General features: G+C 72.5%; 54 protein-coding genes (2 of these 54 only partly in view). 34 read left to right on the forward strand and 20 right to left on the reverse strand.

All coding sequences use genetic code 11. The annotated features are described in order from the left end of the window. Window positions 1-494, forward strand: partial view of an acyl-CoA thioesterase gene (locus IQ251_RS14495; RefSeq protein ID WP_193929106.1) — the 3' portion only. Its footprint begins 61 nt before the window's first position; 494 of the gene's 555 nt are visible here — the last part of the coding sequence; its start codon lies off the left edge, out of view; it ends in the stop codon at window positions 492-494. Window positions 495-785: 291 nt separating this feature from the next. On the opposite strand, the gene IQ251_RS14500 is transcribed toward IQ251_RS14495, so the two are convergent. Genes IQ251_RS14500 through IQ251_RS14520 form a run of 5 tightly spaced genes read right to left on the reverse strand, consistent with a single transcriptional unit; the run spans window position 786 to window position 6,405 of the window. Then, window positions 786-1,082 carry a 4a-hydroxytetrahydrobiopterin dehydratase gene (locus IQ251_RS14500; RefSeq protein ID WP_193929107.1) on the reverse strand — a complete coding sequence of 99 codons (297 nt, stop codon included), beginning with the start codon at window positions 1,080-1,082 and terminating at the stop codon, window positions 786-788. 52 nt (window positions 1,083-1,134) lie between these two features. Further along, a complete protein-coding gene (locus tag IQ251_RS14505; protein ID WP_193929108.1) occupies window positions 1,135-2,892 on the reverse strand; it encodes an ABC transporter ATP-binding protein in 1,758 nt (585 codons plus the stop codon). A gap of 51 nt (window positions 2,893-2,943) precedes the next feature. Continuing rightward, complete coding sequence (locus tag IQ251_RS14510; RefSeq protein ID WP_193929109.1) at window positions 2,944-3,852, reverse strand: ABC transporter permease; 909 nt, start codon at window positions 3,850-3,852, stop codon at window positions 2,944-2,946. Beyond that, the gene (locus IQ251_RS14515; protein ID WP_193929110.1) at window positions 3,849-4,802 is read right to left on the reverse strand and encodes an ABC transporter permease; all 954 of its coding nucleotides are present in this window, start codon (window positions 4,800-4,802) and stop codon (window positions 3,849-3,851) included. Before IQ251_RS14515 ends, IQ251_RS14510 begins: the two co-directional genes overlap by 4 nt. Window positions 4,803-4,815: 13 nt before the next feature. Further along, complete coding sequence (locus tag IQ251_RS14520) at window positions 4,816-6,405, reverse strand: ABC transporter substrate-binding protein (RefSeq protein ID WP_193929111.1); 1,590 nt, start codon at window positions 6,403-6,405, stop codon at window positions 4,816-4,818. 490 nt (window positions 6,406-6,895) lie between these two features. On the opposite strand from IQ251_RS14520, the gene IQ251_RS14525 reads away from it, so the two are divergent. The 8 genes from IQ251_RS14525 (at window position 6,896) to dapC (ending at window position 15,706) form a co-directional block, all read left to right on the forward strand. Next, the gene (locus IQ251_RS14525; RefSeq protein ID WP_370591406.1) at window positions 6,896-7,735 is read left to right on the forward strand and encodes an NUDIX domain-containing protein; all 840 of its coding nucleotides are present in this window, start codon (window positions 6,896-6,898) and stop codon (window positions 7,733-7,735) included. Window positions 7,736-7,869: 134 nt separating this feature from the next. Next, window positions 7,870-8,181 carry a YciI family protein gene (locus tag IQ251_RS14530; RefSeq protein WP_193929112.1) on the forward strand — a complete coding sequence of 104 codons (312 nt, stop codon included), beginning with the start codon at window positions 7,870-7,872 and terminating at the stop codon, window positions 8,179-8,181. A gap of 545 nt (window positions 8,182-8,726) precedes the next feature. Further along, window positions 8,727-10,631: a translational GTPase TypA gene (gene typA, locus IQ251_RS14535; protein ID WP_370591407.1), complete on the forward strand. Its 1,905-nt coding sequence runs from the start codon at window positions 8,727-8,729 to the stop codon at window positions 10,629-10,631. A 225-nt stretch (window positions 10,632-10,856) separates the two neighbouring features. Further along, complete coding sequence (locus tag IQ251_RS14540) at window positions 10,857-12,614, forward strand: ABC transporter family substrate-binding protein (RefSeq protein ID WP_193929113.1); 1,758 nt, start codon at window positions 10,857-10,859, stop codon at window positions 12,612-12,614. A 54-nt stretch (window positions 12,615-12,668) separates the two neighbouring features. Then, window positions 12,669-13,571, forward strand: a complete 903-nt coding sequence (mshB, locus tag IQ251_RS14545; protein WP_193929114.1) for an N-acetyl-1-D-myo-inositol-2-amino-2-deoxy-alpha-D-glucopyranoside deacetylase — start codon at window positions 12,669-12,671, stop codon at window positions 13,569-13,571. Beyond that, window positions 13,568-13,927: a hypothetical protein gene (locus IQ251_RS14550; protein ID WP_193929115.1), complete on the forward strand. Its 360-nt coding sequence runs from the start codon at window positions 13,568-13,570 to the stop codon at window positions 13,925-13,927. Before mshB ends, IQ251_RS14550 begins: the two co-directional genes overlap by 4 nt. Before the next feature lie 337 nt (window positions 13,928-14,264). After that, entirely contained in the window at window positions 14,265-14,585 is a 321-nt protein-coding gene (gene fdxA, locus IQ251_RS19800) for a ferredoxin (RefSeq protein ID WP_370591408.1), read from the forward strand. Next, window positions 14,582-15,706 (forward strand): succinyldiaminopimelate transaminase, encoded by a 1,125-nt coding sequence (gene dapC / locus IQ251_RS14555; protein WP_228046915.1) that lies wholly within the window; start codon window positions 14,582-14,584, stop codon window positions 15,704-15,706. The genes fdxA and dapC overlap by 4 nt, the downstream gene beginning before the upstream one ends. 3 nt (window positions 15,707-15,709) lie before the next feature. Here the strand turns inward: dapC and IQ251_RS14560 are convergent, their stop codons facing one another. Together IQ251_RS14560 and dapD are read right to left on the reverse strand one after the other, a co-directional pair. Further along, window positions 15,710-16,645, reverse strand: coding sequence for a CHAD domain-containing protein (locus tag IQ251_RS14560; RefSeq protein ID WP_193929117.1), 936 nt, complete (start codon window positions 16,643-16,645; stop codon window positions 15,710-15,712). Between the two features lie 51 nt (window positions 16,646-16,696). Beyond that, window positions 16,697-17,686, reverse strand: a complete 990-nt coding sequence (gene dapD, locus IQ251_RS14565; RefSeq protein WP_193929118.1) for a 2,3,4,5-tetrahydropyridine-2,6-dicarboxylate N-succinyltransferase — start codon at window positions 17,684-17,686, stop codon at window positions 16,697-16,699. A gap of 122 nt (window positions 17,687-17,808) precedes the next feature. Between dapD and dapE the strand changes: the two genes are divergently transcribed. From dapE to folP, 4 genes are all read left to right on the forward strand, one after another. Then, a complete protein-coding gene (dapE, locus tag IQ251_RS14570; RefSeq protein ID WP_193929119.1) occupies window positions 17,809-18,891 on the forward strand; it encodes a succinyl-diaminopimelate desuccinylase in 1,083 nt (360 codons plus the stop codon). 108 nt (window positions 18,892-18,999) lie between these two features. Then, entirely contained in the window at window positions 19,000-19,773 is a 774-nt protein-coding gene (locus tag IQ251_RS14575) for an LOG family protein (RefSeq protein WP_193929120.1), read from the forward strand. Continuing rightward, complete coding sequence (locus tag IQ251_RS14580; protein ID WP_228046917.1) at window positions 19,770-20,327, forward strand: LOG family protein; 558 nt, start codon at window positions 19,770-19,772, stop codon at window positions 20,325-20,327. The genes IQ251_RS14575 and IQ251_RS14580 overlap by 4 nt, the downstream gene beginning before the upstream one ends. Window positions 20,328-20,383: 56 nt before the next feature. After that, window positions 20,384-21,223, forward strand: a complete 840-nt coding sequence (gene folP / locus IQ251_RS14585) for a dihydropteroate synthase (RefSeq protein WP_193929168.1) — start codon at window positions 20,384-20,386, stop codon at window positions 21,221-21,223. Between the two features lie 9 nt (window positions 21,224-21,232). On the opposite strand, the gene IQ251_RS14590 is transcribed toward folP, so the two are convergent. Further along, window positions 21,233-21,445 carry a hypothetical protein gene (locus tag IQ251_RS14590; protein WP_193929121.1) on the reverse strand — a complete coding sequence of 71 codons (213 nt, stop codon included), beginning with the start codon at window positions 21,443-21,445 and terminating at the stop codon, window positions 21,233-21,235. Window positions 21,446-21,760: 315 nt separating this feature from the next. Here IQ251_RS14590 and IQ251_RS14595 point away from each other — a divergent pair, with 315 nt between their 5' ends. The 4 genes from IQ251_RS14595 (at window position 21,761) to IQ251_RS14610 (ending at window position 23,673) form a co-directional block, all read left to right on the forward strand. Beyond that, on the forward strand, window positions 21,761-22,090 hold the full coding sequence (locus tag IQ251_RS14595) for a PadR family transcriptional regulator (RefSeq protein ID WP_193929122.1): 330 nt from the start codon (window positions 21,761-21,763) through the stop codon (window positions 22,088-22,090). 137 nt (window positions 22,091-22,227) lie between these two features. Next, complete coding sequence (locus tag IQ251_RS14600; RefSeq protein WP_193929123.1) at window positions 22,228-22,620, forward strand: DivIVA domain-containing protein; 393 nt, start codon at window positions 22,228-22,230, stop codon at window positions 22,618-22,620. After that, window positions 22,617-23,081: an SRPBCC family protein gene (locus tag IQ251_RS14605; protein WP_193929124.1), complete on the forward strand. Its 465-nt coding sequence runs from the start codon at window positions 22,617-22,619 to the stop codon at window positions 23,079-23,081. Before IQ251_RS14600 ends, IQ251_RS14605 begins: the two co-directional genes overlap by 4 nt. Next, entirely contained in the window at window positions 23,074-23,673 is a 600-nt protein-coding gene (locus IQ251_RS14610) for a DNA-3-methyladenine glycosylase I (RefSeq protein WP_193929125.1), read from the forward strand. The genes IQ251_RS14605 and IQ251_RS14610 overlap by 8 nt, the downstream gene beginning before the upstream one ends. A gap of 19 nt (window positions 23,674-23,692) precedes the next feature. On the opposite strand, the gene IQ251_RS14615 is transcribed toward IQ251_RS14610, so the two are convergent. Continuing rightward, window positions 23,693-24,481 (reverse strand): enoyl-CoA hydratase/isomerase family protein, encoded by a 789-nt coding sequence (locus IQ251_RS14615; protein ID WP_193929126.1) that lies wholly within the window; start codon window positions 24,479-24,481, stop codon window positions 23,693-23,695. A gap of 389 nt (window positions 24,482-24,870) precedes the next feature. On the opposite strand from IQ251_RS14615, the gene IQ251_RS14620 reads away from it, so the two are divergent. The 3 genes from IQ251_RS14620 to IQ251_RS14630 all read left to right on the forward strand — a co-directional run bounded on the left by IQ251_RS14620 (window position 24,871) and on the right by IQ251_RS14630 (window position 28,088). After that, window positions 24,871-25,038 carry a DUF3117 domain-containing protein gene (locus IQ251_RS14620; RefSeq protein ID WP_193929127.1) on the forward strand — a complete coding sequence of 56 codons (168 nt, stop codon included), beginning with the start codon at window positions 24,871-24,873 and terminating at the stop codon, window positions 25,036-25,038. A gap of 333 nt (window positions 25,039-25,371) precedes the next feature. Beyond that, on the forward strand, window positions 25,372-26,895 hold the full coding sequence (locus IQ251_RS14625) for a leucyl aminopeptidase family protein (protein ID WP_193929128.1): 1,524 nt from the start codon (window positions 25,372-25,374) through the stop codon (window positions 26,893-26,895). After that, complete coding sequence (locus IQ251_RS14630) at window positions 26,892-28,088, forward strand: MFS transporter (protein ID WP_370591409.1); 1,197 nt, start codon at window positions 26,892-26,894, stop codon at window positions 28,086-28,088. The genes IQ251_RS14625 and IQ251_RS14630 overlap by 4 nt, the downstream gene beginning before the upstream one ends. On the opposite strand, the gene tatB is transcribed toward IQ251_RS14630, so the two are convergent. The 4 genes from tatB to sigE all read right to left on the reverse strand — a co-directional run bounded on the left by tatB (window position 28,067) and on the right by sigE (window position 31,898). After that, entirely contained in the window at window positions 28,067-28,462 is a 396-nt protein-coding gene (tatB, locus tag IQ251_RS14635) for a Sec-independent protein translocase protein TatB (RefSeq protein ID WP_193929129.1), read from the reverse strand. The two genes, IQ251_RS14630 and tatB, sit on opposite strands and share 22 nt — an antisense overlap. A gap of 132 nt (window positions 28,463-28,594) precedes the next feature. Then, entirely contained in the window at window positions 28,595-30,268 is a 1,674-nt protein-coding gene (locus tag IQ251_RS14640) for a trypsin-like peptidase domain-containing protein (protein ID WP_193929130.1), read from the reverse strand. A 173-nt stretch (window positions 30,269-30,441) separates the two neighbouring features. Then, complete coding sequence (locus IQ251_RS14645) at window positions 30,442-31,290, reverse strand: zf-HC2 domain-containing protein (RefSeq protein WP_193929131.1); 849 nt, start codon at window positions 31,288-31,290, stop codon at window positions 30,442-30,444. Continuing rightward, the gene (gene sigE / locus IQ251_RS14650) at window positions 31,287-31,898 is read right to left on the reverse strand and encodes an RNA polymerase sigma factor SigE (protein ID WP_228046922.1); all 612 of its coding nucleotides are present in this window, start codon (window positions 31,896-31,898) and stop codon (window positions 31,287-31,289) included. Before sigE ends, IQ251_RS14645 begins: the two co-directional genes overlap by 4 nt. 379 nt (window positions 31,899-32,277) lie before the next feature. Here sigE and IQ251_RS14655 point away from each other — a divergent pair, with 379 nt between their 5' ends. Beyond that, a complete protein-coding gene (locus IQ251_RS14655) occupies window positions 32,278-32,880 on the forward strand; it encodes an O-methyltransferase (RefSeq protein WP_193929132.1) in 603 nt (200 codons plus the stop codon). A gap of 121 nt (window positions 32,881-33,001) precedes the next feature. Here IQ251_RS14655 and IQ251_RS14660 read toward each other — a convergent pair whose 3' ends face one another. Next, window positions 33,002-34,141 (reverse strand): Mrp/NBP35 family ATP-binding protein, encoded by a 1,140-nt coding sequence (locus tag IQ251_RS14660; protein WP_193929133.1) that lies wholly within the window; start codon window positions 34,139-34,141, stop codon window positions 33,002-33,004. 185 nt (window positions 34,142-34,326) lie between these two features. Between IQ251_RS14660 and IQ251_RS14665 the strand changes: the two genes are divergently transcribed. Together IQ251_RS14665 and IQ251_RS14670 are read left to right on the forward strand one after the other, a co-directional pair. Then, entirely contained in the window at window positions 34,327-34,815 is a 489-nt protein-coding gene (locus IQ251_RS14665) for a MarR family winged helix-turn-helix transcriptional regulator (protein ID WP_193929134.1), read from the forward strand. A gap of 4 nt (window positions 34,816-34,819) precedes the next feature. Then, window positions 34,820-35,218, forward strand: coding sequence for an NUDIX hydrolase (locus IQ251_RS14670; RefSeq protein ID WP_370591410.1), 399 nt, complete (start codon window positions 34,820-34,822; stop codon window positions 35,216-35,218). A 7-nt stretch (window positions 35,219-35,225) separates the two neighbouring features. On the opposite strand, the gene IQ251_RS14675 is transcribed toward IQ251_RS14670, so the two are convergent. Beyond that, window positions 35,226-35,714, reverse strand: coding sequence for a DUF1003 domain-containing protein (locus IQ251_RS14675; RefSeq protein ID WP_193929136.1), 489 nt, complete (start codon window positions 35,712-35,714; stop codon window positions 35,226-35,228). Between the two features lie 14 nt (window positions 35,715-35,728). Then, window positions 35,729-37,009 carry a magnesium transporter MgtE N-terminal domain-containing protein gene (locus IQ251_RS14680; RefSeq protein WP_193929137.1) on the reverse strand — a complete coding sequence of 427 codons (1,281 nt, stop codon included), beginning with the start codon at window positions 37,007-37,009 and terminating at the stop codon, window positions 35,729-35,731. A gap of 130 nt (window positions 37,010-37,139) precedes the next feature. On the opposite strand from IQ251_RS14680, the gene IQ251_RS14685 reads away from it, so the two are divergent. Next, window positions 37,140-38,096, forward strand: a complete 957-nt coding sequence (locus tag IQ251_RS14685; protein ID WP_193929171.1) for an HpcH/HpaI aldolase/citrate lyase family protein — start codon at window positions 37,140-37,142, stop codon at window positions 38,094-38,096. Window positions 38,097-38,198: 102 nt separating this feature from the next. Beyond that, window positions 38,199-41,690, forward strand: coding sequence for a patatin-like protein (locus tag IQ251_RS14690; RefSeq protein ID WP_370591411.1), 3,492 nt, complete (start codon window positions 38,199-38,201; stop codon window positions 41,688-41,690). Between the two features lie 4 nt (window positions 41,691-41,694). On the opposite strand, the gene narI is transcribed toward IQ251_RS14690, so the two are convergent. Genes narI through IQ251_RS14710 form a run of 4 tightly spaced genes read right to left on the reverse strand, consistent with a single transcriptional unit; the run spans window position 41,695 to window position 48,447 of the window. Beyond that, window positions 41,695-42,474: a respiratory nitrate reductase subunit gamma gene (gene narI, locus IQ251_RS14695; RefSeq protein WP_193929138.1), complete on the reverse strand. Its 780-nt coding sequence runs from the start codon at window positions 42,472-42,474 to the stop codon at window positions 41,695-41,697. Continuing rightward, window positions 42,471-43,112 carry a nitrate reductase molybdenum cofactor assembly chaperone gene (gene narJ / locus IQ251_RS14700; RefSeq protein WP_370591412.1) on the reverse strand — a complete coding sequence of 214 codons (642 nt, stop codon included), beginning with the start codon at window positions 43,110-43,112 and terminating at the stop codon, window positions 42,471-42,473. The genes narI and narJ overlap by 4 nt, the downstream gene beginning before the upstream one ends. Then, window positions 43,109-44,761 carry a nitrate reductase subunit beta gene (gene narH / locus IQ251_RS14705; protein WP_193929139.1) on the reverse strand — a complete coding sequence of 551 codons (1,653 nt, stop codon included), beginning with the start codon at window positions 44,759-44,761 and terminating at the stop codon, window positions 43,109-43,111. Before narH ends, narJ begins: the two co-directional genes overlap by 4 nt. Next, complete coding sequence (locus tag IQ251_RS14710; protein WP_193929140.1) at window positions 44,761-48,447, reverse strand: nitrate reductase subunit alpha; 3,687 nt, start codon at window positions 48,445-48,447, stop codon at window positions 44,761-44,763. Before IQ251_RS14710 ends, narH begins: the two co-directional genes overlap by 1 nt. A 237-nt stretch (window positions 48,448-48,684) precedes the next feature. On the opposite strand from IQ251_RS14710, the gene IQ251_RS14715 reads away from it, so the two are divergent. The 9 genes from IQ251_RS14715 to IQ251_RS14755 form a co-directional block, all read left to right on the forward strand. Next, window positions 48,685-49,893, forward strand: coding sequence for an MFS transporter (locus IQ251_RS14715; protein WP_370591413.1), 1,209 nt, complete (start codon window positions 48,685-48,687; stop codon window positions 49,891-49,893). A 124-nt stretch (window positions 49,894-50,017) separates the two neighbouring features. After that, window positions 50,018-50,539 carry a general stress protein gene (locus IQ251_RS14720; protein WP_193929141.1) on the forward strand — a complete coding sequence of 174 codons (522 nt, stop codon included), beginning with the start codon at window positions 50,018-50,020 and terminating at the stop codon, window positions 50,537-50,539. Between the two features lie 129 nt (window positions 50,540-50,668). After that, entirely contained in the window at window positions 50,669-51,925 is a 1,257-nt protein-coding gene (locus IQ251_RS14725; protein WP_193929142.1) for an ABC transporter substrate-binding protein, read from the forward strand. Then, the gene (locus IQ251_RS14730; RefSeq protein WP_193929143.1) at window positions 51,925-52,809 is read left to right on the forward strand and encodes a carbohydrate ABC transporter permease; all 885 of its coding nucleotides are present in this window, start codon (window positions 51,925-51,927) and stop codon (window positions 52,807-52,809) included. Before IQ251_RS14725 ends, IQ251_RS14730 begins: the two co-directional genes overlap by 1 nt. After that, window positions 52,809-53,645 carry a carbohydrate ABC transporter permease gene (locus IQ251_RS14735; protein WP_193929144.1) on the forward strand — a complete coding sequence of 279 codons (837 nt, stop codon included), beginning with the start codon at window positions 52,809-52,811 and terminating at the stop codon, window positions 53,643-53,645. Before IQ251_RS14730 ends, IQ251_RS14735 begins: the two co-directional genes overlap by 1 nt. A 3-nt stretch (window positions 53,646-53,648) precedes the next feature. Beyond that, window positions 53,649-54,776: an ABC transporter ATP-binding protein gene (locus IQ251_RS14740; RefSeq protein ID WP_193929145.1), complete on the forward strand. Its 1,128-nt coding sequence runs from the start codon at window positions 53,649-53,651 to the stop codon at window positions 54,774-54,776. A 487-nt stretch (window positions 54,777-55,263) separates the two neighbouring features. Continuing rightward, window positions 55,264-55,425, forward strand: a complete 162-nt coding sequence (locus IQ251_RS14745; protein WP_193929146.1) for a cytochrome c family protein — start codon at window positions 55,264-55,266, stop codon at window positions 55,423-55,425. 21 nt (window positions 55,426-55,446) lie between these two features. Beyond that, window positions 55,447-56,019, forward strand: coding sequence for a PH domain-containing protein (locus IQ251_RS14750; RefSeq protein ID WP_193929147.1), 573 nt, complete (start codon window positions 55,447-55,449; stop codon window positions 56,017-56,019). A 100-nt stretch (window positions 56,020-56,119) separates the two neighbouring features. Further along, on the forward strand, window positions 56,120-56,894 hold the 5' portion of the coding sequence (locus IQ251_RS14755) for a PHP domain-containing protein (protein WP_193929148.1). 110 nt of this gene lie beyond the right edge of the window; 775 of the gene's 885 nt are visible here — the first part of the coding sequence; it begins with the start codon at window positions 56,120-56,122; its stop codon lies off the right edge, out of view.

Genomic DNA, 56,894 nt, shown 5'->3' on the forward strand with positions numbered 1-56,894 from the left:
CGGCGCTCGGACCCGGCCGGATCCCGTTCCGGGTGCGGCCGACCGACCTCGACCCGCTGGGGCACGTGAACAACGGGGTCTACTTCACGCTCTTCGACCTCGGCCGCATCGATCTCATGCTGCGCTCCGGCTTGTACCGGCGGTTCAACCAGGCCGGCTGGTTCGCCGTGGTCAGCGCGGAGACCGGCACGTTCCGCAAGGAGCTCAAGCCGTTCCGCCGCTTCGAGCTGGAAACCCGCGTGCTCGGCTGGGACGAGCGGCACCTGTACTACGAACATCGCGTGCTCAGCGGCGGGCGTCTCGCGACCAGCGCCGTCATCCAGATCCGCTTCCTGTCCCGCAGCGGGGAACGCATCGAACCGCAGCGGGTCATCGATCTGCTCGACGAGACCGCCGAGCGCCCGGAGCTGCCGTCCTGGGTCGCGGACTGGGGCAAAGCCTCCTTCGAGCACGCGAAGGCCGCCGAGCAGGCCGTCCGGGACCACGTGGGGTAACCGCTGCTCGTCCCCACCGCGCGCCGAGCGCCGCCGGCACCGGCGGGTGGGCGGCCCGGCGGTCGTGGGCAGGTCCGTCCACCGGGCCGGGTGCCGGCGGTTATGCCGAAGCGAACCCGCTGGTCAGCGGATGGCCGCCCGACGCACTGCGATCGCTGGCTGCAAATACCGAGTGCGAGCACCGGGTGCTCGAACGGGGTGCCGAGCCGGCCGCCCGGGTGCGCGCGGCGGTCCTCGGCGAAGCCAGCGCGGCGGCTCCACCGGGCGCAGCCCACCCGGACGACCCGCACGTCAACCGGCGTACTGCTCGACCGCGTTGTCGATCTCCTGGGCCATCGAGGTGTCGTTGGCCGTGATGCCGCCCTTCCAGTGCGTGCTGAGGTGGAAGGTCACCTTGTTGAACCGGATGTCGATGTCCGGGTGGTGGTCCTCGCTCTCGGCGATCTCCGCGATGCGGTTCACGGCCTGGATGGCCTGCGAGAAGCCCGCGAACTCGACCGTGCGATGCAATTCTGCGCCGTCGCGCTGCCAGGCGGGGAGGTGCTGCAGCGCCTCGGACACCTGGTCATCGGAGAGTAGTTCGGTCATCGCCCCATGGTGACCGCTCCCCGCCCGGATCGCGAAACCTCCCCCCGCACGGTCAGGCGAGCTGGAAGTTCGGCGCGTCGTCCAGCAGCGAGCGGGTGTAGTCGTGCTGCGGGTCCGCGAACAGCTGCTCGGACGCGGCGTTCTCCACGATCCGCCCGTTCTGCAGGATCGCCACCTGCTGCGCGATGTTGCGCACCAGCGCGATGTTGTGCGTGACGAACACCAGGGCCAGGCCCATCCGCTCGCGCAGGTCCTGCAGCAGATCCACGATCGCCGACTGCACCGAGACGTCCAGCGCCGAGGTGATCTCGTCGCAGATGAGCACCTTCGGGCCGGTCACCAGGGCCCGCGCGATGGCCACCCGCTGGCGTTCCCCGCCGGAGAGCTGGTCCGGATAGCGCTCGGCGATGTCCGGGCGCAGCGCCGCGAGCTGCAGCGCCTCGATCACCCGGTCCGCGGTGTCCGCCGGTGCGCCGCCCTCCAGGACCTTGATCGGCTGGGCGATCAGATCGCGCACCCGCCGCCGCGGGTTCAGCGATTCGTACGGGTTCTGGAAGACGTACTGCACCTGCCTGCGCTGCTCCCGGTTGCGCTGCGCGCTGCTGCGCGGCAGGGCGTGCCCGTGCAGCAGCACCGATCCCTCGTGCTGCGGGTGCAGGCCGGCCAGGCAACGGGACAGCGTCGTCTTGCCGCTGCCGGACTCGCCGAGCAGCGCCAAGCAGGACCCCGGTTGCACGTCCAGCGAAACATCCTCCAGCACCGGGGTTTTCGTGTACCAGGCGCGGATGCCGCGAACCTGCAGCACCGGGCTGGCGTCCGGGAGCTCGGCCTCGGCGCGCTTGGCGGGAGCCCGCAGCGCACCCTCCCGCGGGTGCAGGCAGCGGATCTCGTGCTCGGGGCCGACCTCGCTCGGTGCGGGCGGCGCGATCCGGCAGTCGTCGGTGGCGGCGGGGCAGCGCGGGGCGAACGCGCAGCCGTCCGGCCGGTTCAGCGGGGACGGCGCCTGGCCCTCGATGGCCTGCATGGCCCGGTCCCCGGCCAGGTCCGGCACGGCCAGCACGAGACCGGCGGTGTAGTGGTGCCGCGGCTCGGTGAGCACCGCCTCGGTCGGCCCGGTCTCCACGATGCGCCCCGAGTACATGACCGCGATCCGGTCGGCGAGCTCGGCGACCACGGCCATGTCGTGCGAGATGTAGACGCCGGCCGTGCCGTGCCGGGCGCACATCTCGCGGATCGTGGCCAGCACCCGCTTCTGCGTGGTCACGTCCAGCCCGGTGGTGGGCTCGTCCAGCACCACCACCTCGGGCCTGCCGACGAAGGCCATCGCGATGGCGATCCGCTGCTGCTGCCCGCCGGAGAGCTGGTGCGGGTAGCGGCGCAGGAAATCGTCGTCGCTGGGCAGGGCCACCTCGTCCAGCACCTGCTTGATCCGGTCGGTGGCCCGGGTGCCGGACACGTCGTGCACGCATTCGGCCAGCTGCCGGTGCAGCCGCAGCGCCGGGTTCAGTGCCGACCCGGGCGACTGCGGGATGTAGGCGACCCGGCGGCCGCGCATCGCCGCGGCCTGCTTCTCGCCCAGGTCCAGCAGGTCGGTCCCGCCGACCCGGATGCGGCCGTCGGCGATCCGCGTCCCGCGCTTGCAGTAGCGCAGCATCGCCAGGCCGAGAGTCGTTTTGCCGGAACCGGATTCGCCGATCAGGCCGAGGATCTCGCCGGGCGAGAGCGTGAACGACACATCGGCGACGATCGCGGCTTCCGCGGGCACGCCGCGGATTTCCAGATCGGTGGTTTCCAGGGCGGTGGTGGTCATCTCAATCCCCGTGGGCTCGGTGGGCGGTCGGTTCGGGAAGGTTCTCGGGCGTCAAGCCCCCTTTTCCAGCCCGCGGTCCACCCCGGCGACCGAGCGGGACAGCCCGTCGGCGATGAGGTTCACCCCGATGGTCAGCACCGCGATGGCCAGCACCGGCAGCGCGACGGCCCACGGCTGCACGGTCAGCGCGATCCGGTTCTCGTTGATCATCAGCCCCCAGTCCGCGGTCGGCGGCTGCAGGCCCAGGCCGAGGAAGCTCAGCCCGGCCACCAGGCCGATCGAGTAGTTCAGCCGCAGCCCGAACTCGACCAGCACGGTGCCGGTGACGCCGGGCAGGATCTCGCCGAGCAGGATCCGGGTGCGGCTCACGCCCATGGCCTCGGCGGACTTGACGAAATCGCGTTCGGCGACGCTGAGCGTGGAGGCGCGCACCACGCGCATCACGCGCGGCAGGTGGCTGCCGCCGACGACCAGCACCAGCAGCCACAGCTCCGGTCCGACCACGCTGACGAACAGCAGGGCCAGCACGACCTGCGGGAACGCCAGCGCGACATCGCCGAACCGCATCAGCAGCTCGTCCAGCCAGCCGCGGCGGTACCCGGCGTACATGCCGGCCAACGCGCCCAGCCCGACACCGAGCACGGTGGACAGCAGCGCGAGCAGCAGCAGCGTCTGCCCGCCGTTGAGGAACCGGCTCAGCACGTCGCGCCCGAGGTTGTCGGTGCCGAACCACTGCTGGCCGGTCGGATCGGAGAACGGCGTGTGCACGAACTCGGTCGCGCCGAACGGGGACAGCAGCGGGCCGAGGATCGCCAGCAGCACCACGAGCCCGGCCATGACCAGGCCGATGCGGGTGCGCGGCAGGCGCAGCGCGGACCGGAAGACGCCCGGCGCGCGTGGGACTCGGGCGGATTCCGCCTGTTGCTCGTCGGTCTCGGTGGTGTGCACGGTGGTGCTCATCGCGCTGCGGACCTCACCTTCGGGTTGGTGGCCAGACTGACGATGTCGGCCAGCAGGTTCACGACGATGTAGACGGCGGCGATGGCCAGGGTCAGCGTCTGCACGACCGGCAGGTCGCGGTTGTTGACCGCATCGACCAGCGCGAAGCCGATTCCCGGGAACCGGAACAGGAATTCGACCAGCACCACGCCGCCGGCCAGCCACGCCAGCTGCAGCGCGATCACCTGCGCGACGGGTCCGATCGCGTTGGGCAGGGCGTGCCGGGCGATCACGGTGCGCTCGGGCAGGCCCTTGAGCCGCGCCTGCTGCACGTACTCGCTCTCCAGCACCTCGATCATCGTGGCGCGCATGATGCGCACGATGTACGGCGAGACGGCGAGCACCATCGTTGCGGTGGGCAGGATCAGCTGCACCGGATCGCTCCACGCGGAGTCGGATCCGGTCATCACGAACACCGCGGGCAGCAGGTTGAGCATGCCGGTGGAGAAGATCAGCACCAGCACGATGCCGACCACGAACTCCGGAAGCGAGGCCAGCACCAGGCTCAGCACCGAGGTGGTGTGGTCGAACGCGGTGTCCCGGCGCAGCGCCGAGTAGGTGCCGACGATGATGGACAGCGGCACGCTGATCGCGGTGGCGCACAGCATCAGCGCCACCGAGTTGTTCAGCCGCGAGCCGAGCAGTTCGGTCACCGGCATGCCGCTGGCGTAGGACTCGCCGAGGTCGAGCTGGAACATGTTGCCCAGCCAGGAGAAGTACTGCACCCAGATCGGATCGTCCAGGTGCAGCTGATCGCGCAGCGCGGCGAGTCGTTCCGGGGTGGCCTCCTTGCCGAGGATGGCGCGGGCCGCGTCCCCGGGCAGCGCCTGCGTGGCCAGGAAGACCACGACGGATACGGCCCAGAGGATCACCAGGCCGAGCAGGATTCGCTTGACCAGCAATCGAGTCATCGGTGCACCGTCCTCACTGCGCCAGCCAGGCGTGTCGGAATCCGTAGGAGTTCAGCGGAATGCCGCTGCGATCCGGTTCGAGCCCGACCAGCCGCACGCTGTGCGCGTCCAGCTGGTTCGGGAAACCCCAGATGATGTGTCCGCCGCTCTCCCACTCGATCCGCTGGGCGCGACCGATCAGCTCGCGCCGCTCGTCCTCGTCGGTGGTGGCAGTGGCCCGGTGCACCAGGTCGGTGAATTCCGGGTGTTCCCAGTGGGTTTCGTTGTAGGCGGACTCCGGGAGACTGCCTTGGGCCGCTTGGGCGAGGAAGTTGCGGCTGAACCAGTAGTCCTGGGCGAAATCCCAGGACAGGTACATGTCGCCGAAGAACTCGCCGGTGTCCACCCGGCGGATCTGCACGGTGATCCCGGCGTCGGCGGCCTGCTGGGCGAAGACCTGGGCGGCCTCGACCACCCCCGCGGCCACCGGTGAGGTCACGAGTTCCACGGTGAGGTTCTGCTTGCCCGCTTCGCGCAGCAGCTGCCGCGCCTTGCGCACATCGCGCTCGCGCTGCGGGATGTCCTGGGCGTAGAGCGGGTCGGTGGGCGAGTACAGGTCGTTGCCGACGCGTCCGTGCCCGCCGAGCACCTGCTGGATCATCTGCTGGCGGTCGACGACGAGCCGGAACGCCTGGCGCACCCGGACGTCGTCGAACGGCGGCCGGTCCACCCGCATGGTGAACGGGATCCAGGAACCGGTCTCCGACTCCAGCAGCCGCAGGTTCGGGTCGGCCTCCAGCACGCGCAGCAGCCCGAGCGGGACCTGGTCGATGGCGTCGACCTGCCCGCCCAGCAGCGCGTTGATCCGCGCCGTGTCGTCCGGGAAGTCGACGATGACCAGCTCGTCGGCGTAGGGCAGCCCGTCCTCCCAGTAGCCGGGGTGGCGCACGAACACGCTCTGCTGACCGGGTTCGAAGCTGTCCAGCTTGAACGGGCCGGTACCGATCGGCCGGTCCGGGTCGTAGTCGGTGGGCACGATGCCGTTGGCGTATTCGGCGAGCTGCTCGGGCAGTGTGACGTCCGGTTCGGTCAGCGTCAGCCGGATCGTGCGCGGATCCAGCACCCGCATGCCGTCCCGGTCCAGCGCACCCAGGCCCTCGGCGCCGTTCTTCGGATCGGCCGGGTCGGTGATGCGCCGCAGCGAGTGCAGCACGTCCTCGGCGGTGAGCGGGCGCCCGTCGTGGAACTCGACGCCCTCGCGCAACCGGATCGTCCAGGTGCGCGCGCTGCCGTCGGACTCCGCGGACTCGGCCAGCGCGGGCTGCAGGCGGTACTCCTGGTCGTAGCGCAGCAGGGTGTCGTAGAGCTGGAAGATGCGGGCCTGGTCCGGATGCGTCACGGGTGCGTGCGCGTCCAGGGTGTCCTTGCTGGAACCTCCGACGACCCCGGCCCGCAGCCGCCCCCCGTACTGCGGGGGACCGGACGGCACCGGTGCTTTCTGGACCGCGCCACCGGCGCATCCGGTGAGCGCAGTGCCCGCTCCGACCACGCCGGCGCCTGCCGCGGCGTACCGGAGGAAATCGCGACGACTCGGGCCTGAGTTCGCCTGCCCTGAGCTCGGCATCTGCGCGGAAACCTCCCGTGTTGTGCGGGGCGTACCGCGTCCGGCCGGTTCGCAGCAGCGCCTCCGGCTGCTGAACTGCGCGCCACAGCACGCGCGGCGAACGCCCCGCTCGCATTGCGTCTTCGCTGCGATTGATTGATGAGTCAATCGAGTGCGTTGACTCTTACCGAAGGCTTTGGGCCTGTCAACCCGCCATATGCAGGCTCGATATGTCAAATGGTGTTGAGCTCGCCACGAGATCCGGGGCTGGGATCTTGCTACTTTCGCAACGATGGATCGCACGTCGCAGCGGTGCTGGCCTGAGTGTTCGCCGCTGCGCGCGGGGGTGCGCAGGCCGGTGCGCGCTGGGTGAAAATGTGATGCGCCTCACCGTCGTGTTGGTGCGGTGGCGAACGAGGTCACATTGCGCGTGGGTGACCGGGTGGTCGCCCGGCGCACTCGCCGAACCGCGTGCCGGGCCCGGGCGCCGGCTGCGGCAGGATGGTCCGCCGTGTCGGTGCTGCGGAACACGGGTCTGGTGCACGCCCCGCCGGAGGTGGTGGCGGCCGCGCTGCGGCACACCGCGACGGCCGAGACCGCCCTGGCGGCGGCCGGGGTGCGCGCCCGCGCCGCGGCCGGAACCGGGGAGCTGCTGGTGCCCGGCGACGAGCTGTCCTGGCGCGCCCGCATCGCCGGACTGCCCGTGCCGCTGACCACCCGGGTGCTGCGCGCCGACACCACCGGCCTGTCCTCCGTCCTGGTGCGCGGCCCGCTGCCCGAGCTGGCGCACGACGGCCACCTCGTTGCGGCCGGTCCGCACACGCGGTTGACCGACGCGGTGTCCTGGCGCGCCCCGTTCGGCGGTCTCGGCAGGCTGGCCGACGCGGCCGTGGTGCGGCGGTTCGTGCTGCGGCTGCTGCGGTCCCGGGTTGCGGTGGTGCGCGAGCTGGCCGAGTCGTGGGCGCGGCGGCGGATCGTCGTCGGCGCCGCGATCGTGCGCGACGGGCGGCTGCTGGTGCAGCAGCGCGCGCGGCCCGCCGAGCTCGCCGGGCGCTGGGAGCTGCCCGGAGGCCGGGTCGAGGACGGCGAGGACGAGCAGGACGCGGTGGTGCGCGAATGCGTCGAGGAGCTGGGGATCGGCGTGCGCCCGCGCGGGCGGATCGGTACCGATGTCCCGCTCGGCGACCACCTGCTGCTGCGCGTGCACCTCGCGCGGCCCGCCGACGGGGCCACCGCGGCGGCCCTGGAGCACCGCCAGGTCCGCTGGGTGGGCGCCGCCGAGCTCGGCGAGCTCGACTGGCTGGACGCCGACCGGGTGCTGGTGCACTCGTTGCGCCCGCTGCTGCGGTGAAATCCGCGCGTTCGGGACAATTCCGCGCCGCATTCCGAACAATTGGGCGAACGTCGCTGGGTGCGGCGGTCATTTCCTGATCCGATCGGGCGTGATGATCGGCAGCCGCCGGGATGCGGAGTTACCGTGAAGGAATGTATGTGGTCTTGCTGCAGTACACGGCTCCGGAAACCGAGATCGACACGCGTCTCGTGGATCACTACGAATGGGTCACCCGGCATTACGACGCGGGTGACTTCATCGCCGCCGGGCACCGGCACCCGCGCAGCGGCGGGGTGATCATCGCCCGCGCGATGTCCCGCGGCAGGTTGGACGCCATCCTGGCCACCGACCCGTTCGCCCTGCACAAACTGGCCCGCTACGAGGTCGTCGAGTTCGAGGCGCTGCGCACCGTCCCCGAGCTCGCCAAGTACGCGGACCGGCTGGAACCCGCGGCCTCCGAGTAGCGGGCAGCCGCCCGCGGAAGGGAAACCCCGGCGAACGCGCCCGCGGACGGCAATTCGTCGCCCGGAACCGCGTGCGGTGATTGTTTTGCCCTTTCTTTGAACTCCCTTGGTGATTTCTCCGCGCGGCTTCGGATTCCTTCGCACGATCGGGCAGTCGGGAGTTTTCGATCGCGCGGGCGGTGCTGTTCCGTGCTCGCCGAATTCGATCGCGAGCAACCGCGTCCGGGTGGGTGACCGGGCCGTCGCGCCTCGATGCGAGGCGCGGCTGCCCGGTGGCCGTCCCGGCCCGGGAACGCGAGCCCCGCACGCTTCCGCCGCGCCGCGTGTGCGGTGTCTCACCGGCCCGCCGCGGTGTTCGCGCGCACGCGCCGGACACCTGCTGCGGGCGTTGCCCTATCCTGGACGAGGCCGCGCGTCGACCTGAGCGGCCCCGCTGCCGCGGGGCGCCGCCTGTGTGAGCTCCGCAGTCGCGGTGCCGCGGAGCCCCGGCCGAACCGTCGACGAACCCGCCGCGCCACGTTCCTCGTCGATCCAGGAGTATTCGCGTGTCCGCCACCCCAAATCGCAGTGACCTGCGCAACGTCGCGATCGTCGCGCACGTCGACCACGGCAAGACCACCTTGGTCGACGCGATGCTGCGGCAGTCCGGCGCCTTCGGCGAGCGGGCCGACCCGGTCGACCGCGTGATGGACTCCAATGACCTGGAGCGCGAGAAGGGCATCACGATCCTCGCCAAGAACACCGCCATCCGCCGCGAGACCGAAGGCGGGCCGGTGACCATCAACGTGGTCGACACCCCCGGCCACGCCGACTTCGGCGGCGAGGTGGAGCGCGCGCTGTCCATGGTGGACGGTGTCGTGCTGCTGGTCGACGCCAGCGAGGGTCCGCTGCCGCAGACCCGGTTCGTGCTGCGCAAGACGCTGGCCGCCGGGCTTCCGGTGATCCTCGTGGTGAACAAGGTCGACCGCCCGGACGCTCGCTGCGCCGAGGTGGTGGACGAGACGCACGACCTGCTGCTCGAACTCGCCTCCGAGCTCGACGACGGGGAGACCCAGCTGGACATGGAGGCCGTGCTCGACCTGCCCGTCATCTACGCCTCCGCGCGCGCGGGCCGTGCCGGGCTGGCCCGGCCGGTCGACGGCGAGCCCCCGGAGGACGGCAACCTGGACGCCCTGTTCGAGGTGCTGCTCAAGCACGTCCCCGCCCCGCGGGTCGACCTGGACTCCCCGCTGCAGGCGCTGGTCACCAACCTGGACGCGTCCTCGTTCCTCGGCCGTATCGCGCTGTGCCGGATCCAATCCGGCACGCTGCGCAAGGGGCAGACCGTCGGCTGGTGCCGCGAGGACGGCAGCGTGCAGAAGGTCCGGCTCACCGAGCTGCTCATCACCGAGAACCTCGACCGCGTCCCGTGCGCGGAAGCCTCGGCCGGTGACCTGGTGGCCATCGCGGGCATCCCGGACATCACCATCGGCGACACGCTCGCCGACCCGGACGACCCGCGGCCGATGGAGCGCATCACGGTCGACGACCCGGCGATCTCGCTGACCATCGGTGCGAACAACTCCCCGCTGACCGGGCGCAACGGCGGCACCAAGGTCACCGCGCGCCAGGTCAAGGCCCGGCTGGACGCCGAGCTCATCGGCAACGTGAGCATGAAGGTCGTGCCGACCGAGCAGCCCGACGCCTGGGAGGTCCAGGGCCGCGGCGAGCTCGCACTGGCGGTGCTGGTGGAGACCATGCGCCGGGAGGGCTTCGAACTCACCGTCGGCAAGCCGCAGGTCGTCACCAAGACCATCGACGGCAAGCTGTGCGAGCCCTTCGAGCGGCTGAGCATCGACTCCCCGGAGGAGCACCTCGGCGCGATCACCCAGTTGCTGGCCGGGCGCAAGGGCAAGATGGAGACGATGGACGGGCACGGCACCGGCCGGATCAAGCTCGTGTACGTGGTGCCCGCCCGCGGACTGATCGGTTTCCGCACCGACTTCCTCACCGAGACCCGCGGCACCGGCATCTCGAACCACGTCTTCGAGGGCTACTTCCCGTGGGTCGGTGAACTGCGCACCCGGCACACCGGTTCGCTGGTGGCCGACCGGGCGGGCGCGGCGACCAGCTACGCGCTGATGCAGTTGTCCGACCGCGGCACGTTCTTCGTCGAGCCGGGCAACGAGGTCTACGAGGGCATGGTCGTGGGCGAGAACCCGCGCGCCGAGGACCTCGACGTGAACATCTCCAAGGAGAAGAAGCTCACCAACATGCGTTCGGCCGGGTCGGAGGAGCTGGAGCGCTTGGCCCGTCCGCACGCCCTCGGGCTGGAGGAAGCGCTGGAGTTCTGCTCCGCCGACGAGTGCGTCGAGGTGGGGCCGAACGTGATCCGCGTGCGCAAGACCACGCTGGACGGCACCACCCGGTCCCGCGAGCGTTCCCGCGCCAAGGCCCGCGACAACGGCTGAGGCTCGTGCACCACCGGCGCGCCCGGTCCGGTCGCTGCGGCACCGGGCCGGGCGCGTTCGTGTCGTCCCGCAGCAGGTGCCCTCGCCACCTGCGAGAATGCCCGCCATCGGGGCCCCGGTGTCGGTCCCGGCCGCGGGGGCCGCAACCATGGGACGACCGGCGCCGTCCGCGCCGGAGCCCGGTCGTGGCGGCGGCCCGGGCGCGCTGACGAGGGGAGGACCGGCGTGTTCCAGGGACGGCGTCGGCCGTGGGCAGCGGTCTCCCTGTTCGCGACCGCGACCTGCCTCCTGGCCGCCTGCAGCAACGCCCCGCCACCGCCGGTGGTCTCCGAACCACCACCGGACGCACCGTCCACCACCACCAGCGCGCCGCCCGAGCAGCCGATGCCGGTCGAGGTCGTGGTCGGTGTGGACGAGCTGGAAGGCGGGTTCAACCCGCACGCGCTCGCCGACATGTCGCCGACCAGTTCCGCGCTGGCCGATCTGATGCTGCCGTCGGTGTTCCGGCCCGCCGAGGACGGCAGCCTGCAGCTGGACACGACGCTCATGGAGTCGGCCGAGGTCGTGCCCGGCACCGACGACTTCACCGTCCGCTACGACATCCAGCGCCAGGCCAGCTGGTCGGACGGCGCGCCGATCGCCGCCGAGGACTTCGTCTACCTGTGGGAGCAGTTGCGCTCGCAGCCCGGCGTCGCCGAGCCCGCCGGTTACCGGTTGATCGAGGACGTCGCCTCGCGGCGCGGTGGCAAGACCGTCGAGGTGACCTTCGAGCGCCCGTATCCGGGCTGGCGGACGCTGTTCGACAACCTGCTGCCCGCGCACCTACTGCGGGACGCACCGCGTGGCTGGTCGACCGTGCTCGACGACGGCTACCCGGCGTCCGGCGGGCCGTTCGCCATCCGCCAGGTCGACCTCGACCGCGGTGAGATCGTGCTGGAGCGCAACGACCGCTTCTGGGGCGAACCCGCGCGCTCGGACCGGCTCGTGCTGCGCGCGGTGGACAACGCGCGCCAGGTCGAGGCGTTGCGCAGCGGGGACAGCCACATGGCGCTGTTCGGCGCGGACGCCGCCACCATGCGTTCGCTGGAGGAGCTCGGCGACACCGTCGACCTCATCAACATGCCGCGCCCCGTGACGATGGAGCTGCTGCTGCGCCCGGACAGCCGCGGCATGTCCGATCCCGGCGTGCGCGGCGCGGTCACCGCCGCGCTGGACCGCAACCGGCTCGTGGAGGCCGGCACCGGTGGTCGGCCCGCGGGCCAGCTGCCCGCGCACGCCCAGGTGCTCTCGCCGTCCGAGGAGGCCTACCGGCCGACCGAGCCGCCGGGCGCGATCCCGCCGGCGCCCGATCCGCAGCGCGTCGAACGGCTGCTGACCGAGGCGGGCTACGAGCGCAGCGCGGGAGCGTGGCTGCGGGACGGCCGCCCGCTCAACCTGGTCATCGCGGCCCCGTTCGAGCACGAGTCCTACATCGCCATCGCCGAGACGGCGGCCGAGCAGCTGCGCGCGCAGGGCATCCAGGCCACCGTGGTCACGCCGACCGGGGACCAGCTCTTCGGCGACATGCTGGCCGCCGACCCGCGCTCGACCGGTACCGGCGGTGCCGGGTCCGTGGACATGGCCGTCGCCCCGCGCCCGGCGGGTGGGGATCCGGCGTCGATGCTCGCCTCGGCCTACGGCTGCCCGGGCGTGTCCCCGGGTGGGGAGACGCCGTTCCCGTACAACGCCGCGGGCTTCTGCGACCGGCTGCTGCAGCCCACCATCGAGGCCGGCCTCAGCGGTGAGGTGCCGTTCGACAAGGTCTCCGACGAGGTCGAATCGGTGCTGTGGCGCGACGCCGTTGCGGTACCGCTGTACCAGCAGGCCCAGGTGCTGGCCGTGCGCAAGGAGGTCGAGGGGGTGCGGCCCGGCAACGGGTTCGCCGGACCGTTCTCCACCGCGGCGCAGTGGTTGGGCACGCACGCCGACGACGACGGCTACTGAGCGGGCCGCGCCCCGCGCATCGGCGCCCGGCCGGGCGGTGCATAGGCTGGGGACGTGACGCTGACGGCTCCTCCTCGGTTGTTGCTGGTGCACGCGCATCCGGACGACGAAACGCTGTGGACCGGCGGCACGATCGCCCGCTACGCCGCGCGCGGTGTGCAGGTGATCGTGGTGACCTGCACGCTCGGCGAAGAGGGTGAGGTCATCCCGGAGAGCCTGCGCGGTCTGGCCGCCGATCGGGCCGACCAGCTCGGCGGCTACCGGGTCGGCGAACTGCGCTCGGCCTGCGCCGCGCTGCACGTGACCGACCACCGGTTCCTCGGCGGGATCGGGTGCTGGCGCGATTCCGGGATGCTGTGGGCCGAGCCGGGCCGGGCCACCGCGCTGCCGGACGCGCACCCGCGGGCGTTCGCGGTCGGTGACCGCGCTGCGCAGACCGCGGCCCTGACCGACGTCCTGCGCGAGTTCAGACCGCAGGTCGTGGTCAGCTACGCGGCCGACGGCGGCTACGGGCACCCGGACCACGTGCGCGCGCACGAGGTGACGGTGGCCGCGGCCGCGGACGTCCCCGATGTGCAGCGGGTCTTCTACTCGGTGCCCTCGCGCGGGGCGATCACCGCCGGGCTGGGCGCGCTGCGGGGCGCGCCGGACCTGCCGTTCCACCTGCCCGAACCGCACGAGCTGGCCGGGGTGGACGACGCGTCGGTGGACGCGGTGCTGGACGTGACCGAGCACCTGCCCGCCAAGATGAGCGCGCTGCGGGCGCACGGCACCCAGGTGCAGGTGTGGGCGGACCGCTGGGACGGCGGTGCCGGGGTGGCCGCGTACGCGCTGTCCAACGGCATCGCGCACCCGGTCGTGCGCACCGAGCACTTCGTGCTGGGCGCCGGTGATCCGCAGGGGTGCGGCAGCGACCTGTTCGGCGGGCTGGGCGTGCTCGGGACGGAGCCGCGATGACCGCGCGCGATCGCGTCCTGCTGGGCGTCCTGGTGCTCGACGCCGTGCTGCTGGCGGTGCTGGAACTGCTGTTCCTGCCGTTGTGGCTGGGTACCGTGCAGTTCCCGATCACGGCCGCGGTCGCGGCGGTGACCACGCCGCTGCTGGTGGCCGAGGCCGCCCGGTTGTCCCGGAGCAGGTTGGTGGCCGCCGCGCCGCTGCTGGCGTGGCTGGTGGCGATGTTCGTGTTCGGTGTGCTCGGCCCCGGTGGGGACATCGTGCTCATCGGCGACTGGCGCGCCCTGCTGCTGATCGGTGGCGGAGCGCTGCCGGGGGCCATGATGCTCGGCATCCAGCTGGGCAAGCGCGGGATCTGACGCCTGCGGCGCGGGATTGCGACGCATGGGTGTGGTGAACGGCACCCGCTCCGCGGGCCGGTGCGCCTCCCGCCGCCGGGTGGCGGTGCGCCGAGCCCGCTGCCACCGTCGATGCAGTGGGGTTACCCGAGGGTACGGGCGCGCTGCCATGGCGCGCCGGTGCGTGATCGGCTGAGCGGCCGCCGTTCTGGTTTACGCCGTTAACCGCCGAGCACTAGAGTGCTGCGGGCTCCCGCGCTGTGGACCAGTTACGTGCGTGCGGGGCAGGAGAGATACTGTCAGTTGTCGCGTCAGGAGATTCCTGCGCGGTGACAACGCTTCGAGCAGGAGATCAACCGTGACCTACGTGATCGCCGAGCCCTGCGTCGACGTGCTCGACAAGGCATGCATCGAGGAGTGCCCTGTCGACTGCATCTACGAGGGCGGGCGGATGCTCTACATTCACCCGGACGAGTGCGTCGACTGCGGTGCCTGCGAGCCGGTGTGCCCGGTGGAGGCCATCTACTACGAAGACGACGTACCGGACGAGTGGGCCGCGTACACCAAGGCGAACGTCGACTTCTTCGACGACCTCGGTTCGCCGGGCGGCGCCGCCAAGGTCGGCAAGGTCGAGAAGGACGTGGAGCCCGTCACCAGCCTGCCTCCGCAGGCGGAATGAGCTCCGCGACCAGCCCGGGCGCTTCGGCGTCCGGGCGCCGCGGTCCGCAGCTGCCGGAGTTCCCCTGGGACACGCTGGCCGAGGTGAAGGCCACGGCCGCCGCCCACCCGGACGGGATCGTCGACCTGTCCGTGGGAACCCCGGTGGATCCGGTCCCGGACGTCCTGCAGCGGGCGCTGACCTCGGTGGCCGACGTCCCGGGATACCCGGCCACGCACGGCACTCCGGAACTGCGCGCGGCCGCCGCCGGTGCGCTGCAGCGGCGGTTCGGGGTGGCCGATGTCCCCACGGACGCCGTGCTGCCCACCATCGGTTCCAAGGAGCTCGTCGCGTGGCTGCCCACGCTGCTCGGCGTGCGCCCCGGGGACGTCGTCGCGGTGCCCGAGCTCGCCTACCCGACCTACGAGGCGGGTGCGACGCTGGCGGGTGCCGAGGTCGTCCGGCTGGCCCCCGGTGAGGCGCCGCCTGCCGGAACCGTGTTGACCTGGTTGAACTCCCCGTCGAACCCCACCGGCCAGGTGCTCGACGCCGCGCAGCTGCGCGAATCGGTCAGCGCGGCGCGCGCGGCCGGATCGATCATCGCCTCGGACGAGTGCTACCTCTCGTTGGGCTGGGACGCTGAGCCGGTCTCCGTGCTGCACCCCGCCGTCTGCGCCGACCGCACCGGGGTACTCGCGGTGCACTCGCTGTCCAAGTCCGCCAACCTCGCCGGATACCGCGCCGGGTTCGTCACCGGGGACCCGGTGCTGGTGAGCAGGCTGCTGGAACTGCGCAAGCACGCGGGCATGATCGTGCCTCGCCCGGTGCAGGAGGCGATCACCGCCGCGCTCGACGACGACGACCACGTCGCCGCCCAGCGCGAGCTCTACGCCAACCGGCGGGCGCAGCTGCGTCCCGCGCTGGAAGCCGCCGGATTCATCATCGAGCACTCCGCCGCCGGGCTGTACTTGTGGGCCACCCGCGGCGAGGACGCCTGGCGCACGGTGGACCTGCTCGCCCAGCGCGGCATCCTGGCCGCCCCGGGGACCTTCTACGGACCCGCGGGCGAGCAGCACGTGCGCATCGCGCTCACCGCCTCGGACGAGCGGGTCGCCGCCGCCGCGCAGCGCCTCGCGGGCTGATCGCTACAGCTTCCGACCGGCGTTGCGGAGTTCCCGCCAACTGCGCTGCCAGCGGGCTCGTTGCTCCGCGCGGCGGGCGGACTCGCGTTCCACCAGGCGGCCGGCCGCGAAGGCCGCCGCGGTGTCCCCGCCCGCGGTGGCCAGCTGCTCGCGCACCCGGTGCGCGGTCACGCAAGCGTCCTGGTGCGCGCCGAGCACGTCCTGGAAGCGTTCGGCCTTCTTGAGCAAGCGCCGCACCGGTTTTCCGGAGATCGGCCGGGCGAGTTCGGCCGTGTAGCGGATCCGCTTGCCGCGGATCCGCAGCGCGTGCAACTGCTCGTCCGCCGGATCTGTGGGCAGCCGGGCGACCTGCTCCTCCACTTTGCGCAGCTGCGCGCGCATGGCCCGGCGCAGTTCCCGCGCTCCGTCCGCAGTGGAGTCCGGTGCGGCGATCCCGGCACGCACCGCATCCGCCGCGTCCTGCAGCAGGCGCAGGTACCGCTCGCCGTCCAGCGCGGCCACCAGATCCGCGCGCGCCCGCTCGCGTTCCGCGCGCAACCCACCCAGCAGGTCCTGCGCGGCGGCGCGCTCCGCGGCGGGCAGCAGCTCGGCCTGCTCGTCCAGCCGAGCCAGCAGCACGTCCAGATCGCGCACCGGACCGAGTGCCCGGCCGAGCCAGCCCAATTCGGCGCGCAGCGGTTCGGAGCGGGCGGTGTCCAGGAACGGCCGCCCGGACTTGAGCATCGCGCGCATCCGGCGCACGGACACCCGCATCTGGTGCAGCTGCTCGGGATCCGAATCGCGGCGAGTGCCCGGGTCGTGCGCCAGGACCGCGCGCAGCCGGGTGTGCAGCCCGGTGCGCACCAGTTCGGCCACCGGCGCCGCGCGGCCCGGGTCGGGCGGCGCTTCGGGCAGCCGCACCGCCGCGGCGACGTCCCGGATGTCCTGCTCGGCGCCCATGCGCCGATGGTAGGGCCGGTGGGCGGCGCCCCGCCCCCGGCCACCCGGGCGTCAGTCGTTGGCGTGCAGGGCGGCGTTGAGCTCGACCTTGCCGCCGGAGCGGGTGGTGACCTCGACGGTCCCGCTGGTGGAGTTCCGGCGGAACAGCAGTCCGTTCGAGCCGGACAACTCGCGGGCGCGGGTGATCGTGCCGTCGGGCAGGGTCACCTTGGTGCCCGCGGTCACGTACAGGCCGGCCTCGACCACGCAGTCGTCGCCGAGCGAGATCCCCGAGCCGCCGTTGGCACCGATCAGGCAGCGCTCGCCGACCGAGATGACCTCCTTGCCGCCGCCGGACAGCGTGCCCATGATCGACGCGCCACCGCCCACGTCCGAACCGTCGCCGACCACGACGCCGGCCGAGATGCGGCCCTCGACCATCGAGGCGCCGAGCGTTCCCGCGTTGAAGTTGACGAAGCCCTCGTGCATCACGGTCGTGCCGCTGGCCAGGTGCGCGCCCAGCCGGACGCGGTCGGCATCGCCGACGCGCACGCCGGACGGGATGACGTAGTCGACCATGCGCGGGAACTTGTCCACGCTGTAGACGGTCACCGCGCCGCGGGAGCGCAGCCGCAGCCGGGTCGCCTCGAAGCCCTCCACCGGGCACGGGCCGTGGTTGGTCCACACCACGTTGGCCAGCAGTCCGAACATGCCGTCCAGGTTCTGCCCGTGCGGGCGCACCAGCCGGTGGGACAGCAGGTGCAGCCGCAGGTACAGGTCGTGCGTGTCCGCCGGTTCGTCGGCCAGGCTGCCGATCACCGAGCGGACCGCGACCACCTCCACGCCGCGGGCATCGTCCCGCCCGACCAGCGCGGCTCCGGCCGCACCCAGGTGCTCGGCGGCCTCCTCGGCGGACAGCCGGGTGCTGCCGGACTCGCCCGGCTCGTCCAGCTTCACCGTGGGATACCAGGTGTCCAGCACGGTGCCGTCGTCGGTCACGGTCGCCAGGCCCACGCCGTGGGCACCCGTCGTCTGCGGGTCGGGGGTCTGCGCACTGCTCATACCGGAAACGGTAGTCGCAGCGGGCGCGCGCGGCCCCACAGGGGCCCGACCGCGGAAACGCCGGGTGAGCCGCTGCGGAACCGGGCGGCGGTGGACCTGCGCCGGCGGTTAGCCTGCCGAGCGTGACCGCTGCACTGGACCTCACCGCGGACCCCGTCGACCTCACCGCAGCGTTGGTGGACATCCCCAGCGTCTCCGGCTCCGAACGACCCCTCGCCGATGCCGTGCAGCAGGCGCTGGTCACCGCGGCCCCGCACCTGCGGGTGGTGCGCAGCGGGGACGCGGTGCTGGCCCGCACCGAGCTGGGCCGGGACTCGCGGGTCGTGCTGGCCGGGCACCTGGACACGGTCCCGATCAACGACAACCTGCCGTCGCACCGCACCGGCAGCGGCGCCGACGAGCTGCTGCACGGGTGCGGCTCGGTGGACATGAAGGGCGGGGACGCGGTCCTGCTGCACCTGGCGGCCGCGCTCACCGAACCGCGCCACGACCTGACCTTCGTGTTCTACGACTGCGAGGAAGTCGAGGCCGAGCGCAACGGCCTGAACCGGATCGAGCGGGAGCTGCCGGAGTGGCTGGACGGCGATCTGGCGATCGTGGGCGAGCCCTCCGACGCGGGGATCCAGGCCGGCTGCCAGGGCACGATGCGCGTCGAGGTGCGCACCAACGGGACCCGGGCGCACACCGCGCGGGCGTGGATGGGGTCCAACGCCGTGCACGCCGCCGAGCCGGTCCTGCGCGCGCTGGCCGAGTACGTGCCGCGGAACCCGGTGATCGACGGGCTGCAGTTCCGCGAGGGTCTGCAGGCGGTGCGCATCGAGGGCGGTGTGGCCGGCAACGTGGTCCCGGACAGCTGTGTGGTGACCGTGAACCACCGGTTCGCCCCGGACACGTCGGTCGCCGAGGCCGAGGCACACCTGCGGGAGCTGTTCGCCGGCTACGACGTCGAGGTGGTGGACCGGTCCGGAGGTGCGCTGCCCGGGCTGTCCGCGGGCCCGGCGGCCGAGCTGGTGCGCGCCTCGGGGGCCGAGCCGGTCGCCAAGCTGGGCTGGACCGATGTGGCGAGGTTCGCAGCCCGCGGCCTGCCGGCGGTGAACTTCGGCCCTGGCTCGCCGACCCTGGCGCACACCAGGCAGGAGAACGTGCCGACGGCGCAGATCCGGCACTGCGCCGAGGTGCTGAGGCGATTCCTCGGCGCGTCGTGATGCTGCGCCCGTACGCCCGGGTGAATCCCTTGTGAACAGGCGATTCTCACATCAGCGCGCGGTCGGGGCGTGTTCTGCCCCGCGCGCGGGCTGCGTACTCTCGACAGCATGACGATCGAACGCCCGAACGGTGCCGAGCGCCCGCAGGAGAAGCAGCGCGGACCCGTGGTGCTGCGCCGATCCCGGTTGAGCGAAGCGAGCACGACCGACCAGCGGCTGCTGGACTCCCGCGGTCCGACGGACTGGGTGCACACCGATCCGTGGCGGGTGCTGCGCATCCAGTCGGAGTTCGTCGAGGGCTTCGGTGCGCTGGCCGAGGTGCCGCGCGCCGTGACGGTGTTCGGCTCCGCCCGGACGCCGCGCGAGGACCCGGAGTACCAGCGGGGCGTGGAGATCGGCGCGGCGCTGGCCGGGATCGGCTGCGGCGCGATCACCGGCGGCGGGCCGGGGACCATGGAGGCGGTCAACCGCGGTGCGTCCGAGGCCGGTGGGTTGTCCATCGGGCTCGGCATCGAGCTGCCCTTCGAGCAAGGGCTGAACCCGTGGGTGGACCTGGGCGTCAACTTCCGCTACTTCTTCGTGCGCAAGACCATGTTCGTCAAGTACGCGCAGGCGTTCATCTGCCTGCCGGGCGGTTTCGGCACGCTGGACGAGCTGTTCGAGTCGCTGACCCTGGTGCAGACGAAGAAGGTCACCAAGTTCCCGATCGTGCTGTTCGGCAAGTCCTACTGGCAGGGGCTGTACGACTGGGTGCGGGACAGCATGCACGCCTCCGGCAAGATCGATGCCAAGGATCTGGCGCTGCTGCACCTGACCGATGACGTGGACGACGCGATGAGCGTGGTGCACGAGGCCTACGAAGCGTGGGAGGCGGCGCATTGAGCGGCATCGAGTCCGATGTGGACGTTTCGGTCTGCGTGTACTGCGCCTCGGGCCCGGTTCCGCAGCACTACCTCGACCTGGCCGCCGAGGTGGGCACCTCGATCGCCAAGCGCGGGTGGGACCTGGTTTCCGGGGGCGGCCGGGTCTCGATGATGGGCGAGGTCGCCCGGGCCGCCCGCTCCGGCGGTGCGCGCACCATCGGCGTCATCCCGCGGGCGCTGGTGGACAAGGAGGTCGCCGACGACGACGCGGACGAGCTGCTGGTCGTGGAGACGATGCGCGAGCGCAAGGGGCTGATGGACGCGCACGCCAGCGCGTTCCTCACCTTGCCCGGCGGTATCGGGACCTGCGAGGAGCTGTTCGAGATCTGGACGGCGCGCTACATCGGGATGCACGAGAAACCGGTGGTGCTGCTGGATCCGGACGGCCACTTCCGCGGGCTGCTCGATTGGCTGCAGCAGCTGGTGGACAGCGGTTTCGCTTCGCAGCGCTCGTTGGACGCGCTGACCGTGGTCGCCGACGTGGAATCCGCCCTCGACGCGTGCGCGGCATGACCGGCGGCACCGGCCCGGAGCGGGACGTGCCGCCGCTGCGCTTCCGGGACAAGCAGATGCCCGGCGACCGACCGCTGGTGATGGCGATCGTCAACCGCACCCGGGACTCCTTCTTCGACCGCGGGCGCACGTTCGCCACCGGTGCGGCCGCCGAGGCCGTCGACCGCGCGGTCGACGAGGGCGCCGACATCGTGGACATCGGCGGGGTGCGCGCGGGCGCGCAAGGCGAGGTCGTGGACGCCGCCGAGGAGAGCAGGCGCGTCGTCCCGTTCGTCGCCGCGATGCGCGAGCGGCACCCCGGGCTCGTGCTCAGCGTGGACACCTGGCGCCGCGAGGTCGCCCGGCAGGTGTGCGCGGCGGGCGCGGACCTCATCAACGACACCTGGGCGGGCGCCGATCCGCGATTGCCGGAGGTCGCCGCGGAATTCGGCGTCGGCATGGTCTGCTCGCACACCGGCGGGTTGGCGCCGCGCACCGATCCGTTCCGGGTGCGCTACACCGACGTGGTCGCGCAGGTCGCCGAGGAACTGGCCGAACGGGCGCGCGATGTCGTGCAGCGGGGGGTGCCGGCCGCGGGCGTGCTCATCGATCCCACGCACGACTTCGGCAAGAACACCTGGCACGGGCTGGAACTGCTGCGCCGACTCGGCGAACTGGTGGGCACCGGCTGGCCGGTGCTGATGGCTCTGTCCAACAAGGACTTCATCGGTGAGACGCTGGGCGCGGGCGTGGACGAGCGGCTGGAAGGCACGCTCGCCGCGACCGCGGTGGCCGCGTTCGGCGGTGCCCGCGTGTTCCGCGCGCATCACGTGGGCGAGACCCGGCGCGCTCTGGACATGGTGGCGAGCATCGCCGGGACCCGCCCACCGGACCAGGTGCTGCGGGCGTTGGCCTGAGTCGTCGGCTCAGCGCTGCGGCAGGGCCGCGTCCAGGAGCTTCGACGACCGGGCCACCGGTACGTCCGGCCGCACCGCGGTCAGCGGCGGGACCAGGCGCAACCAGCGCGCTCTGACCCGGCGGGTGCTGGGACCGTCGCGGTCGAGTTCCTCGACGAGCTCCTGCAGGCGCCACTGCGCCTCATCGCGCTCGACGCCGGGTTCCGGATGGCTCTCGATCACGCCCACCGCAGCTGTTCGAGCGGGGTCTTCGGGGGTTCGGTCTGCTGGGCTTCGGCGTGCAGGGCTTCCGTCTGCTGGGTTCCGGTGTGCTGGTGCACCGAGTGCAACTCCCGTCACTCGTGCGATCCGACTCCTCGTCCGCGGGGTCTGCGCACCGGAGCGCTCCGGGGGCGCCGCTTCCTGCGCTTTCCACCCGAACGGCGCAGAACGGGCCGGTGTGTCCCGGATCATGACTGGTCAGGATCGCGAAAGGACCTAGGTCCTGTTGTCGTCAGCCGGTGACAGTGCTCGGAAATGACCGTAGAGTGGCTACCCGTGAAGGCTGATGCGCTACGCGGTCACCTGGACGCCCTGCTGCTGGCGACGCTGGACGGCCGGGCGCTGCACGGCTACGCGATCATCGAAGCGCTCCAGGAGCGCAGTGGGGGAGCACTCGATCTCCCCACCGGGACGGTATACCCGGCCCTGCGTCGCCTGGAGCGGGCGGGATACGTGCGGAGTTCGTGGAGCACCGTGGGCGGGCGGCAACGCCGCACCTACCAGCTGACCAGCGCCGGTGCGCAAGAACTCGCCGCCGAACGCCGCGCCTGGCGCGAGTTCACCAGCGCCATCGAAGGCGTCCTGCAAACCCCGGTCCGCACCTGACCTCGTCGGCCGGACCGCGGTGAACGGGCTCGCGGGCCGGTAGCGGAACCTCTCCACGCCGCCCTCCGGAACGTCCGACCGATGGCGTCGGGCGTGGTGGTTCGATCTGTGCACGATGCGTGCCACGATGGGTGACCGTGGCTAGTGCGCTCGTGTACGTCTTCGTGGTCCTGGCCGTCGCGGCGGTCGTCTACCTGCTCGCCTCGCTCGTCTTCGGGCGCGGGGAACAGCTCGCCCCGCTGCCGCCCGGTGCGACGCCGACCCGGCTGCCCGCGCGCGGCATCGAGGGCGACGACGTGCGCGACCTGCGGTTCCAGCAGGTCGTGCGCGGGTACAAGGCCGCCGAGGTCGACTGGACGCTGGACCGGCTCGCCGGTGAGCTCGACGAGCTGCGCGGCCAGGTGGCCGTGCTGGAACGCCAGCTGGACGCCGCGGGCGAGGAACTGCACCGCTCGCGCTCCGCGGCCGAGCCGGACCCCGAGTCGGGCACGCCCGAGGACGGCGAGCGCGGACAGGACGACCCGGCATGAGCGCGCGCACCGCCGAGGTCCGGGTGGCCGTCCCGGTGCAGGCACCCCCGGAAGCGGTCTGGTCGTTGGCCACCGATTGGGCGCGTCAGCGGGAGTGGATGCTGGGCACCGAGGTGCACCTGGTCGCCGGGGACGGCGGTGCGGGCAGCAGGCTGATGGCGGTGACCGGGTTGCGCGGCGCGGGGGTCGTCGACCACATGACGGTGGTGGAGTGGCAGCCGCCGCGCAGCTGCCGGGTCCGGCACGACGGTGAGCTGGTCCGCGGCGACGGGGGTTTCGACGTGATCCGCTGCGGCAACGGCGCGGCGACGTTCGTGTGGTGGGAACGGCTGGTCCTGCCCGTGGGCGGCGGGCTGCTGTGGCCTGCGGTGCGCCCCGCGTTCACCTGGGGTCTGCGTCGCTCGCTGACCGGGTTCGCCGAGTTGTGCGCTGCGGAGCGGGACGGGAGTGCAGGTGCCTGACCAGCAGGTCCTGCCCGGTGCGGACGGTCTGCGGCGTTGCCCGTGGGGTGCGCGACCCGCCGACTACGCCGAGTACCACGACCGGGAATGGGGACGGCCGCTGCACGGCGAGTCGGCGCTGTTCGAGCGGATCACGCTGGAGGCGTTCCAGTCCGGGCTGTCCTGGCTGACGATCCTGCGCAAGCGGCCCGCGTTCCGCGACGCGTTCGCCGGTTTCGATCCGGTGCGGGTGGCCGCGTTCGGCGAGCCGGAGCGGGCGGAGCTGCTCGCCGACGCGCGCATCGTGCGCAACCGGGCCAAGATCGACGCGGCGATCGGCAACGCCCGCGCGGTGCTGGAGCTGGCCGGCGGACTGGACGAGCTGCTCTGGTCGTTCGCCCCGGACGCTCCGCGCGCCCGCCCGCGGAGCGCGGACGAGGTGCCCGCCACGACCCCGGAGTCCACGGCGATGGCCCGCGAGCTCAAGCGCCGCGGGTTCGCCTTCGTGGGGCCGACCACCTGCTACGCCCTGATGCAGGCGGTCGGCATGGTCGACGATCACCTGCGCGGCTGCTGGCTGGCTCCCGAGGGCCGCGGCGCGCCCCGCGGGTGATCCCGCGGGGCGGGCGGGCTCAGTGGCCGGTGAACTGCGGGGTGCGCTTGGCGACGAAGGCGGCCGTGGCCTCGCGGTGGTCGTGGGTCTGCGCCGCTTCGCCCTGCGCGCCGGCCTCGACTTCGAGCGCCTCGGTGAGCCCTTCGGACGCCGCGGCCAGCATGGTCTCCTTGATCCGCGCGTAGGCGCTGGTCGGGCCCGCGGCCATCCGGGTGGCGATCTCGGTGGCGGCCTCCACCGCGGACCCCTCCGGCACCACGCGGTTGACCATGCCGATGCGCAGCGCTTCCTCGGCCGCGACCGGTTCGGCCAGCAGCAGCATCTCCATGGCCCGGCCGTAGCCGATCAGCCGCGGGAGCGTCCAGGAGGCCCCGGTGTCGCTGGACAAGCCGACGTTGGCGAACGCCATCAGGAACTTGGCGTTGTCCGCGGCCACGCGCAGATCGCTGGCGTAGGCCAGTGAGGCGCCGGCGCCGGCGGCCATCCCGTTGACCGCGGCGATGACCGGTTTGGGCATCGCGGTGATGGCCCGGATCAGCGGGTTGTAGTGATCCTCGACCGTCTTCATCGGGGCCGGGTCGCCGGAATCCAGCAGGTCGGTGTGCTCCTTGAGGTCCTGGCCCGCGCAGAACGCCTTGCCCGCGCCGGTGATCACCAGGGAGCGGATCGCGTCGTCGGCGGCGGCTTCGCGCAGCGCCGCGATCAGGTCCTCCTTGAGCTCGACGCTGAGCGAGTTGAATGCCTCCGGCCGGTTCAGCGTGAGTAGGCGCACACCGTCTGAGTCCTGGGTCAACAGTACGTCGGTCACTTCTCGCTCCTCGCGTTTCGATCTGATCCGGTGCCGCGACCCGGTTCGGCATGTCATCCACTGTGGACTTCGCGAGCGGGCTCGCGAATCCCGGGTGGACAGTGTTCCTCCTGGTTGTCGGGCACCTCGGCGATCACCGCCGCGGTCCGGTCGGCCACCCCGGGTGGCCCGCCGGAACGGGTCTCGCCCGGGGATCGCGGTGATCGTGAGTCCACCGTAAGGGCTTCGGCGTGCGCTGAGTCTGCCAGCCCGCGGCGGCATTCGACCAGCGCACGGGCGACACAGTTGATCGGTTCGGTTTCGTCCCCGGCTCGGGATGGGGGACAATGGACCGGGGCCCTGCCTGGTCGCCGCGACCAGCGGGCAAGAGTTCACGGAGGGAGCACGCTATGGCGGCCATGAAGCCCAGGACCGGAGACGGTCCCCTCGAAGTGACGAAGGAGGGACGCGGCATCGTGATGCGCGTCCCACTCGAGGGCGGTGGGCGGCTCGTCGTCGAGATGACGCTCGACGAGGCCAAGAACCTGGGCGATGCGCTGGAGTCGGCCACCGGCTGAGGCCGCCGCGCGGTGCGGGGTGCCGGTCCGGGCGCGATTCCGTGGACTGCACCCCGCCGCGGTCCGGGTGCCCGGATGGACCCGGTTCCGGGACCACGGGCGGGTGCCCGAGAATCGATCAGGTGAGCACTGCGGCACGTGCGCCGCGTTCGCCGGGTGCGCACCCAGCGGACCGCCGCGAAGCGGTTCGAGGTCCGAGGTTTCGAGCGCGCGCGGGCCGGTCCCGCGCAGGAGGGTCATCGCGTGTCCGCTTCCGGAGTGTTCCGTTCGTCCCAGTCCTCCCGCACATCGCAGACCCAGCGCTCCACCCGGCGCACTGAGCCGGAACTGCCGGTGATTCCGACCGATCTGGTCGAAGTGGACGTCGTGGCCTCCTGGCGGGACGGTCTGCCCGGCGCGATCCCGGTGTTGGAGGGCGCGGACGGTCCGGACCTGACCGAGGCCGCCGAGGCGTTCGGCCTGGACGCGGACGTGTTGCGCGCGGTGGGCGCCTCGTCCGCGGCGGGAGCGGTCCAGCCGTTCGCGCCGGCCGGTGGGGCCGTCGGGTGGTCGGTCGGCGCCGGAGCCGGTTCCGGGGCCGACTGGCGCGGCGCCGGTGCCGGACTCGCCCGCGCGGTGCGCGACCGGCTCGTCGAGGGCGGTGACCCCGGCTCCGAGCTCGGCGATCTGGGCGATGCGCCGGAGATCGACTACCTGCAGGTCCGGTTGCCCGCGGGCGTGTTGCCCGAATCCGTGGACGCGCTGGTGCTGGGGCTGTCGCTGGGCGCCTACCGGTTCCGGGTCACCGCCGAGCCGTCCCCGGCCCGGCTGCGCAAGGTGCTGCTGGTCGCGCCGGAGGGTGCCGACCAGGCGGCGCTGCGCGAGCGGGCGGGACGGGCGCGCGTGCTGGCCTCGGCCACCTCGCTGGCGCGCGACCTGGCCAACGCGCCGTCGAACGTGAAGGATCCCGACTGGCTGACCTCCCGCGCCGCCGAGCTCGCCGAGCGGACCCCCGGGCTCGACGCCGTCGTCCGGGACGAGAAATGGCTCACCGAGCACGGTTTCGGCGGTGTGCTCGCCGTCGGCGGCGGGTCCGCGCGGCCCCCGCGGCTGCTGGAGCTGTCCTACGGTCCGGCCGACGCGCGCGGCGGGCACCTGGTGCTGGTGGGCAAGGGGATCACCTTCGACACCGGCGGTATCTCGCTGAAACCGGCCGACGGCATGCACCTGATGCGCACCGACATGGCGGGCGGTGCCGCGGTCATCGGCGCCCTGCTGGCGATCGCGCACCTCCAGCTGCCGGTCCGGGTGACCGGTCTGGTGCCCGCTGCCGAGAACCACGTCTCCGGCAGCGCCTACCGGCCCGGAGACGTGGTGCGCCACCGCGGCGGCACGACCACCGAGGTGGCCAACACCGACGCCGAGGGGCGGATGGTGCTGGCCGATGCGCTCGCCTACGCGGCCGAGACGCTCGATCCCGAGCTGGTCGTGGATGTGGCCACGTTGACCGGGGCGATGAAGGTCGCGCTGGGCCTGCGCACCGGGGGCGTGTTCGCCAGCGAACCGGAACTGGCCGAGCGGATCCGCACCGCGGGGGCGAGCACCGGGGAACGGTGGTGGGAGATGCCACTGCTGGCCGACCACGAACCCGACGTGCGCGGCGAGCAGGCCGATCTCAAGCAGGCCCCGTCCGGTCCCGGCGCGGTCGGTGCCGCCCTGTTCCTGCGCGAGTTCACCGCCGGGCTGCCGTGGGCGCACCTGGACATCGCGGGACCGGCTCGCGCCGAGCAGGACTACGCCGAGGTGGTGTCCGGGGCGACCGGGTTCGCCGCGCGCACCCTCGTCGAGCTGGCCGCGGACCTCGCCCGGGCGGAGTGATCGCCGTCGCTGCGGCACGGACCCGTCGCATCCGGATTTCGCTGGTCGTCGGCGCGCTGGCGCTGTTCGCGCTGCTCTACGCGCCCCAGCCGGTGCTGCCGCAGATCGCGGAGTCGTTCGCGCTGAGCCCGGGCACCGCCGCGCTGCTGGTGTCCGCGGCGACGCTGGGCCTGGCCGTCGCGGCGGTCCCGCTGGGCACGCTGTCCGAAGCGCTCGGCAGGCGCCGCACGATGATCGCCTCGCTGGTCAGCGCCGAGCTGCTCGGCCTGGTGCTGCCCTGGGTGCGGGCGTTCTGGCTGCTGGTGGGGCTGCGGCTGGTGCAGGGCGTGCTGATCGCCGGCCTGGCGGCGGTGGCGGTGGCCTACCTGGTCGCCGAGACCGGGGCGGCCGCGATGGGCACGACCATGGGCCTGTACGTCGCGGGCACGACCCTGGGCGGGATGACCGGCAGGCTGCTCGGCGGTATCGCCGGGGACGTGCTGGGTTGGCACGGCGGTCTGCTGGCGGTGGCGCTGCTCGGTGCGGTGTGCACGGTGCTGTTCGTGCTGCTGCTACCGGCCGAGCGCGGCCACCGGCGCCAGCAGCTGCGCTGGCGGCCGTTGCTGCGCGGTCTCGCCGCGGCGCTGCGCGACCCGGTGCTCTACGCGCCATTCCTGGTGGCGGCACTGGGCATGGGGGCGTTCGTCGCGGTGTACAACGTGCTGGTGTTCCGGCTGACCGGACCGCCGTTGCTGGTGCCGCCGGCGCTGGCAGCGCTCGCCTTCTTGGCCTACGCGGCCGGCACGGTCACCGCCCCGCTGGCCGGTCGGCTCGCCGACGCCCGCGGCCGGGTGCCGGTGCTGCTCGCCGCACTGGGGGTGGCGCTGCTGGGACTGGCGCTGATGTTGGCCGCGCAGTTCGCGCTGATCGTGCTGGGCCTGGTGGTGTTCACCGGCGGGTTCTTCGGCGCGCACTCGGTGGCCAGCGGCTGGGTCGGCGTCCGGGCGTCCCCGGACGCTCGCGGGCAGGCGTCGGCCGTCTACCAGTTCGCCTACTACGGCGGCAGCAGCGTGGGCGGCGTGCTCGGCGGACTCGCCTACGGGGCCTGGGGCTGGACCGGGATGACCGCCGTGCTGACCTGCTGGTTCGTCATCGCCGGGATCGGTGTGCTGCTCGCCCGCGGCGGATCCGGTCAGGTGGTGTCCGGGTCGTAGGGCGGGCGCTCGCCGGGCTCCAGCGGGCGGAGCGGCGGAGCGCCGGTCGCGGGGTTGCTGCCCTTCTTCGCGTGGCCGTTGCCGATGGGCGGTTCGTCGAGCGGGTTCTGCCCGTCGAACAGGTGGTTCTTGACCGCGGTGCGCGGGTTGAAGTTGCGCATGCCGCGCAGCTCTTCGAGTGGTTTGCGCAGCTCATCGAACTCGGGGCCGATCTCGGAGCGGATCTGCTGCTGGGCACCGGTCACGTAGTCCTTGACCTGGCGGATCGTGCGCCCCAGCCACGCAGCGCTCTCCGGTAGCCGCTCCGGCCCCAGCAGGAACAGCCCGGCCAGGGCGAGGATGAACAGCTCCGGCCAGCCGATGCTATCGAACATCCGCGACTACCTCCGGTCCTCACCGTCCCCGGGCCGGTGCCGCTACCGGCACCGCCGACACGCCGTCAGGGTACCGATCCGCTCCGCGCAGTGGGGCAGCAACCTCGTTCTTCCCCGAGCGCGTGCGCGGGGTCACCGCAGGGTGGCGTCCAGCACCAGTTCGCGGCCCTGGCGGACCACGGTGATCGGCACCTGCTCGCCGATCCGGTGCCGGTCCACGGCGACGATCAGCTCGTCGGCGCTGTGCACGTCCCGGTCGCCGACCTTGATGACCACATCGCCCTCGGCGATGCCCGCACCGGCGGCCGCGCTGCCGTCCCGCACGTTCTGCACCTGGGCACCGTCGGCGAGCCCGTCACTGACCGATTTCGCGTTGACCCCGAGGTCGGCGTGCTGCGCCTGGCCCGTGCGGATCAGCTCCTCGGCGATGCGCCGCGCGTCGTCGATCGGGATGGCGAACCCGAGGCCGATCGACCCGCCCTCGCCCTCCTCGCCGGAACCGAGCGTGCGGATCGCGCTGTTGATGCCGACGACCGCGCCGTTGCCGTCCACCAGCGCGCCGCCCGAGTTGCCGGGGTTGATCGCCGCGTCGGTCTGGATGGCATCGATGACCGCGTTCGTGTCGGTGCCCTCCCCGGCCAGCCGCAGCGGCCGGTTGACCGAGCTGATGATCCCGGTCGTGACCGTGCCCTGCAGGCCCAGCGGAGACCCGACCGCGACCACCTGATCGCCCACCGAGAGGTCGTCCGAGCCGCCCAGCTGGGCCACGGTGGGGTTGGCGATGTCCACCTTGATCACCGCCAGGTCGGTCTTCACATCGCGTCCCACCACGCGGGCCGGAGCCCGGGTGCCGTCGTGGAACACCGCGGAGACCTGGGCGTCCGGGGTGTCGGCCGCCATGGACACCACGTGGTTGTTGGTGATCACGTAGCCGTCGCCGTCGACGACCACACCGGAACCGGTGCCGCCCTGCCCGCCGATGCGGACCTCGACGGAGACCACGGCGGGCACGATCTGCTGGGCGACCGAGGCGGCGGTGCCCTGCGGCCGGTCGCCGCCCGGCTGCACCTCGGACAGCGTCACGTCCGGGTTGACCAGCGGGTTCCCCTCCTCGGCGGTGACCCGCCCGATGAACCCGCCGCCGAGCCCGACCAGCACCGCGACCGCACCGAGCGCGGCCAGCGCGCGGGGCTGGACCCGCTTGCCGAACAGCACTTCCCGCGCGCTGAGCAGCCGCCCGCGCGGCCGGTCATCGGGATCGGCGTCCGGTGCCTCGGACAGCGCGGGCGGTCCGATGACCGCGCCCGCTGCCGGATCGCGCCACCCGCTGCGCCCCTCCGCCGACCAGAAGACCTGGTCCGCGCCGGACTGCGGGCCATCGGGTGCGTCGCCGGGGGCGCGCTGCAGCGGTTCCCGGTCCTCGGGTGAGCGGCTGAACGCTTGGGCGAGTGATTCCGGCGGAGGCGGCTGCTGCTGCAGGCGGTCCTTCCGCTGCGCCGCGCCGCCCTGGTCGCGCGCGGGGTCGAAGCTGCCGGTCACGTCGTCCGGTCGACCGAACACGGCGTGCTGCGCGGGGTCGACGTCCGGGCGCTCCAGCGGGCGGGGTTGCAGCCGGCCCGGCTCCTGCTCCGCCTCGCCGCGCCAGTCCTGCCCGGCGGCCCGCTCTCGCCCAGAATCCGGCTCGTGCCCAGAATCCGGCTCGTGCCCAGGATCCCGGTCGTGCCCAGGATCCCCGGGCTGCTGGCCGTCGTGCGGCCGTCGGCCGGGGTCGCCACCCCGTTCCGGCGTTCCTGGCTGCTCGTTCATCGCTCCCCGGGCACGTGGTCGCCGACTCGTCCATCCGAGTGGATCACATGGACGCCGGGTGCGCGGTACCGGCACCGGACGTCACCACCGATCGGGGCCCATCCTGCCGGACGGGGGGTGAAGTCCGCGTTGGCCGACGCGAGACGTGGGGGAGAGGTCGACGCGCGGGGGGGTCAGCGCTGCGGCTGGAGGCCGGCGATGCCCGGGAGCGAGGGACTCGTGCCGGGCAGCAGCGCGGCGACGCGGGGGTCGTGCGGGACGGAGATCTCGTCGTCGGCCGCGGAGTCCGGGGAGGCGCTGCTCGTCGCATCGTCGGCGCCCGTGGTGTTCGGCGCGGGGTTGCGCTCCGCGGAGGCGGGCAGCACGGTGCTGTCCGAGAACTCGCCGGGGTAATCGGTGCTGGTGGGCTGGACCGACTGGTCGGTGGGCAGGTTGATGAAGGCGAGCGCGCCGAGGACCAGGCTGGAGAAGACCACGCCCGCGCCTTGCCGGGTGCGGCGGCTGAGCCCGTGCGGTCGCTGGTCTGCCGCACTGGGCCGGTCTGCCGCACTGGGTCGGTCCGCTGCGTCGGGTCGGTCCGCGGTGGTCGGTGGGGCCGTACCTGCGGGGTCGCCGAATGGGGCGACGCTGCCCAGCGGCTGGCGACCGCCGCCGAGCGGGGTGCTCGATCCCAGGACGGGACCGGAGCCGAAGCGCTGCGCACCGCTGCCCGGTGTCGCGGTGACCAGGCGGCCGTCCTCGGTGAGCGCGAGCTCCTCGGGCTGGCCGGGCAGCTCCGCGCTGGACGGGATGGATTGCAGGGCTTGCAGCAGGGTGGGGGAGATCGACGGTGCCTGCGCCTCCTGCACCGCGGCACGGGCCTGCCGCTGGGCGGTGGCATCCGCGGCGCACGCGGGGCAACGGGCGAGATGAGCCGCTGCGCGGTCATGGGCGTGCGCGCCGAGTTCTCCGTCGACGAACGCCACGATCGCGTCCAGCGCGAGGTGCTGCTCCGGCAGACCCCACCCGCGCAAAACCGTCATTTCGCCCGAACCTCCTGGGTGTCGGCTCGTCTTGCCTCCAGTTCGGCCTTCAGCATCTGCCTGCCGCGGTGGATCCTGCTGCGCACGGTACCCAGTTTCACGCCGAGCGTCGCTCCGATCTCCTCGTAGGAGAGCCCTTCGACGTCGCAGAGCACCACGGTGGCGCGGAATTCCGGCGGGAGCTGGTCCAGTGCGGCCTGCAGGTCCGGGTCCAGGTGGGTGTCCTGGAAGACCTGCTCCGGGCTGGGGCCGCTGCTGGGCAGCCGGTCCGTGTCGTCCGGCAGTCCCTCCATCCGCAGGCGGGTGCGGCGGCGCGCCATGTCCAGGAACAGGTTGGTGGTGATCCGGTGCAGCCACCCCTCGAACGTCCCCGGCTTGTACGTGGCGAGGTTGCGGAACACCCGGATGAACGTCTCCTGGGTGAGGTCCTCGGCGTCGTGCTTGTTCCCCGCCAGCCGGTAGGCCAATCGGTAGATGCGGTCCGCGTGCTGGCGCACGACCTCGTCCCAGGACGGAGGAGTCCAGTTGCTCTGCTCCTCGGCGGGGGAGATGTCGCGCACCGCTTCGTGTCCGGTACCACCGGTTGCGGTGCTGCGGGTCACACTCATCGGCTGTGTTGCCATCGGGCGAAAAGCCACCTCCTGCGGGTCGCACCATTCAGAACGTCCGAGTGGGCGCAGTTGTTCCCGGCCGCCGCCTCCCGGAAACGGGAGACGGATCCCTTCATGACGTCCCTACTCTCGTCCATGCTGGTGAGGTGGCCATAAATACCGGCTGAGAACACGCTGAGAGCTTGTCCGGCGGGTTCGGCGAGGCTCCGGAACCCGCGCTGTGCGCAGGCATGGTGACGCGGTGTCGCCAGAGCCCCGGTCCATACCTCCGTGCAGGGGATGTCATCGCCCGTTCGCGTAATGATCGGAAACGGGGGCCTAACGATGTTGGCGTATGGCATCCCCGGCGAGTCGGGCACCGCTAGCCTTGCTCGCCGTGATACCCGAGACGCCGGTGGGAGCCGGGCCTGCGGGCCGCGATACGGAGCGGCATCGCTCGCCCGCCCAGGACCAGGGGCGAGCCCCGTTCGCCGTCTCGGTTCCGCACGTCCTGCGGTTCCTCGCGGCCGCGCTGCGCGCCCGGGCTGCCGTGGAGGTCGGGGCGGGCGCTCCGGACAGCGTGCTCTGGCTGCTGCGCGGGATGGCCGACGACGGGGTGCTGACCTCGATCGACGTGGACGCCACCCGGCAGCGCGCGGTGCGGGCCGCGCTGCGCGAAGAGGGCGTCGGCTCCGGGCGCACCCGGTTGATCGCCGGGGTGGCCACCGAGGTCCTGCCCCGGCTGACCGAAGGCGGTTACGACCTGGTCTCGGTGGCCACGCCCGCCGGTGACCACGTGCGCTACCTCGAACTCGGGTTGCGGCTGCTGCGGCCCGGCGGGGTGATCGTGTTCAGCGGGCTGCAGCTCACCGCCCAGCACGGGACCGCGGCGGCGCTGGCGGTGCGGGAGCTGCGCCACGTCGTCGAGGAGGACACCTCGCTGGTGCCGGTGGCGCTACCGGTCGGCCGCGGCCTGCTCGCCGTCACCAAGCAGACCTAGAGCCGGTCTTACCGAAGGCGGCTCGCCGCCGCTCGGGAAAAGGACTTCAGGGCCCGTTCCGGGCGGGCCCGCCGACGTGCCGCGCGCCCCGGACCCGGTGGTTCGGGTCCGGGGGCGGACGTCATGCCGGGGAGACCGACAGCAGCTTGCCGGACAGGCCGCGGGCGCGGTTGGACAGGCGGTCGGCGACACCGGTGAGCACCTCGGCCGCCGGGGAGGTCGGGTCCTCCAGGACCAGCGGGGTTCCGCCGTCGCCGGTCTCGCGCAGCCGCGGGTCCAGCGGGACCTGGCCCAGCAGCGGGACCTCGGAACCGACCGTGCGGCTCAGCGATTCGGACACGATCTGCCCGCCGCCGCTGCCGAACACGTCCATCCGCTGCCCGTCCGGCAGCTCCATCCAGGACATGTTCTCCACGACCCCGGCCAGCCGCTGGCGCGTCTGCATCGCGATCGCCCCGGCCCGCTCGGCGACCTCGGCGGCCGCCTGCTGCGGGGTGGTCACCACCAGGATCTCCGCGTTGGGCATCAACTGGGCGGTGGACAGCGCGACGTCGCCGGTGCCCGGGGGCAGGTCCAGCAGCAACACGTCCAGGTCGCCCCAGAACACGTCGGAGAGGAACTGCTGCAGCGCGCGGTGCAGCATCGGCCCGCGCCACACCACGGGGGTGTTGCCCGGGGTGAACATCCCGATGGAGATGAGCTTCACGCCGTGCGCCTGCGGCGGCATGATCATCTTCTCCACCTGGGTGGGCTTGCTGTCCGCGCCGAGCATCCGCGGCACGGAGTGGCCGTAGATGTCCGCGTCGACGACGCCGACCGACACGCCCTGCTTGGCCATCGCGGCGGCCAGGTTGACGGTGACGCTGGACTTGCCGACACCGCCCTTGCCGGACGCCACGCAGTAGACGCGGGTCAGCGAGCCGGGTTCGGCGAACGGGATGCGCGGTTCCTCGGCCGAGCCGCGCAGCTGCTTGCGCAGCTCGGTGCGCTGCTCGTCGCTCATCACGTCCAGTTCGACCTCGACGGACGCGACGCCGGGCACCTCGGACACCGCGGAACTCACCCGCTGGGTGATCGTCTCGCGCATCGGGCAGCCCTGGACGGTGAGGTAGACCCCGACGGTCACCTCACCGCCGGAACCGATGGTCACGTCCTTGACCATGCCGAGATCGGTGATCGGCTTGTGGATCTCCGGGTCCTCGACCTTGGTGAGGGCCTGCCGGACGGCCTCTTCTGCGGGCGTGGACTGCGTACTGGTCACGGTTAGCTGACACCGACCTTTCTGCGCATGCGCTCCCGGCACCCATGCTACGGCTCGGTAGCCGGTGTTGAGCAGGGCCTGTGCACGATACGCGCCGATCGTCGGACCCGTGCGCGGCCGCAGCCCAGAGCACAGCGCGGGGGCGCTGCGCGGTCGGCTGAACGCAGTCCGTAACATTCCCGTCCGTGACCGAGACGGGTGTGGAGCGATTACCCACTCGCGCCGAGCTGCTGGCCTACCGCAGCTTCCTTCGCGCGCACGCGCGCGTCACGCGCTGCCTGGAGAGCGATCTGATCGCCGAGCAGCGGCTGACGCTGGCCGCGTTCGACGTGCTGGAAGCGCTGGCCGAGGCGCCGGAAGGCCGGCTGCGGATGACGGAACTGGCCGATGCCGTGCTGCTGTCCCGCTCGGGCGTGACCCGGCTGGTCGACCGGCTGCAGCGGATCGGACTGGTGAACCGGGTGCGCGCCGATTCGGACGGCCGGGGTGTGCAGGCGGTGATCACCGAGCGCGGCAGGCAGCGGTTGCACCGGGCGGCGCTGACCCACCGCAGCGGGGTGGCGCAGTACTTCGTGGCCGTCGCGGCCGAGGAGCTGGACGGGATGGTGCGCACCTGCGAGCGCCTCGCGGACGGGGGTGTCCCGTCACCGCCCGGTCAGCGTGCGCAAGCATGACCGGGTGAGTTCAACGACGGCGCCGATCCCGGTGGTCGGCCTGGTGCACGTCGCGGCGGGGAAGCTGCTGCTGGTGCGCGCGGTTCGGCAGCAGGCCTTCTACCTGCCCGGTGGCAAGATCGACCCGGGCGAGACCGAGCTGCAGGCCCTGCACCGCGAGGTGCGCGAGGAGCTCGGCACCGGGGTGGCCGGTCCGGCCTTCTACGGGCGCTACACCACCGACGCGGTCGGCCAGGGATCGGGCGTGCGCGTCGCGCTGGCCTGCTACCGCGGCGCGCCGGACGCCGAACCCCGCGCCGCGGCCGAGATCGCCGAGCTGGCCTGGATGGACCGGGCGGAGTACCTGGCGCAACCGGTGACCGCCCCGGCGATCGTCGACCTGCTGGCCGACCTGGACCCGTGACCGGAGCTCAGCCGTCGGTGCGCTCGCGGAGCTCGGCCAGGTCCGCGCGCAGCCGATCCAGTTCGCCGCGCAGGTAGTCGCGGGTGGTGACCTCGCCGATCGCCAGGCGCAGGGCGGCCAGCTCGCGGGCCAGGTAGTCGGTGTCGGCCTTGGTCTGCGCCGCGCGCGCCCGATCCTCGTCCAGCGAGACCCGGTCCCGGTCGTCCTGCCGGTTCTGCGCGAGCAGGATCAGCGGTGCCGCGTAGGACGCCTGGGTGGAGAACGCCAGGTTGAGCAGGATGAACGGGTAGGGGTCCCAGCTCAGGCCCGCCGCGAGTAGGTTGATCGAGATCCAGCCGACCACGAACACGGTCATCCAGAACAGGAACGTGCCGGTGCCCAGGAACCGGGCGACGCGTTCGGAGAGCCGGCCGAAGACCTCGGCGTCCACCCGCACCGGGACCCGGCGGGCGGCGCGGGGCTGGTCGAGCCTGCGGTCGGACAGCAGTTCAGGCATGGTCTCGGCTCCCGTCACGCCTCGTCGGCATCGCGCCGTTCCTGGTCGGGCAGTCCGCTCTCCCGCCAGTCCGCGGGCAGCAGGTGGTCGAGCAGGTCGTCCACGGTGATCGCGCCGAGCAGGTGCTCCTGGTCGTCGAGCACCGGCCCGCACACCAGGTTGTAGGCGGCGAAGTAGCGGCTCACCGCGGCCAGCGAGGCGTCCGGCGGCAGGCTGGCCAGATCGGTGTCCAGCGCGCCGGAGACCAGGGTGGACGGTGGTTCGCGGAGCAGCCGCTGCAGGTGCGCGCATCCCAGGTAGCGCCCGGTGGGCGTCGCGGTGGGCGGCCGGCAGACGAACACCAGGCTGGCCAGGGCGATCGGCACGTCGCGGTCGCGGGCCAGCGCGAGCGCCTCGGCGATGGTGGTGTCCGGGGTGACCACCACCGGTGCCGGGGTCATGAGCCCGCCCGCGGTGTCGGCGGAGTACTCCAGCAGCCTGCGCACCGGTGCGGACTCCTCCGGCGCCATCAGGCCGAGCAGCCGCTCCTTGTCGCCCTCGGGCATCTCGGCGAGCAGGTCCGCCGCGTCGTCCGGGTCCATCGACTCCAGCACGCGGGCGGCCCGGTCGTCGGCCAGGTGCGCGAGCAGGTCCGTGCGGTCGTCGACGGGCAGTTCGGCGACCACCTCGGCGAGCCGGTCGTGCCCGAGGCCTTCGGCCACCTCCCTGCGCCGCTTGACCGGGAGCTCGTGCAGCGCACTGGCCACGTCGACCGCGCGCATGGTGTCGAAGACGGCGAGCAGCCTGCGCACGCCCTGCGGCCGCGACTCCAGTTCGGCGATCGCCGGGGCGGCCACCCGGTCCCAGTCCAGCACCTGGGTGCGGCCCTTGCGGCCGAGCCTGCCGGTGCGCTCGCGCACCGCGACCTTGTGCAGCTGCCAGTCGCGGGAGCGGGTCTGCTCCAGCGCGATGTCCACCAGCACCGCCCGCGTACCGGTGTCCAGCACCGAGACCTCCGCGTCCAGCAGCTGGCCGAGCACCAGCAGCTCGTTCGGGCGCTGATGGAACCGGCGCAGGTTCACCGTGCCGGTCGCCAGGGTCACCGCGGTCGGATCGATGCGGGTCACCCGCAGCATCGGCACGAAGATCCGCCGTCGGGGCGCGACCTCCAGCACCAGCCCGAGCACCCGCGGTGCCCGGCCGCGCGGGCTCAGCGCCGCCAGCACGTCGCGGACGCGGCCGATCGGCTCGCCGTCCGGCCCGAACACGGGCAGACCGGCCATCCGGGCCGCGAAGACCCTGGTCGTGGCAGCCACGGTGATCAGGTTAGAGGGCTGCGGCCTGCTCCGCCGCGCGCTGCGCCGATGTGCGCCGCAGCACCGAACCGATCTCGGCGGGGCAGCGGCGTGGTAAACACGCGGCACATCATCGCTCGTCGAGGAGGAGATCGTGGACGGTCAGCGTTCCCGCCGTAGTTGCCTGGCGGTGCCCGGTTCCAGCGAGAAGATGATCGACAAGGCCCGCGGGCTCGACGTCGACCAGTTCTTCCTCGACCTGGAGGACGCGGTGGCGCCGCTGGCCAAGGACGAGGCGCGCGACCGGGTCGTGGCCGCGCTCAACGACGGCGGCTGGGACGGCAAGGTGCGCTCGGTGCGGGTCAACGCGATGGACACCGAGTGGACCTACCGCGATGTGGTGCAGGTCGTGGAGGGCGCCGGGGCCAACCTGGACTCGATCATCCTGCCCAAGGTCAGCACTCCCGAGCACGTGCGCTGGCTGGATCTGACGCTGACCCAGATCGAGCGGGCCACCGGCCTGCCGCAGGGCGGGATCGGGATCGAGCCGCAGATCGAGGATGCCGCGGGCCTGGTGCAGGTGGACGCGATCGCGGCCGCGCCCCGGGTGCGAGCGCTCATCTACGGCCCGGCCGACTTCATGGCCTCGATCAACATGCGCTCGCTGGTCGTCGGGCACCAGCCGCCCGGCTACGACGTCGGCGATGCCTACCACTACACGCTGATGCGCATCCTCACCGCGGCACGGGCCGCCGGGGTGCAGGCCATCGACGGGCCGTACCTGCAGATCAAGGACGCCGACGGCCTGCGCTCGGTCGGCGGGCGCTCGGCCGCGCTGGGCTTCGACGGCAAGTGGGTGCTGCACCCGGCCCAGGTCGAGGTGGTCAACGAGCTGTTCTCCCCGCGCCAGGAGGACTACGACCACGCGGAGAACATCCTCGACGCCTACGACTGGCACACCTCGGCGGCCGGTGGCGCCCGGGGTGCGGCGATGCTCGGCGACGAGATGATCGACGAGGCGTCGCGCAAGATGGCGCTGGTCATCGCGGGCAAGGGGCGCGCGGCGGGGATGAGCCGCTCGGACCGCTGGACCCCGCCGCAGGGCTGATCGGGCGGAATCCGGCTCGTTCCCCGGAAACCGGCACCGGCCGCCGCGCCGCGCGGTACCGTCCCCGACGAAGATCACCCGTTCGGGGAAGGTGGGCGCGAGGTGGGCGCGGTAGGTCCCAGCGACCGGGAGGACGCCGGTGGCCCCGGCGACCGGGGCGCGGATCCGGGCGGTGGGCGCGAACCCGGCACCGAGCAGGAGCTGCGCCTGGCCCTGGCGATGCGCGGCGGCGCCAGCATGGCGGTGTGGATCGGCGGCGCGGTGTCCGAAGTGGACCGGCTGCGCTCCGCCCTCCGCGCACCGGAGCCGTCCGCGGAGCAACCCGCCGCGGCCGTGCCCGCGGGCAAGTCCGGGGATCGCCCGGACCGGCACCCGTGGGCCGAACTCGCCCGGCTCGCCGGATACGACTCGGTGGCGCTGGACGTGCTGGCCGGCGCCTCGGCCGGCGGGCTCAACGCGACGCTGCTGTCCGCGTCGATGGTCTACGGCTTCGACTTCGCGCAGATGCGCGAGCTGTGGATCCGGTTGGCGGACGTGGAAGCGATGTCCCGGCCGATACCCCGGTTCTGGCAGCCCGCCCCGCCGTCGCTGTTCGAGGGCGACGACTACTTCCGGCGCGAGCTCGTCGAGCTGCTCACCTCCAGCGGCGCGGGCAACACCGAGCAGCCGGACCGGCGCATCGAGCTGCTGCTGACCGCGACCCTGCTGGATCCGCTGTTGGAGCAGCGGTTCGACGCCCGCGCGGGGCGCATGGTGCAGCAGCGGCGCAAGGCCCTGTTCCGGTTCCGGCACCGCGGTCGCGCCGGGCACGTGCTGTCCGACTTCGGCGACGGGGAGCGGTTCGCGGAATCCGTGCTGCGCCTCGCGCACGCGGCGCGCAGCACCTCCTCCTACCCGTTCGCGTTCGAACCCGCGCGGGTGCACTCCGCGCACCGGGCGGTGCGGGCGGGCGAACCGGACATGACCGGGATCTTCTCCGAGACCGCCCCCGAGGGGAAGCCGCCGGACTTCCGGGTGATCGACGGCGGCGTGCTGGACAACATCCCCGTCGAGGCCGCGGTCCGCGCGATCGGCGGGGCACCCGCCGACCGGCCCACCCGGCGGTGGCTGCTGTACCTGAACCCGGATCCGGCGGTCTCCCGCGACCAGCGCAAGCCCGGACGGGCCCTACCGGTGACCGGCACCGCGGTGCAGGCCCGGATGTCGCAGGAATCGCTGCTCGACGACATCGACGCCCTCGTCGAGCACAACCGGGTCGTGGAGCGCAGCGGTCTGCGCCGCCGCTCGCTGTTCGCCCCGCTGCACGCGGCCGCCGAGGCCGACCGGGAGAACCTGCTGGGTCGCCAGGCCGCCGCCTCGGAGCAGGACAACGCGGTGGTGCGCGCCGAACTCGACGCCCAGGCGGTGCACCGGCTGCTGACCGAACCCGCGGCCAACGGGGACGGGCAGCTGCTCGGCCCGGTGGAGGGCGATCCGCTGGCGGGGTGGTCGCCGCGGGCCCGGACGCTGCTGGAGCAGCGGCTGTCCGAGGAGTTCGCGCGCAGCGCGGGCCCGCACGTCTTCGACGACGTGCGCGGATTCCTCTCCGCGGTGCAGGAATGCCTGTGGTGGGCTTGGGACGTCGAGGGCAGCGCCGATCGCGGCGAGCTCGGCGCTTGCAAGGCTGCGCTGTACCGGCTGCGCACCTTGGGCGAGGTGATCGAGGGCTGTGCGGACGCCTACTGGACCGGCGGAGCGCGGCTGGAACCGATCGTCGAGCCGGCCGAACTGGGCGCCTGGGTGCAGCGGGTGCTGCTGCGCCGCGACCGGCTGCAGCACGCTCTGCCGAGCCCGATCGGCCCGCTGCTGGGCGAGGTGCTGGCCGCGGTCGACGACGAGCACCGGTTCCAGGAGGCGCTGGGCGGATTCACCGCCGAGCTGTCCTCGATGGTGGAATCCTCCGGCGCCGATGCCGTTCCGCACGCGGACGGGGTGGACGCGATCGCGCTGGCCCGCACCGAGCTGCACCGGGTCGCGGACCGGCTGGCGCGGGCAGCCCCGCATCGCGCGGACATCGCGCAGCCGGAGCAGGTCGGTTTCTGGCTGCTGGAGCGGACCGGGCGGCGCGGCGAGGTGCTGCGCAGGCTCGTGGTGCTGACCGCGCCGCTGGACGTGGGACGTGCGCCGGGTTCCCGGATCGACCTGTTGCGGGTGGTCAGCGATGAGCAGAGCCCGCTGCCGTTCACCGCGCTGCGCGGCGCCGACGACCGGCTGCGCATCGAGGACAAGGTGCGCGGCAGCGATCTGGGCAACTTCGGGGCGTTCCTGTCCGCGAAGTGGCGTGCCAACGACTGGATGTGGGGGCGGCTGGACGCGGCCGCCGGGCTGGTGGAGCTGTTGGCCGACGGGCAGCGGTGGGTGCAGCGGCACGCCGGTGCCGATGAGCTCGGCGACGAGCTGCAGGCGGTGGTGTGCCGGCCGAGCACCGCGGAGCTGGGCGGACTCGACGAGCAGCGGCTCCGGCAGTGGCGCACCTTCCTGGCCGAGCTGTGGTCGCGATACGCGGGTGAGGTGCGCGCCGAGCTGGACGGGCTGTTCGCCGCACCGGAGGACGAGCACCCGCTGACCGCCACGCGCCGGATGCTCACCGAGCGTCTGCAGTGGACGATCGCGGCCGCCGAGATCCCGTACGTGGCGCAGGTGTCGCCGGGCGCCGATCCGCAGGCCGGGGACGCGGCCGCCGCGGAGGCACCGGCCCCGGAGCAGGTCGCCGAGCAGGTGCGCGCCTACGACGTGGGTGCGCAGCGGTTCGGCGATCTCGGGGAGCGGCGGGCGCTCGGACTGGCCACCCGGCTCGGGCTGGTCGGCTACCGCGCCGCCCGTCCCACCGGCCGCGGACTGCTCCCGCTGCTCGGCCGCGCGGCGCTGGTGGTGGCGAAGCCGCTGGCGCTGCTGCTGGCGTTCGCCGTCGCGGCCCCGACGCGGGCCGCGGTGCTGGGACTCGCGGCAGCCGGGACGGCCGCGTTCGCCGGGGCCGGGAAGCTGGGCCTGCACACGATGTTCTTCGCTCCCGGAGCCGCTGCCGAGGCCTGGGCCTCGATGCCGCCCGCGCAGCCCGACGGGGTGCAGGCCCGGGTGCTGTTCGACTTCTCCGGCTGGCCGGGCGGTCTCGGCGGCGCGCTGGCGGCGGTCCTCGCCGTGTGCTGCGCGGTGTGGCTGGGCGCGCGGCTGGCTCGCGGCGCCGGCAGCGGGCTGCGCCGGTGGATCCCGGCGCTGGCCGTCGCGCTGGTGCTGCTCTCGGCGGGATATGCCCTGGCCCTGACCGGATGGCGGCTCGGTCCGCCGCTGGTGGTCGGGATCGCCGTGCTGCTGACCTGGTCGGCGGCGACGGCCTGGCGCACGGGCACCCGCCTGGCGGCGAGCGCGCTGACCGGGGTGGTCTTCGCAGCGGTGCTGGGGGCTGCCGACGCGGGACTGCTGTCCTGGCCGGCCGAGGTGCTCGGCGCGGCCACCGGCTGGATCGGGGTCGCCGCGCTGCTCACCGCCTGCCTGCAGACCGCCCTGCTGACCGCGGTCGACGTGCTGCCGCCCCGGCCGCGCGGACGACGCGGCTGAGCGGTCACTTCCGGCGCAGCGGCTGGCGCGCGTCGTGCTTGCCGCGGCGCTGCCGGGGCACGCCGACCGGTTCCCAGCCGCGCCGCCTGCGCTGCTGCGCCGGCTTGCTGCGGTAGACGATGTAGGGCCGGAACAGGTAGCGCACGGTGGCGAATCCGCTCAGCGCGTGCACCAGCCTGGTGAACGGCACCAGCGCGAACAGCAGCAGCCCCACGACGATGTGCACCTTGAACACCACCGGCACGTCCACCATCAGGTCCACCCGCGGCTGCAGGACGAACAGGCTGCGGAACCACGGCGAGATCGTCTGCCGGTAGTTGTAGGTGTCCCCGATGCCGTTTGCCAGCACGGTGGCCAACAGGCCGAGCAGCAGCGCGCCCACCAGCACCAGGTACATGACCTTGTCGTTGACGGTGGTGGCCGAGAAGACCGGGCCGCTGGTGCGCCGCCGGTAGATCAGCAACGCGGCCCCGGTCAGCGTGCAGATGCCGGCCACGGCGCCCATCCCGACCGCCGCGACGTGGTACATCGACTCGGTGACGCCGAGCGCGGCCGTCCACGATTCCGGGATCACCAGTCCCGCGCCGTGTCCGATGATCACCACCAGCAGTCCGAAGTGGAACAGCGGGCTGGCGACGCGCAGCATGCGGGATTCGTAGAGCTCGGAGGAGCGCGTCGTCCAACCGAACCGGTCGTAGCGGAACCGCCAGGCGGAGCCGACCACGAGCGCGGCCACCGCGACGTAGGGCAGCGCTCCCCACAGCAGGACGTCCCAGGTGCTCATCGGCGTGCTCCCACCTCGTCCGAGGCCGCACCGCCGTACGGAGGTGCGCCGTCCAGTCCGACGGATTCCTGCGCCGGTCCCGCGGCGGCGATGCTGCGGGCGCGGCGCAGGGTTTCGGCCGTCGGCGCGGGCAGCGTGGCCAGCACGGCCTCCACGATCCGCGCGTAGTCCGTGCCCTGGTCGCGCAGCGCGGACGCCAGCAGTTCCAGCGCCGCGTGGTGGTTGATCAGCAGCGCCGTGCCGCGGCGCTGGTCGGCGGTGGCCGCGAACTCCAGCACCACCGCGAGGTGGTCCGGCAGCTCCGACTCCGGCGGCTCGATCCCGGCCTCCCGGTAGACATGCTGGAACTCCAGCAGCGCCCGCCCGCGGTTGCGGGTGTCGCCGGCGGTCCAGTAGCTCAGGTACGGGCAGCAGCGCCGCCGCAGGTCGAAGGTCGCCACGTAGTGCTGCTGCGCGACCAGCGGGTCGGTCGCGGCCAGCCGCTCGGCCACCGCGCGCGGCCCGGCGCCCAGCCGGTCCGGCAGTTCGGCGGCGGCCGCGGACAGCTGCGGGAGCCGCTCGCGCAGCGCCGCGTCCGGGTAGTCCAGCAGCAGGGCCGCGATGCGGTGGGTCAGCGCGATGTCCCGGTCGGTGCTCACTCGGTGCCTCCGTGCCGTTCCGGGAACAGCCCTTCCGGCGTGCCGCGGCCGTCCCAGTTGAGCAGGTTGACCCGCTCGGTGCCGTCCGCCGCGGTGAACGTGGACGAGTTCTGCCGCTGCTTGAGCAGGTGGAAGTTCTCCACCGACACCGGGACCTGCTCGCCGGACGCCTCGCCGAGCGGCCCGGAGGCGTACATGCCCGGCCCGCCCTCGTAGTCCAGCGAGCAGCGCGGTTCGTCGAGCTGCTCGGCGAGTTCGGCGTGCGCCTGCGGGATGACGTAGCGCTCCTCGTACTTGGCCAGCGCCAGCAGCCGGTACATGCGCTGCATCTGGTCGGCATCCATGCCCACCGAGGCCGGGATGGCCGGGTCCGGAGGGCGGTCCAGGTTGATGTCGCGCATGTAGGAGCGCATCGCGGCGAGCTTGCGCAGCGACCGCTGCACCGGCTCGACATCGCCCGCGGTGAACAGCTCGGCGAGGTATTCCACCGGGATGCGCAGCGAGTCGATGGCGCCGAACAGGTTGTCCGCGTCCTCGCCGTCGTGCCCGGTCTCGGCGAGCTTGTCCACCACCGGGGACAGCGGCGGGATGTACCAGACCATCGGCATGGTGCGGTATTCCGGATGCAGCGGCAGAGCCACCCGGTGCTCCTTGATCAGCGCGTGGATCGGCGAGCGCTGCGCGGCCTCGATCCAGTCTCGCGGGATGTCGGCGCGCTGCGCGGCGTCGACGACCTCCGGGTCGTTCGGGTCCAGCAGCACTTCCAGCTGGGCCGGGTAGAGCTCGTGCTCGTCGGCGACCGAGGCGGCTTCCAGCACCCGGTCGGCGTCGTAGAGTACCACGCCGAGGTAGCGCAGCCTGCCCACGCAGGTCTCCGAACACACCGTCGGCAGCCCGGCCTCCATCCGCGGGTAGCACAGGGTGCACTTCTCGGCCTTGCCCGTGCGGTGGTTGAAGTAGACCTTCTTGTACGGGCAGCCGGTCACGCACATCCGCCAGCCGCGGCACTGGTCCTGGTCGACGAGCACGATGCCGTCCTCGGACCGCTTGTACATCGCGCCGGAAGGGCAGGACGCCACGCACGAGGGGTTCAGGCAGTGCTCGCAGATCCGCGGCAGGAAGAACATGAACGTCTCCTCGAAGGACTGCTTCACGTCCGCCGAGATCTGCTGCAGCATCGGGTCCTGCTTCGTGAGTTCCGGCGCACCGGCCAGCGCGTCGTCCCAGTTCGCGCTCCAGGTGATCTTGGTGGGTTCCCCGGAGATCAGCGAGCGCGGCTGCGCCACCGGCGGATCGTCGCCGAGCGGCGCGGAGATGAGGTTGTCGTAGTCGTAGGTCCAGGGCTCGTAGTAGTCGTCGATGCCGGGCAGCTTCGGGTTGGCGAACAGCGACAGCAGTCGCTTGAACCGGCCGCCGCTGCGCAGCTTGAGCCGTCCGCGGCGGGTGCGCCTCCAGCCGCCGCGCCAGGTGTCCTGGTCCTCGTAGGTGCGCGGATACCCTTGTCCGGGACGGGTTTCCACGTTGTTGAACCAGACGTACTCCACACCGGCCCGGTTGGTCCACGCCTGCTTGCAGGTGACCGAGCAGGTGTGGCACCCGATGCACTTGTCCAGGTTCATCACCATGGCGAGCTGGGCCATCACGCGCATCAGTACTGCACCTCCTGGCTGCGGCGGCGGATGACGGTGACTTCGTCGCGCTGGTTGCCCGTCGGGCCGAGGTAGTTGAACGCGAAGGACAACTGGCCGTAGCCGCCGACGAGATGGGTGGGCTTGAGCAGCAGCCGGGTCAGCGAGTTGTGCATTCCCCCGCGTTTGCCCGAGGTTTCGGCGATCGGCACGTCCACCACCCGGTCCTTGGCGTGGTAGACGTAGACCGTGCCGTCCGGCATCTTGCTGGACACCACGGCGCGCGCCACGAGCACGCCGTTGCGGTTGACCGCTTCCATCCAGTCGTTGTCGGCCACGCCGATCCGCTCCGCGTCGCCGGGACTGAGCCACAGCGTCGGGCCGCCGCGGGACAGCGCGAGCATGAGCAGGTTGTCCTGGTACTCGGAGTGGATGGACCACTTCGAGTGCGGGGTCAGGTAGCGCACCGAGATCTCCGCGCCCGCCGGGTCGTCCGGTTCGCCGAACAGGTGGTGGATGTTCAGCGGAGGCCGGTACACGGCCAATCCCTCGCCGAGCTCCTGCATCCAGTCGTGGTCCAGGTAGAAGTGCTGTCTGCCGGTGAGCGTGTGCCACGGCTTGAGCCGCTCCACGTTGACCACGAACGCCGTGTACCGCCGGCCGCCGTGCTCGCTGCCGCTCCACTCCGGGGAGGTCAGCACCGGCACCGGGCGCGCCTGGGTGTCGGCGAAGGTGATCCGGGTGCCCTCGTTGTCGGCGGCCAGATCGGCGAGCTGCACCCCGGTGCGCTTCTCCAGGTCGCGGAAACCGGCGACCGCGATGCGCCCGTTGGTGGTGCCGGACAGCGCCAGCACCGCCTCGCAGGCGTGCACGTCGCGCGCGAGCGAGGGCCTGCCGTCGGCGACGCCGCCGCGGACCGTGCCGTTGCTGCGCGCCAGCAGCTGCACCTCCTGGTCGGGCACCGCCGACCAGCCCTTGTTCGCGACGCCGAGCCGTTCCACCAGCGGACCGAGCGCGGCCATCTTGTCGGCCACCGCCGCGTAGTCGCGCTCCACCACCTGCAATTTCGGCATCGTCTGCCCGGGGATCGGCTCCACCTCGGCGCGGGCCCAGTCCAGCACCGCCCCGCCCGGGGTCGCGAGCTCGTCCGGGGTGTCGTGCGTGAGCGGGGCGGCGACCAGGTCCTCCCGGGTGCCCAGGTGCTGCGCGGCCAGGTCGCTGAACCGGCGGGCGATGGTGTGGAACGCGTCGAAATCGCTGCGCGTCTCCCACGGCGGGGCGATCGCCGGGGTGAAGGCGTGCACGAACGGGTGCATGTCGGTGGAGGACAGGTCGTGCTTCTCGTACCAGGTCGCCGCGGGAAGCACGACATCGCTGAACAGGCCGGTGCTGGTCATCCGGAAGTCCAGCGACAGCAGCAGGTCGAGCTTGCCCTCCGGTGCCTGCGGGTGCCAGCGCACGTCGTGCGGCCGCTGGTCCGGCGCTGCCTCGGACGCGCGCAGCGAGGCATCGGTGCCCAGCAGGTGCTTGAGGAAGTACTCGTTGCCCTTGGCCGAGGAACCCAGCAGGTTCGCCCGCCACACGGTCACGACCCGCGGCCAGTTCTGCGGATCGTCCGGATCGGTGCACGCGAACCGCATCCGCCCGGAGCGCAGCTCGTCCACCGCGTGCTCGGCAGGGTCGGCGCCCGCCGCGCGGGCCTCGTCGACCAGGTCCAGCGGGTTGCGGTCGAACGTCGGGTAGGACGGCATCCAGCCCAGCCGCGCCGACTGCGCCACGCAGTCGGCCATCGCCCGCCCGCGCAGCGCCCCCGGGCCGAGCGGGTGCACCAGCGCGTCGGTGCCGACCGCGTCGTAGCGCCACTGGTCGGTGGCCAGGTACCAGAACGCGGTGCCGATCATCTGCCGCGGCGGGCGCGACCAGTCCAGCGCCCCGGCCAGCTGCGCCCACCCGGTGACCGGGCGGCACTTCTCCTGCCCGACGTAGTGCGCCCACCCGCCGCCGTTGACGCCCTGGCAGCCGGTCAGCGTCACCAGCGCCAGGAACGCGCGGTAGATCGTGTCCGAGTGGAACCAGTGGTTGGTGCCCGCGCCCATCAGGATCATCGACCGGCCGCCGGATTCCTCCGCGTTGCGGGCGAATTCGCGGGCGACGGCGGCGACGCGATCCGCGGGGACCCCGGTGATCGGCTCCTGCCAGGCCGGCGTGTGCGGCTCCGGGTCGTCCGGGCCGGCGGGCCACTGCCCGGGCAGGCCGGGCCGGGCCACCCCGTAGTTGGCCAGCACCAGGTCGTAGACCGTGGTGACCAGCTGCTCGCCGACGCGCACCGCGGGCACGCCCCGGTCCAGCGCCGCGGCCGGGTCGGCCGGATCGTCGAAGCGCGGCAGCCGCACCGGCACGGCCTGCGCATCGGGGTGGTCGAGCAGGCCCAGCTGCGGGCGCACGTCCCCGAGATCGAGGTTCCAGTTCCCGGCGCTGCGCTCGTCGAACCGGAAACCGAGGCTGCCGCCCGGCACGTGCGGCTTCCCGGTGCGCTCGTCCAGCAGCACCGGCTTGAACCGGTCGTGCTGCCCGGTGCCCTGCTCGCCGAGGTCGGCGGCGGTGAGGAACTTGTCCGCCACCATGCCCTGCCCGCGGTCGCGCAGCGTCACCAGGAACGGCAGATCGGTGTAGCGGCGCACGTAGTCGGCGAAGGCCGGCGCCTGGCGCTGCACGAAGAAGTCGCGCAGCACGACGTGGCCCATCGCCATCGCCATCGCCCCGTCGGTCCCCGGGTTCGGCGCCAGCCAGGTGTCCGCGAACTTGACGTTGTCCGCGTAGTCCGGTGCCACCACGACGACCTTCTGCCCGCGGTAGCGCGCCTCGGTCATGAAGTGCGCGTCCGGCGTGCGGGTGACCGGAACGTTGGAGCCCCACATCATCAGGTAGGACGCGTTCCACCAGTCCGCGGATTCCGGGACGTCGGTCTGGTCGCCGAACACCTGCGGCGAGGCCACCGGCAGATCGGCGTACCAGTCGTAGAAGGACAGCATCGTGCCGCCCAGCAGGGACAGGAACCGCGATCCGGCCGCGTGCGAGACCATGGACATGGCCGGGATCGGCGAGAACCCCGCGATCCGGTCCGGGCCCCAGCGCTGGATGGTGTGCACGTGCGCGGCGGCCACCAGCTCCACCGCCTCGTCCCAGGACGCGCGCACCAGACCGCCCATGCCGCGCGCCCGCTGGTAGCGCCGCCGCCGCTCCGGGTCGTCCACGATGGACCGCCACGCCGCGACCGGGTCCCCGGTGGCCAGCCGCGCTTCGCGGTACATCTGCAGCAGCTCGCCGCGCACGTACGGGTAGCGCAACCGGGTGGGTGAGTAGGTGTACCAGGAGAACGCCGCCCCGCGGGGGCAGCCGCGCGGTTCGTACTCCGGCGAGTCCGGACCCACCGACGGGTAGTCCGTCTGCTGCGCCTCCCAGGTGATGATCCCGTCTTTGACGTAGACCTTCCACGAGCACGAGCCGGTGCAGTTGACCCCGTGCGTGGACCGGACCACCTTGTCGTGGCTCCACCGGTCCCGGTAGAAGACGTCGCCCTCGCGCCCGCCGACGCGGGTGATGGTCCGCAGGTCGGGCGAAACCCCGTCCGGTGCCAGCAGCTTGCGGGTACGCAGCAGCAGGTCCGCCACGGGTCCGTCGATCCCCGCGTCCGATCGGTCGGCCATCGCCGGGCTCCTCAGTGCTCTCGCGGGTCGGACCCGCTCCCGGTGGTGCGCGCGGAGTCGGGCGTGCTCGGCGGATTTCGGCGACTCGGGTGAGGTTGCGCTTCCGAGTCGCACCCCCGGTTCGCCGCACCCACACTCGACGATTGGGCCGCACGGCCCGGTACGCAACTCGGCAACCGCCGCCGACGGCGGCACGAGCCCGCATCCGGTGGCGGCGCGAGGACTGAGGTGGTCGCGGTGGCGCAGAGCACGGCTCCCGAGCGGACCGCATCGCACGTCCCGCCCCAGGCGTGGACCGTGCTGGCGGTGTCGATGACCGGCTTCCTGGTCAACTTCTGGGCGTGGAACCTGCTCGCCCCACTCGCCCCGGGCATCGGCCAGCGGCTCGGGCTGGCGCCGTTCACCCAGGCCCTGCTGGTGGCGCTGCCGGTGATCATCGGCTCGCTCGGCCGCATCCCGGCGGGCTCGCTGACCGACCGCTACGGCGCGCGCACCATGTTCACCGCGCTGAGCGTGCTCACGATCGTGCCGGTGCTGCTGGTCGGGTTGTTCCCGAACTCGCTGGCGGTGCTCATGATCGGCGGCGTGCTGCTCGGGCTGGGCGGCACGACCTTCGCGGTCGGCGTGCCCGCGGTGAACGCCTGGTTCCCGCCCGATCGGCGGGGTACCGCGCTCGGGCTGTTCGGCGTGGGCACCGTCGGCACCGCGGTGGCCACCTTCACCACGCTGCCGCTGATCAACGGGCTCGGCGGGATGGCGCCGTTCCTGCTCGTCTCGCTGGCGCTGCTGGTCGTGGCCGGGCTGTCCTGGACGCTGCTGCGCGAACCGCCGGACAAGACCCCGCCCGGGGCCGGGGCGTTCGCCCGCACCGTCGAGACGCTGCGCCTGGCGGCCACCTGGCAGCTGTCCGTGCTCTACGCACTGATGTTCGGCGGGTTCGTGGCGTTCAGCGTGTACCTGCCGACCTACCTCAAGACCGCCTACGAGCTCGCCGCCGGGGACGCCGCCGCGCGCACCGCCGGGTTCGTGGTCGTCGCGGTGATCGCCCGGCCGGTCGGCGGCTGGCTCTGCGACAGGATCCATCCCGCCGACGTGCTGGGCGTGCTGTGCGGGCTGGCCTTCCTGTTCGCCGGGCTGGCCGCGTTCCAGTTCCCGCTGATGCCGATGGGCACGATCGCGTTCCTGGGGCTGGGCATCGTGCTCGGCGCGGGCTCCGGCGCGGTGTTCGCCCTGGTGGCCCGGCTCGCCCCGGCCGAGGAGGTGGGGGCGGTGACCGGGTTGGTGGGTGCGGCCGGTGGTCTCGGCGGGTTCTTCCCGCCGCTGGTGATGGGGGCGATCTACGGCATGCAGCACGACTACGGCTGGGGGTTCGTCCTGCTGGCCGCCGCGGCGCTGGGCTGCGCGGTCCTCACGTTCACCGCCGTGCGCCGGGAGGCGGCGGGCTGACCGACCGACGTGATCTCGGCGCGCTGCGGGCGCGGTAACCTGGACTTGGCAAGAGACATCGGGCATGAATCGGTCCGGGGCGATCCCGGCACCGCGTCCGCAGCGATCAACGGAGGTGTCGACGGTGTCCAATCCGTTCACCGGCTCCGGCCGGCAGACGCCGGGTACACCCAACCTGCCCACGCCGCCGACGGGATGGCCGATCGGGTCCTACAGCACCTACGAGGAAGCCCAGCGCGCGGTGGACCACCTCGCGGACAACGACTTCCCGGTGCAGGAAGTGACCATCGTGGGCGTGGACCTGATGCTCGTCGAGCGGGTGACCGGCCGGCTGACCTGGGCCCGCGTGCTCGGCGGCGGGGCCGCGTCCGGGGCGTGGTTCGGCGTGTTCGTGGGGCTGATCCTCGGCGTGTTCGGCGAGCAGGAAAACCTGCTCGGCCCGCTGCTGGTCGGCCTGATCACCGGTGTCTTCTTCGGTCTCGTCTTCGCCGGGATGGCCTACTACTTCACCCGCGGGCGCCGGGACTTCTCCTCGGCCAGCCAGCTGGTCGCCGGTCGCTACGACGTGCTGTCCCAACCGCGCAACGCCGAGCAGGGCCGGGACATGCTGGCCAAGCTCGCCATGCGCCCGCCGAACGCGGGCTGACCCCCGCGGCGGCTCACGGCTCGGCAACGACGGCGCCCCAACCCCTTGCCCGGGGTACACCGCTCCGCCTAGCTTCGTGCACCACCGGCGCGCAGCCGCCGGGTGCGCCGGAGCACAGGAGGGCGGAGCATGGCAGCTCGCCGGACCCGCCGCGCGGCGATCGCGGGTGCGTTCCTGCTGGCCGTCACGGCCGTGGTCGGCTGCGCTCCTGCGGAGGACCCGCGCGCGGTGCACCTCTACTACGCGCCGGAGGAGAACCTGCAGTCGGTGGTGGACCGCTGCAATGCGGAATCCGGCGGCCGCTACGAGATCGTCTACCACAAGTTGCCGCGCGAGGCCGACGGCCAGCGCGAGCAGATGGCTCGGCGGCTGGCCGCCGGGGACTCCGGGATGGACATCCTCGGGCTGGACGTCACCTGGACCAGCGAGTTCGCCGAGGCGGACTGGATCCGGCCGTGGCGCGGTGCGGACCGGGCGTCCGCCGAGCGCGGCACGCTGCCGGGTCCGCTGGAGACGGCTCAGGTGGACGGCGAGCTCTACGCCGCGCCGAAGAACACCAACGTCCAGCTGCTCTGGTACCGCACGGACCTCGTCGACCACCCGCCGCGCACCTGGGCGGAGATGATCGGGACCGCGCAGCGGTTGCGCGATGCCGGGCGGCCGCACCGGATCGCGTTCAGCGGGGCCCAGTTCGAGGGGCTGTTCGTGCACTTCAACACCCTGGTCGATTCCGCGGGCGGGAACCTGGTCTCCGCGGACGGCGAGCGGGCCGTGCTGGACGAGGGCGCGGTGCGGGCGCTGCGCGTGCTGCGCGACTTCGGCAACGCCGGCGTGACCGGCCCCGCGATGAACAACGCGCAGCAGGACGAAGCGCGCATGGAGTTCGAGCGCGGCGAGTCGGCGTTCCAGCTCAACTGGCCGTTCGTGTACCCCTCGCTGCAGGAGGACCGGCCCGAGCTGGCCGGGCGGGTCGGTTGGGCCCGGCTGCCCTCGGTGCAGCCGGGAGTGCCCAGCAAGTCCACCATCGGCGGCTACAACCTCGCGGTGAGCAGCTTCTCCGCGAAACCGGACCGGGCGTTCGCGGCGGCCCGTTGCTTGCGCTCCCCGGAGAACCAGAAGTTCTCCGCGATCCGTGACGGTGTTCCGCCGGTGGCCGAGTCGGTCTACGACGACCCGGCGCTGGCCGCCGAATACCCGATGAAGGACACGATCCTCGCCGCGTTGAAGGATCCCGGGGTGCGCCCGGTGACGCCCGCGGCGCAGAACGTGTCCACGGTGCTGGCCAACCTGCTGTCCCCGGTGGCTGACATCGACCCCGAGCGCACCGCCGAGCGGATGCGCACCGAGGTGCAGAACGCGCTGGACTCGCGCGGGGTGATCCCCTGATGGCCGGTTCCGCCGCGCGCGCCGAGCGCAGGCTCGGCTGGCTGCTGTGCGCGCCCGCCGCGCTGGTGATGCTGGCGGTGACCGGGTGGCCGGTGCTGTACGCGTTCTGGCTGTCCCTGCAACGCTACGACCTGAAGTACCCGGACGAGCGGGAGTTCGTCGGGCTGGCCAATTACGCCACGGTGCTCGGCAACGAGTACTGGTGGACCGCGTTCGGGGTCACGGCGCTGATCACCGTCGTGTCGGTGCTGATCGAGGCGGTGCTGGGCATGGGCCTGGCGCTGATCATGCACCGGGCGCTGGTGGGCCGCGGCCTGGTGCGCACGGTCAGCCTCATCCCGTACGGCATCGTCACCGTGGTGGCCGCGTTCAGCTGGCGCTACGCGTGGACGCCGGAGACCGGCTACCTGGCGGATCTGCTGGCCGCGGGCGGGGCTCCGCTCACCGAGCAGGCGAGCGCGCTGGCGATCGTGATCGGGGCCGAGGTGTGGAAGACGACCCCGTTCATGGCGCTGCTGCTGCTGGCCGGGCTGGCGCTGGTGCCGGAGGACCTGCTGCGCGCGGCCGCGGTGGACGGCGCGGGCCCGTGGCAGCGGTTCACCAGGGTGATGCTGCCGGTGATGAAGCCCGCGATCCTGGTCGCCCTGCTGTTCCGCACGCTGGACGCGTTCCGGGTCTTCGACAACATCGTCGTGCTCACCTCGGGCGCGCAGGACACCTCCTCGGTCTCGGTGCTGGCCTACAACAACCTGATCCGCGGGCTCAACCTCGGCATCGGCTCCACGATGTCGGTGCTGATCTTCCTGGCCGTGGCGCTGATCGCCTGGGTGTTCATCCGGTTCTTCGGCGCGGCGGCGCCCGGCGCGGACGGCGGGAGGCGCTGATGGCGGCCGGTTCGATGCGGACGCGGGTGCTGGGCTGGTCGGTGCTGGACGCGATCGTCGTGGTCTACGCGCTCGTCCCGGTGCTGTGGATCGCCTCACTGTCGCTGAAAACCCCTGCCACGATCGGCGACGGCCACTTCATCCCGCGCGAGTGGACGCTGCAGAACTACGCGACGATCTTCCGCACCGGGGAGTTCACCCGCGCGCTGGTCAACTCGGTGGGCATCGCACTGATCGCCACGGTGCTGTCCGTGCTGCTGGCGACGGCGGCCGCCTACGCGATCGCCCGGCTGGAGTTCCCGGGCAAGCGCGCGCTGATCGGTGCCTCGCTGCTGGTCGCGATGTTCCCGCAGGTCTCGCTGGTGTCCCCGCTGTTCGAGATCGAGCGGGCGCTGGGGCTGTTCGACACCTGGGCCGGGCTGGTGCTGCCGTACGTGGCGTTCTCGCTGCCGCTGGCGATCTACACGCTGTCCGCGTTCTTCCGCGAGATCCCGTGGGAGCTGGAGAAGGCGGCGCTGACCGACGGCGCGACCCCGGCGCAGGCGTTCCGGAAGGTGATCGCCCCGCTGGCGGCGCCGGGCGTGTTCACCACCGCCATCCTGGTGTTCGTCTTCTGCTGGAACGACTTCCTGTTCGCGGTCTCGCTGACCTCGACCGAGGCATCCCGGACCGTCCCGGTGGCGCTGCAGCTGTTCACCGGCGACTCGCAGTTCGAGGATCCGACCGGGTCGATCTCGGCGGCGGCCGTGGTGATCACGGTGCCCGTGGTGCTGGTCGTGCTGCTGTTCCAGCGGCGCATCGTCACCGGGCTGACTTCGGGAGCGGTGAAGGGGTAGCCGGTGGCCGACATCGTGCTGGAGAACGTGACCAAGCGGTACCCGGACGGCTCGGCGGCCGTCGACGGGATGGATCTGCACATCGCCGACGGCGAGTTCGTGATCCTGGTCGGCCCGTCCGGCTGCGGGAAGTCGACCACGCTGAACATGATCGCCGGGCTGGAGGACATCACCGCGGGCGAGTTGCGCATCGGCGGGACGCGGGTCAACGAGCGCGCGCCGAAGGACCGGGACATCGCGATGGTTTTCCAGTCCTACGCCCTGTACCCGCACCTGACGGTCTTCGAGAACATGGCCTTCCCGCTGCGGCTGGCCAACCGGGGCTCGGCCGAGGTGCGCGCGCGGGTGCACGAGACCGCCGAACTGCTCGGACTGGCCGACCTGCTGCGCCGCAGGCCCGGCAACCTCTCCGGCGGGCAGCGGCAGCGGGTGGCGATGGGCCGCGCGATCGTGCGCGAGCCGCGCGCGTTCCTCATGGACGAACCGCTGTCCAATTTGGACGCGAAACTGCGGGTGCAGATGCGCGGGTCGGTGTCCCGGCTGCAGAAGCGGCTCGGCACCACCACCGCCTACGTCACGCACGACCAGACCGAGGCGATGACGCTCGGCGACCGGGTCGTGGTCATGCGCGACGGTCTCGTCCAGCAGGTCGGGCGCCCGCAGGACCTCTACGAGCATCCGGCGAACCTGTTCGTGGCCGGGTTCATCGGTTCGCCGCCGATGAACCTGCTGCCCGCCGCGGTCGAGGACGGCGAGCTGCGTTGCGCCCTCGGCCGGATGCCGCTCACCGATGCGTTGCGTCGCCGGATCGAGAACGCGGGCGGCGCACGGGAACTGGTGCTGGGCGTGCGGCCGGAGCATCTCGCGGACGCGGCGCTGCACGGCGGCGCGGAGCAGCCGGAACCCGGGCTGACCGGTGAGGTGGACTTCGTGGAGGAGCTCGGCTCGGACCGGTACGCGCACCTCGCGCTGCCGGAGTTCGCCGCGGGGTCGGCGGTCCCGCACGCGGACCGGCTCGTGGCGCGGTTGCCCGCGGACTCCGCGGCGCGCACCGGTGCACCGCTGGCGCTGCACGTCGATCCGAACCGGCTGCACCTGTTCGACCCGGCCGGCGACCGGCTTCCCGGGTGAGAACCGGCCGCTGCTGCGGCGTCTCGGCGAGCGCCCCCGCGTCCCACCCGTGGCGCTGTGGTGAAGATCGCAACGGCGCCGCCGCAGCGCCCCCACCGGCGAAAAGGCGCGCGGACCGCTCCACCCGAGCAGTCGCCGCGGCGGGGCGTCGCCGCCGGCGGCGATCACCCCGTGTGCGCCGCGCGGGCCGGGAACCGCGGGCACACCGCCGAACGGCGGGCTTCCGCGCGCCTGTGCGCAGCCGCACCGGCGAACCGATCCCGCGCACCCGGCCCGTCCCGCGATCAGTCGGTGATCACCCCGCCCGGCCGTCGGACGCGCGAGTGGTTGGATAGGATGCGTCAGCCACGGAGGGTAGTTGATCCGGTCCGGCCCGGAGGCGACTGACCCAAGCGCGGGATAAAGCTGCCGTAGGGCGGCTGAGTGCGGTACAACGGATCAGCAAGAGCCTGGATGAGCAGAGGCATTTCGGACGGGGTGCGTCGCAGTGAACATGAAGAAGATCGTCACCTGGGTAGTTGTCGCCATCCTGCTGTATTTCCTGTTCACCTCGCCGGCGTCGGCAAGCAACGTCGTGAACGGGATCCTGAACAGCCTGCAGGGTGCGGCCGAGGCCGTGATCACGTTCATGCAGAACCTCTTCCAGTAAGACCGCGGGGAGGCGGGTGTCGTGTTCGCACCGAGGGATCCCGACGAATACCTGCTGGACAACGAGCGCCGGGTCATCCGGCTCCGGCGGCACTGGGCGTGTCTGGTGTGGAACCTCTTCGAGGCGGTGGGCCTGCTCATCGGCTTCATGCTGGTCTCCTTCATGGTCCCGGAAGGTGACAGCGGCATCCTGTTCCACAACCTGCTCTGGTACGTCGGGCTCATCGTGCTGATCCGGTTCGCCTACCAGGTGCTGGATTGGTACGTGGAGCGCATCGTCGTCACCGACAAGCGGTTCCTCATCACCTCCGGCATCTTCACGACCAACGTCGCCATGATGCCGATCACGAAGGTCACCGACCTGACCTTCGCGCGCACCCTGATGGGGCGGGTCCTCGGGTACGGGACGCTGGTCGTCGAGTCGGCCGGGCAGATCCAGGCGCTGAACCGCATCGACTCCGTGCCGAACCCGGACGAGGTGGAGGACGCGATCTCCAGCCTCGTGTTCGGGGACAAGAAGACGTCCCAGGACCGGTTCTCGATGCTCAAGGCGCGGCGCGCAGCAGTGGGCAAGCGCAAGGCCGCCAAGATCTAGGTCTTGTTTCGGGTCGGCTGGCCGGGCTTTCGCCGGTTGGAACCCGATCGCCGCTTGGAACCGACTGCTGTGGGTGGGAGGCGGCGCGTGGGTGTCCGGGATGGGTCACACTGGTTCGGTGCTCATCGATCTGCACACGCATTCCACCGAATCGGATGGAACGGACACTCCGGCCGAACTGGTCGCCGCGGCGGTCGGCGCCGGGTTGGGCGCCATCGCGATCACCGATCACGACACCACGGCGGGCTGGGCCGAAGCGGGTGATGCGGTGCGCCGCTCGTCCGCGCCGCTGCGCCTGGTCCCCGGGGCCGAGCTGTCCTGCGCCTGTCCGGACCAGCACGGCCGGATGATCACCGTGCACCTGCTGGCGTACCTCTTCGATCCGGAATCCCCGGCGCTGGTGCGCGAGCAGTCCCGGCTGCGTGCCGAGCGCCGCGCGCGGTTGCGCGAGATGGCCCGCGGGATGGCCGCGGACGGCTTCCCGGTCGACCCGGACGAGATCATGGGTCTGCTGCCGGAGGATTCGCCGGGCGGTCGCCCGCACCTGGCCCGGGCGCTGGTGCGCGGCGGAACGGTCGGCAGCGTCGACGAAGCCTTCGCCCGGTACCTGGGCAGCGACGGCCGCTACTACCTGCCGCGCACCGACACGCCCGTGCTGCGCGCGATCGAGATGATCGGCGAAGCGGGCGGGGTCACCGTGCTGGCGCATCCGTTCGCGACCGCCCGCGGTCGCACGGTCTCCGCGCGCACGATCGCCGAGCTGGCCGAAGCCGGGCTCGGCGGGGTGGAGGTCGACCATCCGGACCACAACCAGCCCGCTCGGGAGGAACTGCGCGAGCTGGCCGCGAACCTGGACCTGATCCCCACCGGCAGCA

Source organism: Saccharopolyspora montiporae, assembly GCF_015209505.1.
Lineage (GTDB): Bacteria > Actinomycetota > Actinomycetes > Mycobacteriales > Pseudonocardiaceae > Saccharopolyspora > Saccharopolyspora montiporae.

Bases quoted from the DNA above. Each gene is read 5' to 3' on its own strand.
- IQ251_RS14500 (WP_193929107.1), bottom strand. From the start codon at position 1,082: ATGACCGAACTACTCTCCGATGACCAGGTGTCCGAGGCGCTGCAGCAC.
- IQ251_RS14505 (WP_193929108.1), bottom strand. From the start codon at position 2,892: ATGACCACCACCGCCCTGGAAACCACCGATCTGGAAATCCGCGGCGTG.
- IQ251_RS14510 (WP_193929109.1), bottom strand. From the start codon at position 3,852: ATGAGCACCACCGTGCACACCACCGAGACCGACGAGCAACAGGCGGAA.
- IQ251_RS14515 (WP_193929110.1), bottom strand. From the start codon at position 4,802: ATGACTCGATTGCTGGTCAAGCGAATCCTGCTCGGCCTGGTGATCCTC.
- IQ251_RS14520 (WP_193929111.1), bottom strand. From the start codon at position 6,405: ATGCCGAGCTCAGGGCAGGCGAACTCAGGCCCGAGTCGTCGCGATTTC.
- IQ251_RS14530 (WP_193929112.1), top strand. From the start codon at position 7,870: ATGTATGTGGTCTTGCTGCAGTACACGGCTCCGGAAACCGAGATCGAC.
- IQ251_RS14550 (WP_193929115.1), top strand. From the start codon at position 13,568: ATGACCGCGCGCGATCGCGTCCTGCTGGGCGTCCTGGTGCTCGACGCC.
- dapC (WP_228046915.1), top strand. From the start codon at position 14,582: ATGAGCTCCGCGACCAGCCCGGGCGCTTCGGCGTCCGGGCGCCGCGGT.
- IQ251_RS14560 (WP_193929117.1), bottom strand. From the start codon at position 16,645: ATGGGCGCCGAGCAGGACATCCGGGACGTCGCCGCGGCGGTGCGGCTG.
- dapD (WP_193929118.1), bottom strand. From the start codon at position 17,686: ATGAGCAGTGCGCAGACCCCCGACCCGCAGACGACGGGTGCCCACGGC.
- IQ251_RS14575 (WP_193929120.1), top strand. From the start codon at position 19,000: ATGACGATCGAACGCCCGAACGGTGCCGAGCGCCCGCAGGAGAAGCAG.
- folP (WP_193929168.1), top strand. From the start codon at position 20,384: ATGCCCGGCGACCGACCGCTGGTGATGGCGATCGTCAACCGCACCCGG.
- IQ251_RS14605 (WP_193929124.1), top strand. From the start codon at position 22,617: ATGAGCGCGCGCACCGCCGAGGTCCGGGTGGCCGTCCCGGTGCAGGCA.
- IQ251_RS14620 (WP_193929127.1), top strand. From the start codon at position 24,871: ATGGCGGCCATGAAGCCCAGGACCGGAGACGGTCCCCTCGAAGTGACG.
- tatB (WP_193929129.1), bottom strand. From the start codon at position 28,462: ATGTTCGATAGCATCGGCTGGCCGGAGCTGTTCATCCTCGCCCTGGCC.
- IQ251_RS14640 (WP_193929130.1), bottom strand. From the start codon at position 30,268: ATGAACGAGCAGCCAGGAACGCCGGAACGGGGTGGCGACCCCGGCCGA.
- IQ251_RS14645 (WP_193929131.1), bottom strand. From the start codon at position 31,290: ATGACGGTTTTGCGCGGGTGGGGTCTGCCGGAGCAGCACCTCGCGCTG.
- sigE (WP_228046922.1), bottom strand. From the start codon at position 31,898: ATGAGTGTGACCCGCAGCACCGCAACCGGTGGTACCGGACACGAAGCG.
- IQ251_RS14675 (WP_193929136.1), bottom strand. From the start codon at position 35,714: ATGCCTGAACTGCTGTCCGACCGCAGGCTCGACCAGCCCCGCGCCGCC.
- narI (WP_193929138.1), bottom strand. From the start codon at position 42,474: ATGAGCACCTGGGACGTCCTGCTGTGGGGAGCGCTGCCCTACGTCGCG.
- narH (WP_193929139.1), bottom strand. From the start codon at position 44,761: ATGCGCGTGATGGCCCAGCTCGCCATGGTGATGAACCTGGACAAGTGC.
- IQ251_RS14710 (WP_193929140.1), bottom strand. From the start codon at position 48,447: ATGGCCGACCGATCGGACGCGGGGATCGACGGACCCGTGGCGGACCTG.
- IQ251_RS14725 (WP_193929142.1), top strand. From the start codon at position 50,669: ATGGCAGCTCGCCGGACCCGCCGCGCGGCGATCGCGGGTGCGTTCCTG.
- IQ251_RS14730 (WP_193929143.1), top strand. From the start codon at position 51,925: ATGGCCGGTTCCGCCGCGCGCGCCGAGCGCAGGCTCGGCTGGCTGCTG.
- IQ251_RS14735 (WP_193929144.1), top strand. From the start codon at position 52,809: ATGGCGGCCGGTTCGATGCGGACGCGGGTGCTGGGCTGGTCGGTGCTG.